The 53,099-nt window shown below is 50.4% G+C and carries 48 protein-coding genes; 21 read left to right on the top strand and 27 right to left on the bottom strand.

Annotated elements, in window-relative coordinates; all coding sequences use genetic code 11:
• Positions 1-338: 338 nt before the first annotated feature.
• The 7 genes from leuC (at position 339) to KK083_RS28010 (ending at position 7,200) form a co-directional block, all read left to right on the top strand.
• Positions 339-1,748: a 3-isopropylmalate dehydratase large subunit gene (gene leuC, locus KK083_RS28040; RefSeq protein WP_254169459.1), complete on the top strand. Its 1,410-nt coding sequence runs from the start codon at positions 339-341 to the stop codon at positions 1,746-1,748.
• A gap of 36 nt (positions 1,749-1,784) precedes the next feature.
• The gene (gene leuD, locus KK083_RS28035; protein WP_254169458.1) at positions 1,785-2,372 is read left to right on the top strand and encodes a 3-isopropylmalate dehydratase small subunit; all 588 of its coding nucleotides are present in this window, start codon (positions 1,785-1,787) and stop codon (positions 2,370-2,372) included.
• Between the two features lie 7 nt (positions 2,373-2,379).
• The gene (leuB, locus tag KK083_RS28030; protein ID WP_254169457.1) at positions 2,380-3,480 is read left to right on the top strand and encodes a 3-isopropylmalate dehydrogenase; all 1,101 of its coding nucleotides are present in this window, start codon (positions 2,380-2,382) and stop codon (positions 3,478-3,480) included.
• Between the two features lie 25 nt (positions 3,481-3,505).
• Positions 3,506-4,666, top strand: coding sequence for a 2-isopropylmalate synthase (locus KK083_RS28025; RefSeq protein ID WP_254169456.1), 1,161 nt, complete (start codon positions 3,506-3,508; stop codon positions 4,664-4,666).
• 108 nt (positions 4,667-4,774) lie between these two features.
• Positions 4,775-5,218 (top strand): hypothetical protein, encoded by a 444-nt coding sequence (locus KK083_RS28020; protein ID WP_254169455.1) that lies wholly within the window; start codon positions 4,775-4,777, stop codon positions 5,216-5,218.
• 166 nt (positions 5,219-5,384) lie between these two features.
• Positions 5,385-6,473: a glycine cleavage system aminomethyltransferase GcvT gene (gene gcvT / locus KK083_RS28015; RefSeq protein WP_254169454.1), complete on the top strand. Its 1,089-nt coding sequence runs from the start codon at positions 5,385-5,387 to the stop codon at positions 6,471-6,473.
• 19 nt (positions 6,474-6,492) lie between these two features.
• Positions 6,493-7,200: a 2-phosphosulfolactate phosphatase gene (locus tag KK083_RS28010; protein ID WP_254169453.1), complete on the top strand. Its 708-nt coding sequence runs from the start codon at positions 6,493-6,495 to the stop codon at positions 7,198-7,200.
• Here KK083_RS28010 and KK083_RS28005 read toward each other — a convergent pair.
• The 4 genes from KK083_RS28005 to KK083_RS27990 all read right to left on the bottom strand — a co-directional run bounded on the left by KK083_RS28005 (position 7,146) and on the right by KK083_RS27990 (position 9,836).
• The gene (locus tag KK083_RS28005) at positions 7,146-7,433 is read right to left on the bottom strand and encodes a hypothetical protein (RefSeq protein WP_254169452.1); all 288 of its coding nucleotides are present in this window, start codon (positions 7,431-7,433) and stop codon (positions 7,146-7,148) included. The two genes, KK083_RS28010 and KK083_RS28005, sit on opposite strands and share 55 nt — an antisense overlap.
• Complete coding sequence (locus KK083_RS28000) at positions 7,433-7,759, bottom strand: nucleotide pyrophosphohydrolase (protein WP_254169451.1); 327 nt, start codon at positions 7,757-7,759, stop codon at positions 7,433-7,435. Before KK083_RS28000 ends, KK083_RS28005 begins: the two co-directional genes overlap by 1 nt.
• A 137-nt stretch (positions 7,760-7,896) precedes the next feature.
• Complete coding sequence (locus KK083_RS27995; RefSeq protein WP_254169450.1) at positions 7,897-8,391, bottom strand: hypothetical protein; 495 nt, start codon at positions 8,389-8,391, stop codon at positions 7,897-7,899.
• A 68-nt stretch (positions 8,392-8,459) separates the two neighbouring features.
• Positions 8,460-9,836, bottom strand: coding sequence for a saccharopine dehydrogenase C-terminal domain-containing protein (locus KK083_RS27990; protein ID WP_254169449.1), 1,377 nt, complete (start codon positions 9,834-9,836; stop codon positions 8,460-8,462).
• Positions 9,837-9,892: 56 nt separating this feature from the next.
• Here KK083_RS27990 and KK083_RS32580 point away from each other — a divergent pair, with 56 nt between their 5' ends.
• The gene (locus tag KK083_RS32580; protein WP_262899629.1) at positions 9,893-10,027 is read left to right on the top strand and encodes a hypothetical protein; all 135 of its coding nucleotides are present in this window, start codon (positions 9,893-9,895) and stop codon (positions 10,025-10,027) included.
• A gap of 191 nt (positions 10,028-10,218) precedes the next feature.
• Here the strand turns inward: KK083_RS32580 and KK083_RS27985 are convergent, their stop codons facing one another.
• The 6 genes from KK083_RS27985 to KK083_RS27960 form a co-directional block, all read right to left on the bottom strand.
• Positions 10,219-10,896, bottom strand: a complete 678-nt coding sequence (locus tag KK083_RS27985) for a M15 family metallopeptidase (RefSeq protein ID WP_254169448.1) — start codon at positions 10,894-10,896, stop codon at positions 10,219-10,221.
• Complete coding sequence (locus KK083_RS27980) at positions 10,893-11,408, bottom strand: O-acetyl-ADP-ribose deacetylase (protein ID WP_254169447.1); 516 nt, start codon at positions 11,406-11,408, stop codon at positions 10,893-10,895. Before KK083_RS27980 ends, KK083_RS27985 begins: the two co-directional genes overlap by 4 nt.
• Positions 11,405-11,857 (bottom strand): D-aminoacyl-tRNA deacylase, encoded by a 453-nt coding sequence (gene dtd / locus KK083_RS27975; RefSeq protein ID WP_254169446.1) that lies wholly within the window; start codon positions 11,855-11,857, stop codon positions 11,405-11,407. Before dtd ends, KK083_RS27980 begins: the two co-directional genes overlap by 4 nt.
• 70 nt (positions 11,858-11,927) lie before the next feature.
• Positions 11,928-12,569 (bottom strand): oxidoreductase, encoded by a 642-nt coding sequence (locus KK083_RS27970; protein WP_254169445.1) that lies wholly within the window; start codon positions 12,567-12,569, stop codon positions 11,928-11,930.
• Positions 12,566-12,964 carry a YkvA family protein gene (locus tag KK083_RS27965; RefSeq protein ID WP_254169444.1) on the bottom strand — a complete coding sequence of 133 codons (399 nt, stop codon included), beginning with the start codon at positions 12,962-12,964 and terminating at the stop codon, positions 12,566-12,568. The genes KK083_RS27970 and KK083_RS27965 overlap by 4 nt, the downstream gene beginning before the upstream one ends.
• Before the next feature lie 31 nt (positions 12,965-12,995).
• Positions 12,996-13,517 (bottom strand): DUF7935 family protein, encoded by a 522-nt coding sequence (locus KK083_RS27960; protein ID WP_254169443.1) that lies wholly within the window; start codon positions 13,515-13,517, stop codon positions 12,996-12,998.
• Positions 13,518-13,585: 68 nt separating this feature from the next.
• Between KK083_RS27960 and KK083_RS27955 the strand changes: the two genes are divergently transcribed.
• Positions 13,586-13,903: a HesB/IscA family protein gene (locus KK083_RS27955; RefSeq protein ID WP_254169442.1), complete on the top strand. Its 318-nt coding sequence runs from the start codon at positions 13,586-13,588 to the stop codon at positions 13,901-13,903.
• A gap of 154 nt (positions 13,904-14,057) precedes the next feature.
• Here KK083_RS27955 and folB read toward each other — a convergent pair whose 3' ends face one another.
• The 3 genes from folB to KK083_RS27940 form a co-directional block, all read right to left on the bottom strand.
• On the bottom strand, positions 14,058-14,417 hold the full coding sequence (gene folB / locus KK083_RS27950) for a dihydroneopterin aldolase (protein WP_254169441.1): 360 nt from the start codon (positions 14,415-14,417) through the stop codon (positions 14,058-14,060).
• A 76-nt stretch (positions 14,418-14,493) separates the two neighbouring features.
• Positions 14,494-15,216, bottom strand: a complete 723-nt coding sequence (locus tag KK083_RS27945; RefSeq protein ID WP_254169440.1) for a DivIVA domain-containing protein — start codon at positions 15,214-15,216, stop codon at positions 14,494-14,496.
• Positions 15,217-15,226: 10 nt separating this feature from the next.
• Complete coding sequence (locus tag KK083_RS27940) at positions 15,227-16,135, bottom strand: WD40 repeat domain-containing protein (RefSeq protein WP_254169439.1); 909 nt, start codon at positions 16,133-16,135, stop codon at positions 15,227-15,229.
• 15 nt (positions 16,136-16,150) lie between these two features.
• Here KK083_RS27940 and KK083_RS27935 point away from each other — a divergent pair, with 15 nt between their 5' ends.
• Together KK083_RS27935 and KK083_RS27930 are read left to right on the top strand one after the other, a co-directional pair.
• Positions 16,151-16,765: a 4'-phosphopantetheinyl transferase family protein gene (locus KK083_RS27935; protein WP_254169438.1), complete on the top strand. Its 615-nt coding sequence runs from the start codon at positions 16,151-16,153 to the stop codon at positions 16,763-16,765.
• A 5-nt stretch (positions 16,766-16,770) separates the two neighbouring features.
• On the top strand, positions 16,771-17,337 hold the full coding sequence (locus KK083_RS27930) for a redoxin domain-containing protein (RefSeq protein WP_254169437.1): 567 nt from the start codon (positions 16,771-16,773) through the stop codon (positions 17,335-17,337).
• 153 nt (positions 17,338-17,490) lie between these two features.
• Here KK083_RS27930 and KK083_RS27925 read toward each other — a convergent pair whose 3' ends face one another.
• Positions 17,491-19,362 (bottom strand): glycosyltransferase, encoded by a 1,872-nt coding sequence (locus tag KK083_RS27925; protein ID WP_254169436.1) that lies wholly within the window; start codon positions 19,360-19,362, stop codon positions 17,491-17,493.
• 125 nt (positions 19,363-19,487) lie between these two features.
• Between KK083_RS27925 and clpB the strand changes: the two genes are divergently transcribed.
• Positions 19,488-22,106 carry an ATP-dependent chaperone ClpB gene (clpB, locus tag KK083_RS27920; RefSeq protein WP_254169435.1) on the top strand — a complete coding sequence of 873 codons (2,619 nt, stop codon included), beginning with the start codon at positions 19,488-19,490 and terminating at the stop codon, positions 22,104-22,106.
• 337 nt (positions 22,107-22,443) lie between these two features.
• Here the strand turns inward: clpB and KK083_RS27915 are convergent, their stop codons facing one another.
• Positions 22,444-23,190, bottom strand: a complete 747-nt coding sequence (locus KK083_RS27915) for a DUF72 domain-containing protein (RefSeq protein ID WP_254169434.1) — start codon at positions 23,188-23,190, stop codon at positions 22,444-22,446.
• A 60-nt stretch (positions 23,191-23,250) separates the two neighbouring features.
• On the opposite strand from KK083_RS27915, the gene KK083_RS27910 reads away from it, so the two are divergent.
• Positions 23,251-23,880, top strand: coding sequence for a hypothetical protein (locus KK083_RS27910; protein ID WP_254169433.1), 630 nt, complete (start codon positions 23,251-23,253; stop codon positions 23,878-23,880).
• Positions 23,881-23,889: 9 nt separating this feature from the next.
• Here KK083_RS27910 and KK083_RS27905 read toward each other — a convergent pair whose 3' ends face one another.
• Genes KK083_RS27905 through KK083_RS27885 form a run of 5 tightly spaced genes read right to left on the bottom strand, consistent with a single transcriptional unit; the run spans position 23,890 to position 30,548 of the window.
• Complete coding sequence (locus KK083_RS27905; protein WP_254169432.1) at positions 23,890-25,149, bottom strand: YaiO family outer membrane beta-barrel protein; 1,260 nt, start codon at positions 25,147-25,149, stop codon at positions 23,890-23,892.
• Positions 25,146-27,593: a sulfatase-like hydrolase/transferase gene (locus KK083_RS27900; RefSeq protein WP_254169431.1), complete on the bottom strand. Its 2,448-nt coding sequence runs from the start codon at positions 27,591-27,593 to the stop codon at positions 25,146-25,148. Before KK083_RS27900 ends, KK083_RS27905 begins: the two co-directional genes overlap by 4 nt.
• Positions 27,594-27,597: 4 nt before the next feature.
• A complete protein-coding gene (locus tag KK083_RS27895; protein ID WP_254169430.1) occupies positions 27,598-29,046 on the bottom strand; it encodes a glycosyltransferase family 2 protein in 1,449 nt (482 codons plus the stop codon).
• Entirely contained in the window at positions 29,043-30,170 is a 1,128-nt protein-coding gene (locus tag KK083_RS27890; protein ID WP_254169429.1) for a HEAT repeat domain-containing protein, read from the bottom strand. The genes KK083_RS27895 and KK083_RS27890 overlap by 4 nt, the downstream gene beginning before the upstream one ends.
• 12 nt (positions 30,171-30,182) lie before the next feature.
• On the bottom strand, positions 30,183-30,548 hold the full coding sequence (locus KK083_RS27885; protein ID WP_254169428.1) for a response regulator transcription factor: 366 nt from the start codon (positions 30,546-30,548) through the stop codon (positions 30,183-30,185).
• 251 nt (positions 30,549-30,799) lie between these two features.
• Here KK083_RS27885 and KK083_RS27880 point away from each other — a divergent pair, with 251 nt between their 5' ends.
• From KK083_RS27880 to KK083_RS27870, 3 genes are all read left to right on the top strand, one after another.
• Positions 30,800-34,201, top strand: a complete 3,402-nt coding sequence (locus tag KK083_RS27880; RefSeq protein WP_254169427.1) for a PAS domain S-box protein — start codon at positions 30,800-30,802, stop codon at positions 34,199-34,201.
• A 247-nt stretch (positions 34,202-34,448) separates the two neighbouring features.
• Positions 34,449-34,835 (top strand): BlaI/MecI/CopY family transcriptional regulator, encoded by a 387-nt coding sequence (locus KK083_RS27875; RefSeq protein ID WP_254169426.1) that lies wholly within the window; start codon positions 34,449-34,451, stop codon positions 34,833-34,835.
• Positions 34,832-36,766 carry a M56 family metallopeptidase gene (locus tag KK083_RS27870; RefSeq protein WP_254169425.1) on the top strand — a complete coding sequence of 645 codons (1,935 nt, stop codon included), beginning with the start codon at positions 34,832-34,834 and terminating at the stop codon, positions 36,764-36,766. The genes KK083_RS27875 and KK083_RS27870 overlap by 4 nt, the downstream gene beginning before the upstream one ends.
• Positions 36,767-36,826: 60 nt before the next feature.
• Here KK083_RS27870 and KK083_RS27865 read toward each other — a convergent pair whose 3' ends face one another.
• The 7 genes from KK083_RS27865 to KK083_RS27835 form a co-directional block, all read right to left on the bottom strand.
• On the bottom strand, positions 36,827-38,059 hold the full coding sequence (locus KK083_RS27865) for a thioredoxin family protein (RefSeq protein ID WP_254169424.1): 1,233 nt from the start codon (positions 38,057-38,059) through the stop codon (positions 36,827-36,829).
• A 12-nt stretch (positions 38,060-38,071) separates the two neighbouring features.
• Positions 38,072-40,519: a beta strand repeat-containing protein gene (locus KK083_RS27860; protein ID WP_254169423.1), complete on the bottom strand. Its 2,448-nt coding sequence runs from the start codon at positions 40,517-40,519 to the stop codon at positions 38,072-38,074.
• A gap of 19 nt (positions 40,520-40,538) precedes the next feature.
• Positions 40,539-41,411, bottom strand: a complete 873-nt coding sequence (locus KK083_RS27855; protein ID WP_254169422.1) for a hypothetical protein — start codon at positions 41,409-41,411, stop codon at positions 40,539-40,541.
• Entirely contained in the window at positions 41,408-44,761 is a 3,354-nt protein-coding gene (locus tag KK083_RS27850) for an ankyrin repeat domain-containing protein (protein WP_254169421.1), read from the bottom strand. The genes KK083_RS27855 and KK083_RS27850 overlap by 4 nt, the downstream gene beginning before the upstream one ends.
• Positions 44,762-45,017: 256 nt before the next feature.
• Entirely contained in the window at positions 45,018-46,088 is a 1,071-nt protein-coding gene (locus KK083_RS27845) for a mandelate racemase/muconate lactonizing enzyme family protein (RefSeq protein ID WP_254169420.1), read from the bottom strand.
• A 78-nt stretch (positions 46,089-46,166) separates the two neighbouring features.
• A complete protein-coding gene (locus KK083_RS27840; RefSeq protein ID WP_254169419.1) occupies positions 46,167-47,240 on the bottom strand; it encodes an N-acetyltransferase DgcN family protein in 1,074 nt (357 codons plus the stop codon).
• Between the two features lie 203 nt (positions 47,241-47,443).
• Positions 47,444-48,709 (bottom strand): serine hydrolase, encoded by a 1,266-nt coding sequence (locus KK083_RS27835; protein ID WP_254169418.1) that lies wholly within the window; start codon positions 48,707-48,709, stop codon positions 47,444-47,446.
• 45 nt (positions 48,710-48,754) lie between these two features.
• Here KK083_RS27835 and KK083_RS27830 point away from each other — a divergent pair, with 45 nt between their 5' ends.
• The 5 genes from KK083_RS27830 to KK083_RS27805 form a co-directional block, all read left to right on the top strand.
• Positions 48,755-49,204, top strand: coding sequence for a hypothetical protein (locus KK083_RS27830; protein WP_254169417.1), 450 nt, complete (start codon positions 48,755-48,757; stop codon positions 49,202-49,204).
• Positions 49,205-49,264: 60 nt separating this feature from the next.
• Positions 49,265-50,311 carry a dual-specificity RNA methyltransferase RlmN gene (rlmN, locus tag KK083_RS27825; RefSeq protein ID WP_254169461.1) on the top strand — a complete coding sequence of 349 codons (1,047 nt, stop codon included), beginning with the start codon at positions 49,265-49,267 and terminating at the stop codon, positions 50,309-50,311.
• A gap of 365 nt (positions 50,312-50,676) precedes the next feature.
• A complete protein-coding gene (locus KK083_RS27815; protein ID WP_317195254.1) occupies positions 50,677-51,261 on the top strand; it encodes a TetR/AcrR family transcriptional regulator in 585 nt (194 codons plus the stop codon).
• A 4-nt stretch (positions 51,262-51,265) separates the two neighbouring features.
• Entirely contained in the window at positions 51,266-52,588 is a 1,323-nt protein-coding gene (locus KK083_RS27810) for a TolC family protein (RefSeq protein WP_254169416.1), read from the top strand.
• An 18-nt stretch (positions 52,589-52,606) separates the two neighbouring features.
• A partial coding sequence (locus tag KK083_RS27805; protein ID WP_254169415.1) for an HlyD family secretion protein occupies positions 52,607-53,099 on the top strand: 493 nt, incomplete at its 3' end.

Here is a 53,099-nt window from a genome sequence, read left to right as displayed (position 1 = left end):
CAGGCAACTGGCAACAGGCAACTGGCAACCGGCAACAACTTTAAACTTCAAACTTTAAACTTCAAACTTCGGCCCTGCCGGCAACCAAACACTTGTTCTTCGATTGAAAAATTTTTGCGATTTTCATTGATGCTGCCTTCACTTTTTGTCATCTTCGTAAGTCACAAAAACGTAATTTTGAATTAACATTCAGCAATCGTTGTAATACAGACACTGAGCCACCGTCCCGTCCTGAGTACCAGGGCGGGACGGTTTCGTTTTAAGGAATCCTGAACGAACTAACAGTTGTTATTATTAGAAAACGTGAAAAAGAAAGCCGCTGAGTTAAACCATAAAAAATGAGTAATTCACCAAAAACACTGTTCGACAAGATCTGGGATGCACACGTGGTAAAGCAGAGCGAAGGATACCCGGATGTAGTATTCATTGACCGTCATTTCATTCACGAAGTTACAAGCCCCCAGGCATTCGACGGGCTCCGTAAAAGAGGTATCAAGGTCTTCAATCCGTCACGCACTACAGCAACGGCCGACCACAACGTTCCCACCAAAGATCAGCACCTCCCTATCAAAGAAGCGCTGTCGAGACACCAGGTAGAGACCCTGCGCAAGAACTGCGCTGAGTTCGGGGTAAATCTCTACGACCTGGGCCATCCCTTCCAGGGCATCGTTCACATCATCGGTCCCGAGCTTGGTCTTACGCTGCCGGGAATGACCATCGTATGCGGCGATAGCCACACATCTACCCACGGTGCCTTTGGCAATATCTCATTCGGTATCGGCACAAGCGAAGTGGAGCAGGTGCTGGCAACACAGTGCATACTTCAGTACAAACCCAAGCGCCTGAAGATCGAGATCAACGGCAAGCTGGCAAAAGGTGTGCTGGCAAAAGATATTATCCTCTACATCATTTCCAAGATCTCTGCGAGCGGTGCTACTGGTTACTTCGTTGAGTACGCCGGAGACACCATCCGCAATCTCTCCATGGAAGCGCGCATGACCATCTGCAACATGAGCATAGAAATGGGTGCACGCGGCGGGCTGATCGCTCCGGATGAAACCACCTTCGAATACATCAAGGGAAGGCAGTTTGCTCCGAAGGGCGAACATTTTGAAAGACTGGTAGAGCAGTGGAGACATTTGAAAACCGACAAAGGCGCCGAGTACGATAAAGTGCTGGTATACGATGCCGCAGACATTGCTCCCATGATCACCTACGGCACCAACCCCGGCATGGGCATCAAGGTAACAGACCGGATCCCTACGGTGGCAGAGCTAAAAGACATCAGCGAGCAGACCTCGTTCTCGAGGTCGCTGGAGTATATGGGCCTAGAGCCTGGAAGCCAGCTGCTGGGTAAAGCCGTTGACTACGTGTTTATCGGAAGCTGCACCAATGCCCGCATCGAAGACCTGCGCCTCGTAGCCCAGATGGTGAAAGGCAAGAAAAAGGCACCCAACGTTGAAGTATGGGTTGTTCCCGGTTCGAAGCAGGTGGAGCAACAGGCCCGCAAAGAAGGCCTCGATAAAATTTTCGAAGAAGCAGGTTTCGAGCTTCGTGAGCCCGGCTGCTCGGCATGTCTCGGCATGAACGAAGACAAGATCCCCGCAGGCAAGTACTGCATCTCCACTTCCAATAGGAATTTCGAGGGAAGGCAGGGACCTAAGTCCAGAACGTTTCTGGCAAGCCCGCTCAGCGCTGCCGCTGCAGCCATTACGGGAAAAGTAACAGACGTACGCGAGCTGGTATAACGATCAGCGATTTTGACGAATAGACCGATTGTTGAGATGAGCAAAGAAAAATTCACAACTCTGAAAAGTGCGGCAGTTCCGTTGCCGATTGAGAACATCGATACCGACCAGATCATTCCTGCGCGGTTCCTGAAAGCCACCACACGCGAAGGCTTCGGAGAAAATCTTTTCCGCGACTGGCGTTACGATGGCGAAGGCAAACCGAAGGCCGACTTCGTGTTGAACGATCAGACCTATACTGGCAAAGTGTTGGTGGCTGGAAAGAACTTCGGATGTGGCAGCAGCCGCGAGCACGCAGCATGGGCTATCTATGACTATGGCTTCCGCGTGGTGATCTCCAGCTTCTTCGCCGACATCTTCAAGAACAATGCCCTGAACAATGCGCTGCTCCCCGTTCAGGTATCGGATGCCTTCCTGAAAAAGGTCTTCGAGGCCATCCGTAAAAACCCTTCCACCGCCATCACGGTTGACCTCCAGAATCAGAAGGTAGTGCTGGAAGACGGCACCTCCGAAAATTTCGAGATCAACGCCTACAAGAAGACATGCCTCGCCAACGGCTACGATGATATCGACTACCTGATAAGCCTGCGCGACGAGATAAAACAATTTGAATTAACCCACTAACCCACTGATGAAGAAAAAAATAACCATACTGCCCGGCGATGGAATAGGCAAAGAAGTTACCGCCTGTGGTAAAAAAGTATTGGAGCAGATCGCCGAGTGCTTTGGCCATGAGTTTGTTTTTGATTACGGCCAGATCGGTCATGAGGCCATCGAAGCAACGGGAACTCCACTTCCCGATGAAACGCTGGCCAAGCTGAAAAAATCAGACGCCATTCTCTTTGGTGCCGTAGGACACCCCAAGTACGATAACGATCCTACATTGCCCGTAAGGCCCGAACAGGGATTGCTGAAGATGCGCAAGGAACTGGGTCTCTATGCCAACCTTCGCCCCATTAAATTGTTCGATGAGCTCCTCGCAGCCTCCAGCATTAAACCCGAGATCCTGAAGGGAGCCGATATCCTGTTCTTCCGCGAGCTGACGGGAGACGTGTACTTCGGCGAACGTGGAAGAAAGAACGACAACAAGACCGCCTACGATACCATGATCTACTCCACCTACGAAGTGGAGCGCATCGCACACAAGGCTTTCAAGGCAGCGCAGACGCGGCGCAAGAAAGTTACTTCTGTGGATAAGGCCAACGTGCTCGAAAGCTCACGCCTCTGGAGAGCCGTTGTTCAGGAAGTGGCGAAACAATATCCTGACGTAACCGTAGAGCACATGTTTGTGGATGCCGCCGCCATGAAGCTCATCCAGAATCCGAAGAGCTTCGATGTGGTGGTTACCGGAAATCTTTTCGGAGACATTCTCACCGATGAAGCATCGCAGATCGCGGGCTCCATGGGTATGCTGGCTTCCGCATCCGTAGGCGACACCGTAGGTCTTTACGAACCGATCCACGGAAGTGCGCACGACATTACAGGAAAAGGTATCGCCAACCCGCTTGCCTCCATCCTGTCTGCAGCCCTATTGCTCGACATTTCTTTCGGCCTGCAGGAAGAAGCCGATACAGTGATCAAGGCAGTAGAAAGAACTTTGAAAGAAGGTTATCGCACAAGAGACATTGCAGATCCGTCAACCGCTCATGAGAAGATCCTGGGCACGGAGGTGATGGGCAATGTTGTGAGCAACCAGATCAGAATGATAGTTTCATTACCGGTAGAAAAATAAACCACAGGGAATTAAACAAAGAATTATGAGTCAGAAAATCCAGATCTTCGACACCACTTTACGGGATGGCGAACAAGTGCCCGGGTGCCAGCTGTCAACCGATGAAAAGATCATCGTTGCACGTGAGCTGGAGTTGTTGGGGGTAGATATTATCGAGGCGGGATTTCCCATTTCCAGCCCTGGCGACTTTCTATCGGTGATAGAGATCTCCAAGGCCGTGAAAGAGCCTGTGGTGTGTGCGCTGACCCGCTCCAAAAAAGACGACATCGACGTTGCAGGCGAAGCCCTTCGCTACGCCAAACGTGGAAGGATCCACACCGGTATCGGTTCGTCCGACATTCACATCAAGCACAAATTCAATACCACCCGTGAAAAGGTGCTGGAGCAGGGCGTGTGGGCCGTACAGTATGCCAAGAGCAAAGGTGTTGAAGTAGAGTTCTTCGCAGAAGATTCTGGCCGTGCAGACCTGGCTTTCCTCGCCCAGATGGTGGAAGCTGTGATCGCCGCCGGAGCAGACGTGGTAAACATTCCCGATACCACTGGCTATTGCCTGCCTGAGCTCTACGGAAAACGTATCAAGTATCTCTATGAGCATGTGAGCAACATTCACAAAGCAGTGATCTCCGTACACTGCCATAACGATTTAGGCCTTGCCACCGCCAACACCATCGCCGGATTGGCCAATGGCGCGCGCCAGGCAGAGGTCACCATCAACGGTATTGGCGAGCGCGCCGGCAACACTTCACTGGAAGAAGTGGCCATGATCATCAAAACACACAAAGACCTTGGCCTGCATACCAACATCAAGTCTGAAAGGATCTACGCCATGAGCCAGCTGGTTTCTGACCTGATGCGCATGCCGGTGCAACCCAATAAGGCGATCGTTGGAGCCAACGCGTTTGCCCACTCTTCGGGCATTCACCAGGACGGCTTCCTGAAAAATTCAGAGAACTACGAGATCATCAACCCCGACGAAGTAGGGGTGCCATGCTCTTCCATTGTGCTGACAGCCCGCAGCGGTCGCGCCGCGTTGAAGCACCGCATGGAGCTGCTGGGATACCAGACCACCAAAGCCGAGCTCGACGTTTTATACGAGAACTTCCTGGTAGTTGCCGACGAAAAGAAAAAAGTGGAGGATGAAGACCTGATAGCCCTGGCGGCGCAGATGCCCATCCTTGTAAAATAGTCTGAAGACCTTTGGTTAATGAGAATGCGGATGCCTGAGAAATTGGGCGTCCGTATTTTTTTTGTGCCTGTGCCGGCCGGCCCGTACCTTAGCGAAAAATTCAAGCACATGAACACATCTTTTTGGAAGCTCCTTTCCCTGTCGCTGATCCTCATCGCGTTCGGCTGCAAAGAAAAATCACATGAGCATGCGGATCACGACGCCACGGCGAGCGATGTTACAGACAACAGTGGCAACCAGGCACTGTATAATGAAGTGATGAAAGTTCACGATGAGGTAATGCCCAAAATGGATGATATTCACAGAACCAAGCAGCAGCTGAGAGAGAAGCTTGAAAAAGCAACCGCCGCAGAAAAACCCGCCATCGAAGCAACCATTGCCCGCCTCGATTCCGCCGGCGAAGGAATGATGGTCTGGATGCGCCAGTTCCGTCCCCTGCCCGACAGCCTCGGTGAAGAAAAAGCTCGCGAATATTTGGAAAATGAGATGGAGAAGGTGAAGAAGGTGCGGGAAGATATTCTGCAAGCGCTTGAGCAAGCGAAGAAGGAATAGAAGCCAGGAGTCAGGAGAGGAGCATCAAGACTTTGAATAACCGTGTACTAAAGTGGAAATCAAGGCATTGCCCGTTGATCTGGCGCTTCTGGCTTCTGACTCCTGGCTCCTGACGTCTTTTTTATTCACCAGCTTCTATTAGCTTTGTGCCACTTAAAAGTAGCTTATGGAAGTAAAACAAATCCCCCTGAACGATCTCCATGTTAAACTGGGCGGCAAAATGGTGCCTTTTGCGGGTTATAATATGCCTGTGCGATACGCTTCGGATATTGAGGAGCATATGACCGTAAGGAATGGCGTAGGCGTTTTTGACGTCTCCCACATGGGCGAATTCACCATCAAAGGCCCCCATGCCCTGGACCTCATCCAGCGGGTAACTTCCAACGATGCATCAAAACTGATTGACGGCCAGGCCCAGTACTCATCGCTGCCCAATGAAACCGGGGGCATTGTAGACGACCTCATTGTGTACAAGATCAAGGACAATGACTACCTCGTGGTGGTCAACGCCTCGAACATTGACAAGGACTGGAACTGGATCAGCAAGTTCAATACGAAAGGCGCGGAGATGAAAAATATCTCTGACGATATCTGCCTCTTTGCCGTGCAAGGTCCCAAGGCCGCGGAAGTGCTGCAGAAGCTGACCAAAACCGATCTCAAAACCATCAAATATTATCACTTTGCCATTGGCGATTTCGCGGGCGTTCCCAACGTGATCATCTCCAACACCGGATATACCGGCGCAGGAGGTTTCGAGATCTATGTGCAGAAGCAGCATGCAGAAAAAGTATGGAACGCCATCTTCGAAGCTGGAAAAGATAAAGATATTAAACCTATCGGATTAGGTGCCCGCGACACGCTGCGACTCGAAATGGGATTCTGCCTCTATGGCAACGACATCGACGATACCACTTCTCCCCTCGAAGCAGGATTAGGCTGGATCACAAAGTTCACGAAAGACTTTACCAATTCGGCCAGCCTCAAAAAGCAAAAAGAAGAAGGTGTAAAGCGCAAGCTCGTAGGCTTTAAGATGATCGACAAAGGTATTCCCCGTCACGACTACCAGATCAAAGATGCCCAGGGAAATGTGATCGGCAAAGTTACTTCCGGAACCATGTCGCCCATGCTGAGTGTAGGCATCGGGTTAGGATATGTTACCACACAACACGCCAATCCCGGAAGCGAGATCTTCATTGATGTTCGTGGAAAAAATCTGAAAGCAGCAGTGAGCAAACTTCCCCTGATCGGTCAATGATCGCCCGCAGAACAAGATCATGAAGACCATCGACGTTTGTCTCTCGCCTGACCTCATGCACCTTTACAATGTGCAAAACCACACCGTTGTTGTGGTGGATATTCTCAGGGCTACTTCGTGCATGACCACGGCCTTCGCGCATGGCATCGCCACCATCGCACCTTTCGCGCAGCTCCAAGACTGCCTGGCCATGAAAGAAAAAGGATATTTCACAGCCGGCGAGCGTGACGGAAAAAAAGTGGATGGATTTGACCTGGGTAACTCCCCCTTCGAATACCAGAACCCTGCGCTCAAAGGAAAAAATATTGCCTTTACCACCACCAACGGAACACAAGCCATTGTAAAATCACTGGGGGCGAAGGAGATCGTCATCGGCTCGTTCCTCAACCTGTCAGCTGTTGCTACGCATGTGCGTGAGTTGCCTTATGACATACTGGTAGTGTGTGCAGGCTGGAAAGGAAAAGTAAACCTCGAAGACACGCTGTTTGCCGGTGCTGTTGTTGAAAAACTGAAAAATGAAACGGAGCTCGCCTGTGATGCACCGCTGGCAGCCCAACACCTCTACAACCAGGCCAAGAACGATATGGTGGCATTTCTCAGCACCTCGAGCCACGTAAAACGACTGGGAAAACTCGGCATCCACAAAGACATCGAGTTCTGCCTCACACCTGATCAGTATGACGTGGTGCCAAGGCTGGTGGATAATGTGCTAACGGTGAGTCGATAGTCCATGGTCCATGGTCGATAGTCCATGGCCAATCCCTGAAAGACCGTCATCCTGAACGATGCAAGTGTGATGGCATTGCGCGAGTAAAGGATCCCATTGTAACGAAGCGCCCGCGCATAGAACAGGTGCACGAAATAAGTACGCAGTAACGATCTCGGGGTCCTTCGCTCCCACGCACCATCCGCACCGCTCAGGATAGCGCTGCTGTGGACCGTCGTCTGTGGACTCTTCATCACCTCAGCTTCGGGTTATCCTTATGCCTGTCCTTATCCCGTTGCGTTTTCTTTTCCAGGTTCTTCTCAAAAGCTTTCGTAAGATCAACACCGGTCTGGTTGGCAAGACAGATCAGCACCCAGAGCACATCCGCCATTTCGTCGGCCAGGTCTTTGGCTTTGTCTGATTCTTTTTCCGATTGTTCGCCATATCTTCTGGCGATGATGCGCGCTACTTCGCCCACCTCTTCGGTAAGCATCGCCATATTAGTGAGCTCATTGAAATAACGGACACCCGTGGTCCTGATCCACTGATCAACCTGTTGCTGCGCCTCCTGAATAGTCATTAGATATGAGATTTGATATATGAGTTCCCGATAGCTATCGGGAGAGATAAATGCAGGTCGAATATACGACATTCCCAAATCTCGCCCCGATAACTACCGGGTCTCAAATATCTCATCCCGATAGCCATCCGGACTATTTAGAGGGCTTTCTTGAAAGTCATCTTGTTTCGCTCTTCCATTTCCTGGGCGGCGAGAAACTTTTTCAGCTCTTCCTGCGACTGGCCATAAGGCAGCAGCTCGATCTTTTCCGCAAACAGGTCGGAGAAGAACCAGATGGAACCTGCCAGCATGGAGCTTGCAATAACCGTTGCCAGCAATTCAGGAATGGGAAGTTTCCAGGTGCCGTAGTAGAGGATATTGGTAGCAAATGAAGCCACGGCATAGATCTTGGAGGGCAATCTTTTGCCATTGAGGATGAACATGAGGATAGCAGACTCGATGGCCACAGCAAAAATCAGGGCGTGCGTCCAGTTGAAAGCTGTGATGCGCCACTCCCCTATCTGGAAGCTCATGTCGGCTGCACGGATATGTTCAAAGATGTACATGGTGTGGATGATCTGAGCCACCAGTACAAATACCAGCGTAAGAAACACAAGGGTTTCAGACTTCAGAAAATCAATGATCTTTTTCATCGCATTAAAAGGTTAGTTGGTTTTGGTTTGCTGTTTTTCTTGGCTAGTCGGGTTTAGTTTAATTTCTTTCAGTTCTCTACAGGATGACCTATCGGGTCCTCTTTATATATCTTCTTCTCTTCCACATGGAAAGCAACGCCCAGGTCGTCGAGCTCATTGAGGATCGGGTCGTAGATCTCTTTTTTGATCGGTGTATGAAGTCCTTTGATCTTGATGTTCTCCATCAGGATGGCTTTGGCCGCGGCACCTGTGGTGAGGCTGATGGCTTTGGCAAGCGCAGAATTACGCTGGTCTTCTCCCTGGGCGATCAGGGTGGCGGTGAATTTGTGCAGGCAATCCTTGTTGGTGTACTCCAGCTCATGGCGGAGAACTATACAATCCTTATCCTGCGGCTGCATGGCAAATTTCTTTTCCAAAAGATGTTGAAGGATTACCGCGGGTGTAATGTCCTTATAACCTTCGGGCCACTCATCGTCGAACAGTCCTAGCCATTTCAGCTTCTCAACGTCATCACTATTGGCGCCTGCATATTTTCTCAGAAGGTCTTCCAGTGAATCGTCAGGTGAGTATGGCAAAAGCGAGCGCAGGAAATTCCTGAACGAGCGATCGTCAAAGAGATCGATCTTGCAGGTAGTGTTGGTAAAGCCGAGCTTGATCAGAATATCCCAGATCCTTTCAAAACCTTCCCTTACGATCCGTCCTTTCGCCACGGTGTTTGCTTCCGTGAGCTCATAGACCTTGCGGCAATACAGGGCATCCTCTTCCGGGATGGCTACGGTATTTTTAAGTCCGGCAATGTGAAGCGGCTCACTTCTCCCGAACAGCTGCGGATAGGGAACGTGCTGCAACTGCCCGCCTACCAGGTGACGGTTATTACCTTTACCCATGTTGATGAGGTCGCCCGTAGGTTCTGTCAATTTGAACTCCCAGGGGTTGTCGATGCAGCTTTCCGCGATCAGGCTTCCACTATAGGTTTTGAAAGAAGAGATCTTTCCACCCTTCAGCTGAATATTGTCGATGATCTTTTTTGCCGTGATATGGTCAAGACCCGGCGTAAATCCGCACTCCACCAGCAACAACACACCGTTCTCTTCAGCCTGCGATTTTTTGGCGAACAGCTGACGGTTGAGTCTTGACGGAGCAACGAGTGGTTTGCCATGCGTGATGCAGCTATCGGCTACCTGCAACAACATAACGTCAGGCATCATACCGATCACGAGGTCTGACTTGCGGATGGCATGATCACATTGCCTGAAATCTGTAATGTTGATGAGGATGACATCGCTGCTGACCTTCTCCTCCTTGATGCGCTCGAGGCATGACTTTTCAAACATGCTGCCGATGCATGTTTTCCACCCATAACGTTTACCTTCGAGCACCAGGTAACGGATCAAGGGTATTGAAAACCGATCTGAGCTGAGCAGCAGAAGCACTGTTTTCATCATCGCAATAGGTCAATTGGTTTATGGTAGAAAGTTGATAGCTTTTAAACCAATAAAATATGAAGACTTCAGCAATACATTACATCAGCAAGAAAGCGGCTTTAGTGCGCCTTGCGGTTCTAGCTATGAATGTTATGACATACAAGCAGCTTATTGTCAAAAAGAACAACTTGATGGCAGAAAATTACCATTGATCGAAAGAAATAGATGTGAGATATGAGATTTGAGACATGAGATAATACCGGTGACGGTCGACGTAAAAATCTCGAATATTCGGCAACCAGTAGGTGAGGTGAGGCAATTTCGCTACACAGAAAAAGTATCGCGGATGTGAGATTTGATACAATAGACTACACGGCGCAGTCTCAAATCTCAAGTCTCATATCTATTTCTGCAGTTCCTCGAAGTCGATGTCCATCACCTCAAAATTCTTCCAGCCTTTGAAATCGTAGTGCCACCATTCGGAGCCGTTCACACGGAAGCCATATTTCTGCATGATGTCGATGAGCAGTTGGCGGTTGCGGCGGATCAACGGATCGCTTACCGGCGTAGAAGGCCACGCTTCTTTTTTAAACGAGTCATATTCCGTAGGCATCTTCAGCTCCTCTCCCGTTTTCAGATCGATAACCGTGAGATCGAGGGCACAACCGCGGTTATGTCTTGAACCACGATAGGGTGACGCAACGTAGGTGGTATCGCGATAGACCTCGTAAAATTTGATGGTTGCCTTATACGGACGGTAGGCGTCGAACATCTTGATGCCCAGTCCCTGTGGTTTCAGCTCTTCCTGCACCTTCTTCAACGCTTCCGCCACGGGTCTGCGCGCATACGCCTTCGCCATGTTGTAGATCTTCTCATGCGTGAAGTTATTGGTGGTGGCATAACGGATATCCATCACCAGGCCCGGCACAAACTTCTCCAGGTCGATCAGCTCTTTTTGAGGATCGGCCTTGATGCTTTCCTTGTATTCCGGATACGCCATGGCTTTCAATCCGTATTTGTTCTGCGCAACAGCAGAGACTTCGATAGCCAATAAAAAAATAATGAGTAATAACCTGGTCATAATATTAGCGTTGAATAAAGATCAAAATTTTCCTGATCGTAACAGCAGAAAACAACTTTCTCTATCGAAAAATCTGTTTCCAAAAAATCCTTCACTGTATTGATAGCGATCACAGCAGCCTTGTCCTTAGGAAATCCATAGATGCCCGTGCTGATGTTCGGAAAAGCGATGGTCCTGATGCGATTATCCACAGCAAGCTTCAGGCTGTTCCGGTAAGCGTTACCCAGGATTCGTTCCTCATCTTTACCTCCACCGTTCCAGACGGGCCCAACGGTATGAATCACAAACTTCGCTGCCAGCTTTCCACCCGTGGTGATCACCGCTTCACCCGGGGGGCAGCCACCTTGTGCATTCCTGATGGCGCTGCATGCTTCAAGTATCGCGGGACCTCCCGCACGGTGAATGGCACCATCAACACCACCGCCACCCATCAGGCTGGAGTTGGCTGCGTTAACAATGGCGTCAACTTCCAGTTTTGTGATGTCTCCCTTAATGAGTTCGATGCGGCTCATACCTTATTTTTCGTATCGATGATAATGGTCACCGGTCCATCGTTCAGCAGGCTCACTTTCATATCGGCGCCAAACACGCCCGACTGAACGGGTTTACCTAACGCAGCCTCCACCGCTTTTTTAAACTTTTCATACAGCGGTATTGCCACGTCAGGCCTGGCCGCTTTGATGTACGAAGGCCTGTTCCCTTTTTTGGTGCTGGCGTGCAGCGTGAACTGGCTTACCACAATGATGTCGCCTCCATCATCTTTCACGCTTACATTCATTACACCTTCAGCATCGTTGAAGATACGAAGATTTACAAGCTTGGCGGCGAGCCAGTCGATATCCTCATCGTTGTCGGCCTCTTCAATACCGGTGAGCACCAGCAGGCCTTTGCCGATCTGGGCATGGATCTGTTTTTCAATTTCAACTGAAGCTGAAGAAACGCGTTGGACCACTACTACCACGGATCAGGATTTAGGATTATAGGATTTGCAGGATGAATGCACTGATAAAAATAACGAGTATAAACGAATATCAGAAACGTTGGAGGTCACGGGATTCGTGGATCCAGATGCCACGCTCTTCCTGGGTGGCGAAGTGGATCATTGCTTTCGCCACTTTGTCGGCGCCGATGGCTTTGTATTTCGCCGGGATCAGGAATCCGAAGACCTTATAAAAAAACTTGGCGGCTTCTTCGGCGGAGCGATGTTCTGCTCTTGGTCCAAGCAGCAACGAAGGCCTGAAGATATGGATAGCCCGGAATTGAAGTTTGGTAACAGCATCTTCGAGCTCGCCTTTTACCAGGTTGTAAAAAATGGAAGATTGTTTGTTGGCACCCAGCGCCGATACCAGCAGAAATTGTTTTGCTCCCTGCGCCAGGCTGAGACTTGCAAGGGCCATCGGGTAATCATAGTCCACTTCCCGGAATTTCTTTTCTGACCTGGCTTTGGCCATGGTGGTGCCGAGGCAACAGAAAACATCGTCGGCTTTCAGCTCATCTTTGAAGTCGTCAAGCCTGTGGAAGTCAACCTTTATCTGTACAAGCTTGGCATGATTCAATGGCAGGTCCGTACGCGTAATGGCTTTTACCTGGTCGTAGCGATCGCTGGCCAGCAGCAATTGCACCAACTGGTTCCCGATGAGGCCGGTGCTTCCGGCAACAAGCGCAGTTTTCATGAAGCAATGCGTGATTGTTCCCAGGCGAGGAACTTATCGATCTCTACGTTCAGGGTATTATACACCCACACCAGCACGGCGAAATCATCCGTAAGGCCTGCCAGCGGGATCAGGTCCGGAAGCAGGTCGAAAGGATTGACGAAATAAATGATGGCAGCCACCACGATCAGGAACGACTTCCAGGGGATCTCACGATAATGGCCCAGCGCATAAGCCTTGATCAGGCGTCCGAGCACGTAGATCCTGTCTTTTGCCGTGGCAGCATTAACGCCCTGCCAGTTCACTTCACGAAGCTTGGCGGCAAGGCGTGATAAAAGCAACATTAAACGGCCCGGCTTACCGGCCATACTGGCAGCTTTTCGCAGGGCAGCTGTAAAAAAGTTGTTGGTGATCATAGCGCGTATAAGGGAACAACGATCGTGCCGCCTAAAACGTGCGCTGGATCTCCTGCTTGAGCTGCGACAGGGCGTGCGCGAGGGGATCAACCGTTTTGAGCATGTTCTTTTCAAAGATCTTCTTGGCCAGATCAAGGCTGGTTGCATTTTCGCCCACCTCGCTGGCAGAATCGTTGATGGTGACGATGAGGTCTTCCTTGGCGTTTTTAATAAGCTCCCACACGGCCTCGCCGATGTAGACCTGCTGCGATACGTTGTGATTGTATTCGTTGCGCACTTCGGCCAGAAGCAGGTGATGAAATTCCCGCGCAGGCACCGTGGCGGTGTTGAGCCTGACCAGCAAATTCTGGGGTGCCATCCGCTCCAGGAAGAGGGTCATCCGTTCGTAGGCGTGAAGACGGCTTGGCAAAACGGTCTCGATACTGCGGCCGCGTACTTCCAGCTTCTTCAGCTCGATCTCCTTTTGCGTAAAAGAGCGAACCATCAGATAAGCCGCATACAGTACAACCGAAGCAGGGATCAGAATTTTGCCGAATTCAATGAGAGCATCCATAGAATAGAATTTATTGAAAGGGATTTGTGTTTGAAATTTAGATAATTTTGCGCCACAAATCTAAGAACATGTTTGACAACGTCCAGCCAGTAACAATTTCTCAAAAGGCTGCCGCCGAGATCAAGAAGATCATGGAGACCAAGAACATCCCTAAAGATTACGGGCTTCGGGTGGGCGTTAAAGGCGGGGGCTGCGGCGTTTCACTCATCATCGGCTTCGACAAAAGGAAAGCGTCAGACATGGCCTACGAAATATCCGATATCCCCGTTTACATCGATAAAAAACACACCATGTACCTGATCGGCAAAGAAGTCGATTTCCACGATGGCGAAGATGCGAGAGGGTTTCTCTTTACTAATCCAGAGGATGGGAAGGTTTCGGGCTGAGGTACCTGTCACTGGTTGCCAGTTGCCAGTTACCGGTTCGTGTAGTGTCCAAAAACTACTATCTGCTATTTATCAAATTGATTTTGAAATCATAAAGTGAAAGCCGAAGCCTGTGCTGAACTGGCCACCCGGCAACCGGTAACCGGCAACCAATTCACCTCTTCTTCACAATACTGATCGACGACTTCCTCACCTTCCCTCCTATCGGCGGGTTGATCTTGGAGATCTTTAGCTCTACCTGCATCACGGCCGGGAGCTGGAGGAGCACATTGCCTACAATTTTTTCTGCTACGGTTTCGAGAAGCTTGGAGGGGCGTTCCATTTCATCTTTCACGATCTGGAACAAGGTCTCATAATTCACCGTGCCTGTCAGCTCATCTTTGGCGGCGGCTTCCGAAAAATCGGTCTCGACGGCGATGTCTACCTCGAACCAGTTCCCTGAGTTGCGCTCGTGCGGATAGACGCCGTGAAAGGCATGAAACTCGAGTCCTTCGAGGGCTACTTTTCCGGTCATGAGAATGAAAGGTTACAAATTAAGCGTAGCAAATGTAAACGTTCTGCTTATCATTCATACGCCTTTCCGCTGCCTTTTAACCGATCTCGTCGAAGAAGGATCTGTGCATTTTTTTGACAGGGGCCTCTGTTACGGTGTGCTCCAGCACGGGAGCGGGTTCCTGTACCGGCTCAGGTTCGGGCTTTGAAGGCGGAGCAGGTGTCTCTGCCTGGTAGTTGGGAAAAATGATCTTTTTGGCCTCGCGTTTTACGGCGTTCAGGTGCTTGTCGGCGTCAAAATCGCGGGTGATATTACGGAAACGTTCCACCCTGTCCATAATGTCTGTGGCCATCCTTTTCAGCTCACTGAGCAGGTCTTCACGCGACGATTCCAGTTTCTTGTAGTTATCCACCAGTCCTTTGAGGCGCTCTTCCATGTCGGCAACAACTTCCTTCGACCGGGTCTCGGATTCTTCGATGGTATCTTTGGCTTTTGTCTTTGCCTCGTTGAGGATGGCGTCGGCCTTGATCTGCGACTCGCGCAGGTGAAGCTCTGCGGCCTTCCGTGCCTGGTCTATAACGTTCGCTCCTGTGTCTTCGGCGGTTTTCAGGGTCTTGAACAATGAGCTCTCCACCTCGCGCAGCTTGCCTACCTCACGTTCTGTGGTCTCCAGCTTGATCCGCAGCTCCTTGTTCTCATCCATGAGACGCTCCCATTCCTGCGAAAGGGTGAGCAGAAAAGCGTGTACCTCGTCCTTTTCGTAACCCCTGAAATTTTTTTCAAAGGTCTTTTGCCGTATTTCGAGTGGTGTGATCTTCATATATCAAAGTTTAAAAAATGATTTGCCATAGAGAGATTGTCCGGTCATCGCTGGCGCTGATCAATTGATTGTTGTAACCTGTCCACAAAAGCTTGTTGACGGAAGTTCCGTGCCCTGCGTGCCGGGCTCTGTCGATGACCTTTAATAACTTCAACTCCTCCGCATCCCACACTTTAATGGACTTATCCATGCTACAAGTTACAAAATGTTTGCCATCAGGGCTAAAATCGAGGTGATTAATTGCATACATGTGGGCCACCACTTCCGCTGCCTGGTGATAGCTTCCCTGCACATCCCACACCTTGAGCCTGGCATCACGCGAACCACTCATCAGGTATTTCTGATCTGATGTATAACGCAGGGTGAATACCGAGTTGGTGTGTGCCTTCCACTCCCTTTTCAGGCTGAGCTTTGCATCGAATACCCTGATGAAATGATCGCTGTACCCCACCGCGATATCGCCCGTCGTATCATTCAGCGCAATGGTGCGCGCGCTTTTGTCGGTAGCCTGCACACGTTGTGTAACCATCATCCGCGTAAGGTCCACAGACGTCAGCGAACCATCGCCGGAGGCAACCATCACAGTCTCGCCGCGCGACTGTATATCAAAAATGGCAGCCTTCGATAACTGTAACGATGCGATCTCGTTTTTATTCTTCCAGTCGAGCACATGAATGCCGTCGTAATTGTGGCCCGCTACCAGCACTTCACTGCCCGGATGAAAATGAAGCGCATAGATCGAGTTCGGAAGCCGTGCGATCAGCTGTCCCTGCTCCGGCTGCTGCTGATCCCACAGAACCACCATACCATCTCCCGCCGCCGAAAAAAAGTGATGTGCCTGCGACGAAGGCTGCAGGGTGTAAACCGCATCGGTGTGGCCCGTGAGACTGTGCAGCCTTGCAACTTGTAGTTTTTGCATAACTTTCCGAAAGTTATGGATTTATACAATGGATCAAACGCAGCCTGGGCGATCTGGAAAATAAATGAAAGCGAGTCAACACTTGCCGCCCGCGTTGCCCCCCATGAACAAGTTCCCGGCCACATCACCAGCAATCTCAAACGGTTGGAGTTCCTCGCCGGAAGAGCGCTGATCAAAGCACTGCTGAACAACTGGGGAGAACCTTTTCTCGGGCTCACGAAAGATGAATTCGGAAAACCATATCCCGCAGGTCACAACTTCCAGATCTCGCTGAGCCACTCCTATCCTTACGTGGCCGCCGTCATCGATCGTCAAAGATCGGTAGGCATCGACCTCGAACAACCCAAAGAGAAGCTGTTCAAGGTCGCCCCTCGCGTGCTGGCCCCGGCCGAGCTCGCAGATGCAGGCGATGATATGGTGAAACACTGCATTTACTGGTCGGCCAAAGAAGCGCTGGTGAAGATCCATGGGAAAAAAGATCTTGTTTTCGCCAAAAACCTCATTATCAGCCCGTTTTCAAGGGAAAAGCAGGGGGAATTAATTGGCAGAATAATTGTCAATAACTATGAAACGGCAATACCTTTACAATACCGCGTGCATGATGATTTTGTGGTTGTGCTAAACAAATGATCGATATGAAAAAAGTATTTCTGCTGCTTGCCTGTCTGATTGGTTTCAATGCCTTCTCCCAACAAGTAAGCAATTTCAGCCTCGTGAATGTGTTGAACGATCAGCCTGTTTCACCGGAGAACTTTCCTTCATGCGCAGGCATGGTGATCATTTTCACCAGCAACGCCTGCCCTTACGATGAATATTACCGCAACCGCGTCGCCAAACTTTCACAAGCTTACCAGGATCGTGTTCCGGTGCTGCTGGTGAACGCGCATCCCGATCCGGAAGAATCAAAAGAGAACATGGCGAAGAAAGCAAAGCAGCTCAACCTCAGCATGCCCTACCTCGCCGACAAAGACCAGACCCTGGTGACTGCGCTCGATGTGCGTAAAAGTCCTGAAGCCTTTTTGCTAAAAAATAACAATGGCAAGTTCACGGTAGTATACCGCGGCGCCATAGACGACAATGCCCAGGTAGAAGCCGACGTCCGCCACAACTATCTGCGCGACGCCATAGACATCATGCTCACGAATCAGAAGATTGAAACGCCGGAAGTGCGGCCTGTTGGATGCAACCTGCGAAAGAAGTAAAGATTAGTTGCCAGTTGCCGGTTGCCAGCTGGCCGGTTGAGATGGTCACGGCTTTCACTGCTGTGTTTCAATTCACTTTCTGTTATTCAGAAAAATGATCTCATCACAACACATCACTGAACCGGCTATCCGGTAACTGGCAACCGGCAACCATCACCCCACCACCGGTTCCTGCATAGCAACCACCTGGTCTCCCGGAAACATGGCGATCGCTTTTTCATACACGGCATTGTAAGGCTGAATCAGGTTCTCCCAGTCGAATGCAGCCGAATAGTTCTCTACGTTGTTGCGTTGCATGATGCGCTCCTTGAGGCCCTGCTGCAGGAATTTGTGTAAAAAACCGGCAAGCTGTTTCGCGCTCCAGTCAACGCTTCTTTTGCCCCGCTCCACCACGTACATGCCGTTCTTTTCATGGTCAGGAAAATGATGAAGCAGGTAATCGCCGAAGCCTGAAAGATCGCTGGTAACAGAAGGTATTCCGCAGGCCATACATTCCAGCGGCGTATATCCCCAGGGTTCATAGTAGCTGGGAAAGATGCCCAGGTTACAGCCGCGTACAAATTCGATATAATCCATGCCGAACAGCGGGTTGGAAGACGTGATGAAATCAGGATGGTACACGATCTTCACCCGGTCTTCTTTTTCATTGCGCAGTTTTTTTTCCGCCAGGATATTGAGGATCTCGTCTTGTTGCTCATCCACAAGCCTGTGCGTTACCAGCAATGGCAGCTTGTTGGTTTGCCACGATTGTACTGTTCGCCGGTAGCGCAGCTTCCAGTACTCGTCAACAAAGTCGTTGAGGTTGGGCAGGTGGTGATCATCCCGCATGGTGCTTTCATGGAACAGGCGCTTGCCGATCTGCCGCTGAATGGCATCGCAGGTCTGGCGGATCTCGTCCAGCACCGCGCGCGAATGCAACACTTCGGGCTGAATGCTGTAGAAGTTCCGTTTGCTGACAAAGAACATTACCACGGTGAGGTCTGCCTGCTCTTTCTTCAGTTGTTCGTTAAGGTGCGCCAGTGCTTCCACCGTAAGGTCAAAACCTTTGTTCTTGAACTCAAAGCGGCCCGACGTAAAAAAGTACATGGTCTTGTCGAGGTCAAAGGCGTAAGCCGGAAAGAAGTGTCCCATCACAAACCGGTGGATCTGCTCTTTATATTTTGAGTGCAGGTTCTGAAATTCGTACAACGTTTCGAAACGTTCTATGTTCAGGCCGTTCGGCAACACCGCATCGGGTTTCCGCTTCAGCAGATGCTTGCATTCCCTGGCCGTAACCTCGCTCACGGTTGTAAAAAAATCCGATGATTGGGCACAAGCATATTCGATGGTGGCTTCCGCCTCGATCCCGAATTTCTTCGCTTCTTCTTCGCGGTTAAAAAAAGGAAGATGCGCATAGAACATCGGTGAGTTGATGGCCAGGTGCCTTCCGAGCTGTGTGGCGTGTGTGGTGAAGATCGTTTTTACCGGCAGGCCTTCGCGCTTGATATCCAGTATCGGCAAACCGGCCATCCACTCATGAAAATGTGCCAGCAGCTTGCCTTCGCTGCCGCCCAGCCTTACCAGCTCATCCACGAACAGCTTGGTAAGGAAACCGAACGCCACAGCCTGGTTCACCAGCGGGTTATCAGGTGGAATATGAATGCCATGGTTTTTCCACAGCAGGTACTTTACAACATTGATCGCCTTCTCATCAACGGAGCTGGGATTCAGCAGCACAACCCTTGGCTTACCGGTCACCAGCCATTCGGCATATTGCACGTGATATCCGCGTTTTTTTAAAGCAGCGGCAGCTTGCCCGAAAATATCCTGCACATCATCCATGGGCTCGAGCTCGGCAGCAATGTTATTGTGTAAATAAGGCCCCACAAGACAGTAACGTCCGGCACCCCAATACCGCATTGCTGCAGGCACCTTGGTTCTGATAACGGTATAAATGCCACCTACCTGGTTGCATACTTCCCAGGCGACCTCGAGCAGGCGTGCTTCCGGCAAAAATTCGGAGGTCGAAGCAGTTCTTTTTGACATGATCCAGGCCAAATTGGCCACTTTATGCTTACTAAAGCTATTATTTAAATGCCAAAGTTTCTGAAAAACGCCTGAGGAAATTTGATGGATTACATTTTGATCAGAGGGAACGGAGAATTGAAACTATGAACTTCGAAAAATTCACGATCAAATCGCAGGAGGCTCTCCAAAAGTCGGCTGAGATCGCCATGGGCAATCAGCAGCAGGCCATCGAGCCCGGACACTTGCTGAAGGCGATCCTTGAAACGGACGAGAACGTTACTACATACCTGATCAAAAAACTGAACGTCAATAAAACTGTGCTTGATACCAAGCTCGGTGAAATTTTACACGGGTATCCGCGCGTTTCAGGGCAGCAGCCCTACCTCTCCTCTGCCACCAATACGGTGCTGCAGCAGGCTGAAAAAGAATTACGCGAATTCAAGGACGAATATATCGCCGTGGAGCATCTGCTGTTGGCGTTGCTCAACACCAAAGATAAAGTATCCGCTATCATGAAAGATACAGGCTTTGAAAGGGCTGGTCTCATCAAAGCTATCAAAGAGCTGCGGGGCGGATCTTCCGTTACCGACCAGAATGCCGAAGCCAAGTACAAATCACTGGAGCGGTATTCGAAGAATCTGAACGATCTGGCCAAAAAAGGAAAGATCGATCCGGTGATCGGGCGCGACGAAGAGATCAGGCGCGTGCTGCAGATCCTTTCGCGTCGTACCAAAAATAATCCCATCCTGCTGGGTGAACCCGGTGTGGGTAAAACCGCCATCGTTGAAGGGTTGGCACAGCGCATCGTTGACGGCGACGTTCCCGAGAACCTGAAAGACAAGGTCCTCGTGTCGCTCGACATGGGTTTGCTGGTGGCAGGTGCGAAATATAAAGGAGAATTTGAAGAGCGTCTGAAAGCGGTGATCAAGGAAGTGACCGACTCGAACGGACAGATCATCCTCTTCATTGACGAGATCCATACGCTGATCGGCGCCGGTGGCGGTGGCGAAGGTGCCATGGATGCTGCCAACCTTCTGAAACCAGCCCTGGCCCGTGGTGAGCTTCACGCGATCGGAGCAACCACTTTGAAGGAGTATCAGAAATACATTGAGAAAGATAAAGCATTAGAGCGCAGGTTCCAGTCAGTGATGGTGGACGAGCCTTCCGTTGAAGACTCCATTTCCATCCTTCGCGGGATCAAGGAAAAATATGAGCTGCACCACGGTGTGAGGATCAAAGACAACGCCGTGATCTCCGCTGTAGAGCTGTCGAGCCGTTATATCTCTGACCGGTTTCTGCCAGACAAGGCCATCGACCTGATGGATGAAGCCGCGGCAAAGCTCAGGCTCGAGATGGACTCGCTGCCGGAAGAGCTGGACGAGCTCAACCGCAGGATCATGCAGCTGGAGATCGAACGTGAAGCCATCCGCCGGGAGAAGGACAAAGATCAGGAAGCTTATCTGAGCAAAGAGATCGCCGAGCTTTCAGAACAACGAAACTCGCTGAAGGCGAAATGGGAAAGCGAGAAGGAAGTGGTGCACGGCATCCAGCGCGAAAAAGAAAATATAGACAAGCTGAAGTTCGAAGCAGAACAGGCCGAAAAAGCGGGCGACTTTGGCAAGGTAGCGGAGATCCGTTATGGTAAGATCGTTGAAGCGGAGAAACGCCTCAATGAATTCAACACCAAGATGAAAGCCATGCAGGGCGAGCACTCGTTGCTGAAAGAAGAAGTGGACAGCGAAGACATCGCCGAAGTAGTAGCAAAATGGACAGGCATACCCGTATCCAGGATGTTGCAAAGCGAACGCGAAAAGTTGCTTCACCTTGAAGATGAGCTTAGCCGCCGCGTTGCAGGACAGGAAGAAGCGATCCGTTTGCTCAGCGATGCGGTGAGACGAAGCCGCGCCGGTCTTCAGGACCCGAAACGTCCCATCGGTTCTTTTATATTCATGGGAACCACCGGCGTGGGTAAGACAGAGTTGTCGAAGGCGTTGGCCGAATACCTGTTCAACGACGAGAATGCCATGGTACGCATCGACATGAGCGAATACCAGGAGCGTCACAGCGTGAGCCGGCTTATCGGTGCACCGCCCGGTTATGTGGGATATGACGAAGGCGGTCAACTGACGGAAGCTGTGCGCAGGAAACCATACTCAGTTGTGTTGCTGGATGAGATCGAAAAAGCACACCCGGATGTGTTCAACATTCTGCTGCAGGTACTTGACGACGGGCGATTGACCGACAACAAAGGACGTGTCGCCAACTTCAAGAATACCATTGTGATCATGACCACCAACATCGGCTCGTCCATTATCCAGGAAAACTTTGAAAAGATCACTGACGCGAATTACTTCGATGTGCTGGATGAGACGAAAGAAGAAGTGACTGCTCTGCTGCGGAAAACGGTGAGGCCCGAGTTTGTGAACCGGATCGATGAGATCATCATGTTCCGTCCACTGAGCCGCAAAGACACGCGGAAGATCGTAGACATACAGGTAGACCTGATCCGGAAGCGGCTGGAAGAAGCCGGTGTGAAGCTGGAGCTTTCAGACAGTGCCAAAGAACGGCTCGCGGTGCTGGGATACGATCCACAGTTTGGCGCACGGCCGCTGAAGCGGGTGTTGCAGCGCGAGATCCTCAACGAGCTGTCGAAGCAGATCCTTGCTGGTAAAGTGCATAAGGATTCCGTGATCTTTGTCGACGTGCGGAATGAAAACGAGTTCATCTTCGAGAATGTGAACGATCTGGAAGTGCTGACTTAAATCCGGATTCCTTTTCAGGGATCTGTATATATAGATGATAAGAGGACATGATGAATGTCCTCTTCTTTTATGAGGAATTGTGCAATAACTGTTTCGCTTTTTTCTTGCGGCAGCCATAAGTGAAACGGCGTTAGTACATCACCATTGATTAGTCTGGAATTAATACCATTAAAAGTTATTTTTTCCAGAACCTTCCAGGTTGGCATTGTGTTATATACCTAGGTTTAAGGATTGGTGATTCCCCCGATCCCTCGGGGGATGTGTTGGTTTGAGGGGTTTGGTTTGAACGTTCCGGGCAGTGTCCGGAACGTTCCTTTTTTTTATGGGGTATCGATCGTTAATGAACCAGTTCGCTGATCTCCTGAAACTCGCGGGCATTCACAATGGCCGCGCCTTCGGCAGTGTTGTTAAAATAGATGTACGCCTGGGTTACACCTTCCATCTGCTGAACCTCCTGAGCTACCTGCTCCAGTTTTTGAAGCTCATATCGTGAAGTATACAAATGAGGCACACCGTGAAACCGGTAGTAGACCGTATCGGTGGTCTTCACCACGCCGTCTGATAATGTTGGGTGGCTCATGGCTGCGAAGGTGATGCCATGACTACTCAATGCATCGTAGACTTTTTGTTGCCACCACGAGACATCGCGAAATTCCACCACATTATTGAAAGCAGGATCGAGCAGCTTCACGATTCTGTCGAGGTTGTCGTCATCAAACTTGAAAGAAGCCGGGAACTGAAAAAGGATAGGGCCGAGCTTATCATGAAGACCTTGCCGTACCACCTCGTAAAAATCCAGCAGGTAACGTTGCGCCTCACGCATGCGCTTGAAATGGGTGATCACCCTCGGCGCCTTCACTGAAAAACGAAAATGCTCCGGGCTGCGGTTATACCAGTTTTTTAGAAATTCAACTCTTGGAAACCGGTAAAAGGTCATATTGAGCTCAACCGTATTGAAATGCTGGCCATAGAAATCGAACCACTTGCTTTTAGCGAGATCCTGCGGATAAAATTGTCCTTTCCACTCCGCGTAATGATATCCTGAACACCCTATTCTCCACTGCACCATAACTATAGCAGCCACAACATCTATTCCTAAACGCCAAAATCAGGCACGAAGTTTTGGATTTTTTTCCAAAAGAATATGATGAGCCATATAACAGCAGCAGATGAAGCAATAATCCCATATCAAAAAGAAGGGGTTAAAAAGGATATCGACCACACAGTGGTTGCTATAGATGAGAACGACGCACGCAAGCTCTTCATGATTGCGCGCAACCGGCTGGTAAATATCAATCACTGGCACGAATACGCTAAACCGGTTACAGCTGTCTTCAGGCTGACAGACGGTTTTGGAAATGAGGTTGACCGTACGGTAGAAACCGGTGATCATCTCAGGATCGATCTTCCCGGTCCCGGAAATGCCGAAGGAGGCGGATACGATTGGGTAAGGGTGGAAGCGATAGAAGACAGGAGCGCTCCGGATGGACCGGCTGAATACGTCGCCTTCCGCGTACGACCAACTTCCGATCCCAAAAAACAAGGGGAAAACGTTGCGCATTTCCTGAACGATCACTCCACAAGTACTTTTGTGTTAATGCGCGATGGAAGGGAAGTTACAGCCGCTGTCTTCAGCAGAAACGAAGTTGCCAATACTGAAACCACGGCCATTACAGACAAGGTCAGGAACACCGTGGTGGCTGCTACGGCCGTATTGGGCTTTTCAAACATTCAGTGGAAGAACCTGGTGAAAGGAATTCTTGACAACCTGTGATCAACGGGTTTAGAATTTTTTCTTCACACCGGCGCTGAGGCTGGTGATGACTACATAATTTCCGGCATCGAAGATCAGCTCCTGCCGCACAACATCAACAGAAGCGTTGACGAGCAGGTCATCTTTGACCAGTTTCTGGAAGGTGACACCGCTGCGCTGTGAGTGAAGCAGGTAGATCTCATCACCCGTGAGCCCACTGCTGCTTTGGATGCGCCGCAGGTCCGGAGAGAAACCCAGCCCCGCGCTGAGGCCCACATACGTTTCGGCATCGCGAAGATACCTCCGCACCGTGAGTGATCCCGACGCGGAAGTTCCGGTTTCTTCATCGGGTGTGATATAAGGACGAAGGGAGAACCAGTATTCTTTCACATACCATCCGATGGCACCGGTAAAAATGGTCACCTTGCTGTTGGTGCCAAAATACAGGTGACGGAGTCCGGCGGAGGCTTCAAAATTTGCCGGCAGCCGCGTGAACAATTCCGCGCCGATGCGGTGTGTGGGAAAAAGGTCTGTGCTGGAGTACCCATAGTTCAGGTAAGCATACACGCCGTTGGCAATGCGGGGATAAAGATCGATCTCAGGTTGCACACCATGGGATTGAAAACGATACGCATAGTTCACACGCGCGATGGCCGAGCCCCAGCTGTTGATCCTGGAAAGCTGCGCCGAAGCATAGTGCGCCGGGTCAAAGGTGCGATTGAAAAGATCAACGCCGTAAGAAACGCCCGCCGCATACTTCATTCGGCTGGTGTTGATGCCTTTTAATAAAGTATTTCCTTTTTCATGCGCGGGGTTGATGAGAAGAAGTTTGTTCAACGTCAGCAACGCTTCCTCCTGGCGTTTGAGAAAGTTCAGGATGCTGGCCCGTTTGTACAACAGGTCTTCATCGTTGGGATAGGCCCGAAGACCCCGGTCAGCCACCATCAGTGCCTGCGCATATCGCTCGTCCCACATCTCCACGTCGGTGAGCGCATTGAATGCATCGAGGTTATCAGGCGATTTCGTCAGCACAGCCTCAAATTCCTTCCGGGCAGATTCGCGCTGGCCATCCCAGGCATAGGTGCGGCCCAGCAGGATCCTTACATCGTGATAGTCGGGACTCTTCTGAAGAATGTGCTGCAACATGGTACGGGCCTCTTCACGTTTCCCGTTGAATGCCTTCTCCCTTGCCAGCAGAAACAGGTCATCCGCGCCAAGCGTGGTCCAGTCCTGTGCAAAACAACCTGTGCTTGACAGCAACGCGATTAAAACAATATGCAGTTTTCTCATGGGGCCAGTTTTTTGATCAGGTCCAGGGCCACTTCGTTTTGCGGCCACTTTTGCAACACAGCTTCGGTGATTTTTTTTGCTTCTTCTTTCCTGCCCGTCATCCACAATCCTCTCGCCCTCCTGGCCATCAGCTCCGGATCTTCGGGATTTGATAACAATCCTTTTTCGGCGAGCGTGAGTGACTGTCCGTGGTTGCCTTTCCAGTATTCGATGTCAGCCAGGGCGTTGTAGGCGTCGCCATACGCAGGCGCGCGCTCAATCACCTGCGCCAGGAAAAAATGTGCAGTATCATAACGATTGTCCCAGGCGAAAGTACGGGCCAGCAGGATCCGCGCATCGTGATAATTGGGGCTTTCGTTCAGCAGTACCCTGAGCACAATCCTGCTGTCGTCGCGTTTCTTTTCAAAGGCAAGCGCACGTGCTTTTGCAAACAGCTCGTCCGGCTTGAGGTCCTTCAGCCCGTGACCGCGGATAAATTTCTCTTCGTGTTCGGTAAAAGTAAACAGTTGCAGTTTATGCCCGGAGGCCACAGTGTCTACACGGTTATGTTCCACGGCATACACAGACCTGTTTTTGAACAACTGTAATTTTTCCTGAAGCGTATGCTGCAAGGCGTCATTGCGCACCGGTTCCAGCCCCAGGTCGGGTGTGATCTGAAACAACCTTCCTTCCGATAAAAAGTGCAGTCCATCGACGTAATCATTTATCTCACCTTTGTTGCGGATGAGCGCAAGATCGAGTGTTGCGGAAAGTTCGCGCTTCACGTCAAGCGTTTTAGAGATGAAGGGCATCTTTTCCGGGAACTTCATTCCATACTCACTGCGAAGAAGGCCCAGCAGCGCAGGCATAATATCTGAATGAACGGCCATCGATCCGAAAGTTTCCGGCTGGCGAAGCAAAGGTGAATAAATAATGATCGGTACATGAAAACGCGACAGCCGTGTATCCTGCGGCACTGGTATCAGTCGGTGATCGCCCGTAATGATGAATATAGTCTTCTTAAATTCAGGACGGCGTTTGTATCGTTCAAAAAATTCCCGGATGGCATCGTCAGTATACAACAGGCAGGAAAACACGTCTTTGTATTCCGCATAACGACTCCTGGTTTCCTCATCCCAACCAGACTCCTGCAACCGCTTGTCAGCCATGGCTGCGAAACGTGCTTCCGGTGCACGGAACGGCTCATGGGTAGACAGCGTCAGGTAAATATCCAGGCGCGGCGAACGGCTCATCGTGTCCAGCACCTCCAGCGAGCGCCGGAACACATCCCGGTCAGCGAATCCCCAGGTAAATCCGTCGCTATCTGCCGTGGCTCTTTTGTAGGTAGCCGGGAAGTTGCTTTCATTGAGCATGTAGTCGATACCCTGGTACTGGAGGAAAAGATCCTGGTTGTCAAAGTTGGGGTTTCCTCCATAGAAAAAGTGCGTGGCGTAACCTTGCGCCTTCAGCAGACTGATGAGCGTCTGGTGGTCGGGCATGTCGGCACCGTAGCTCATGAAGCCGTTCCTTCCGTAAGGGAGGCTTCCTAAAATACTGGGCAACGCGCCGAAAGTACGCCCCGCATTGCTGAGTCCGTTTTTCCAGTACAGACTTTTACCGGCCAGCGAATCAAGGAAAGGTGTAAAGCCTCCGTAGCGCGCACCAGGCCCGGTGAAATCCCTGCCAAGTCCTTCTATGATCAGAAATACAAGATCGGGTCGCTCTTCAGACCGATCGAGGAAAGGGCCCAGCACATTGTTATAGTCTGCCTTCTTTAAAAAAGGATAGGTACCCGGAACAAATGCTTTTGTCCCTTCCGTGTCGAGCGCAGAGCCTTCGCGCCAATAAGACACGCTGCGCCCGAAAAAGTACTGAGATTTGTTCAGCACCAGGTTGTAATCGATCTCTTTTTCAAATTGCTCATGCGCGGGTCGCAGCGGAAGGAACGCAGTCACGGCGATCAACACCAGCATGATCACGGCACCACGCAACGACAGGTTTGCCGTGATGCGCGACTTTTGAAGCAAAAGGCCTCCGCCGATGAAAAGTCCAACATACAACACAAGGGATACAACGGTAAGGATACTGACTCCCGATGCGCCAACAGTGATGCCGATGTCCTGGAACGAGTAACCGAAGAAGTCGGCGCTCAGAGGTACACCGGTCACGGAAAAATACTGGATGAGGGCAAATGCGATGATCAGCAATAATGTATACAGCACCACACCCATGAGCTTTGCCACGCCGGTGTGCAGCAGCGCAAGTACCATACAAAATGCCACCACGAAAAGAATGAGGCTGAAGGCGAAGGGCCAGTCGTACAGAAAACCCAACGCTTCGTACTGCGCTGAAAAAACGGCGCCTCCCGCTAAATACTCATAAACCCGTAGCAGCGTAAACACTACCGCAAACAGCAGTGATAACGGCACGAGAAACAGAATGACATTGCGTAATCTTTCTTTCATGGTCTTAGCCTGCTGCAGTTTTTTCTTTTTTCTTGCTTTGAACAAATCCCTGCCGCGTCATTTCTCCCCACGACTTCTTGCCTTTGATGAGGTCATAGTTACCCTTTATCGACCACCAGACCACCCGTGGGTGAAACCAGAACGGCTCGATGAGCGCGGTAAGCATCATTTTGCCCACTTCACGTTTAGCGGTGTATTTGAAAAACGACATCTCTTCCGCCAGCAGGGAGCACATGGAAATAAAAATGGCAAAGCTGTATACGGCCAGCAACAGTACCAGGAAGAAGATCCAGTTCACTTTTCCCAGGATCACCAGTATGAGAAAAAATGCCAGGCCGAAGAACTCTACAAACGGCGCAAGCCATTCGAAAAAGAACCAGAAGGGATAGCTGAGCATGCCGATCACGCCATAATTCGGGTTGAAAAAAATGCGGCGGTGGATCTTGAGGGTCTCGAAAGTACCGCGTGCCCAGCGGTTGCGTTGTCTCCCAAGAATGGTATAATTGGCCGGCGCCTCTGTCCAGCACAGTGGATCGGGGATATAGGAGACCTTGTATTTCCGCTTCTGCTCGTGCATATACGCGCGCATCCGCACCACAAGCTCCATGTCTTCACCTACGGTCTTATGGTTATAACCTCCTGCTTTGATGGCGATGTCTCTTTTGAAAAGGCCGAAGGCGCCCGAGATCAGCAGCAGTCCATCCAGCTTGGCCCACGCCATCCGGCCCAGCAGAAAAGCGCGCATGTATTCCAGCACCTGGAACCGGGCCACCATATTTTGCGGCAGACGTACCTCGATCAGCCTTCCCTCTTCCACCACACACGAGTTGGCTATGCGCACCACCCCACCCGAAGCGATCACCTCCACGGGCTCTTCCAGGAACGGCTTCACCATCTTTAGCAGCGCGTCCGGCTCGATGATGCAATCCACATCGATGCAGGCCACGAGGTCTTTCGCCGAAATGTTGAGTCCCACGTTCAATGCATCGGCCTTGCCTCCGTTTTCCTTGTCTACCACCATCAATTTTTTAAAGGCCAGGTTCCGCGATTTATAGATGCCGCGCACAGGCTTGGTGTGAAGCTGGTTCTGAAGGTCATACGGCACCTTCACCAGGTCAAAGGCGGCGATCATCTTCGGCAGCGTGTCGTCTTTGCTGCCATCGTTGACGATGATCACTTCGTAATTGTTGTACATGATGGAGAGCAGCGACTTGACGTTGTCGATGATGGTGAGACCTTCGTTGTAGGCAGGCGCGATCAACGAAATACCGGGTGCAAAAGGTGACGAGAGGATGAACCGGTAATCCACAAAATAATTCTTGTGCATGTATGTTCGCATCTCCCACATGGAGATAAAAGCGAGGCACAGGTAACAGAACGCGATGGAGACCGCATAGATCAGCACCAGCGTGTTGACAATAAAAAGAATGATATCGCCTATGACGCCGATCATTTCAGTAATGGTTCAGACAGGTGTTGCAATATGCCTTGGAGGTTGTTGTCGTTCTGTTCATTAAAGTTCCGTAAAGCTATTTCTCCCTTGTCACCCAGCTGCCGCAGGGCGCAGGCGGCTTCAAAGCGTACGCTATAGGCAGGGTGAGACAGGAACTTGCTCAGCAGACCGATGTCTTCATCCATGTCGCCGATAGCACCCAGGCATTTGACGGCGCGTTCTGCAAGTCTTTCGAAGGGCCAGACGTGTGTGGCCAGGCTCACGATGTCTTTCCTGTACTGGTAAGCTTCCAGCGAGCCCAGCGTTGACACGGCAAGCCCCACGATGTTCGGGTTATCGCTGTAAAGCTGATCGACAAGGGCCGGAAGCGCAGCGGTCTGCCTGAACTGGCGCGCCATGCTGATGCTGAACAACCTTACGCTCACGTTGGGGTGATTGAACCATCGGCTGAAATCCGGAAGTTTACGCACTTCGATCTTCGAGAGATAGTTATAGATGTTGATGCCCATCCATTCGGAGATCTCCAGGTCATAATGATCGAGGAATGTAAGCGGTTGTGGTTCGAGGCGTACGAGGGCCATGAAGCTCTCCTGCCGCAGAATAGCATTGGCCGAAGTGAGGAAACGTACGATCTGGGGGATGCTTTGCTGATGATGGAACTCTGCCAGCTCACGGATGGCCTGTGCTTTCTTTTTCCATTGGTAGCTCCTGAGCTTACGCCGGCTGTCACGGTCGAGGTCAAGCGCGTAGTAAGTAGACGTAAGCACCTCTGCAGAGCTGCCATAAAGATTTTTCTTCACCTCGAGGATCTGCGTGATCAGTATCTGCCGGGCAGAAGCAGATGACCCTGCTATGAGCCGCAGCTCGGCCATGCGGTATTCGAAGGCCGATACGGGGGTTGATCTTTCCGAGAAGGTCTCATTCACCACAATGGCGTTGAGGATCTTCTGGAATTGCTCACGCAACCGTCGTGTGCGTGCAGCCCCGCGCGATTTTATGATGCGGCTCAGGAAAAGGATCAGCACGGCGCCGAAGCTTGCTACCAGCAAAAGACCGGAGCCATAAATGATAACGCGCTCTGCCTGGGTTAAATGATAAGAGTTAAGCACGTTTTCCAACCACATAACGGGTCTTCTTCATTTTTTTAGGATCCTTTTCACCCGCACTGCCAGCTCTGCGGGACTGAAAGGTTTGGTGATAAAATCGTTGGCGCCTATTTCAAAAGCTTGTAAAACCGTGTTTTCCAACCCTTCCGCTGACAGCACAATAATGGGGGTATTTTTCCCCAGATCGTTCCTGATAAAGGTGGTAATTTCGAGGCCTGAATGAAAGGGCATATGGATATCGGTGATCACCAGGTCAAAATCCGACTCCTGCAACAGGGCTTTGGCTTCCCTTCCGTCCGCAGCTTTGATCACCTCGCCAAGGTTTTCACGCGATAGTTTGAAACGCACCATGCTGACCAGTGCTTCATCATCATCGCATACAAGTATTTTTGCCATTAATTTTCGATTAGGATATCGACGTTAAAGAACTTTATTGTATCTTAAAAATAATAAGAAACTGTTGATGTAAACATACCCGGCTGCAATTTAGGTGCACCGTATATGAACCCCGGCCATTGAACGGACCCTTGCGATGAAACACCGGAACAGCCACTTATATGATCAGGACAAGAAAACCAAAGAAACGCATCTGATTTCCCCTTAACTTGCTATCCGGAAAACCTATTCCATTGCCCGAATTTACCTTCATGAATACCCGTAGTCTCAAGGCTCAATATGTTTTGTTCATTACAACGGTGGTGCTCACCATCGTTATCTCGCAGGTTATTATCCAGTATGACCTCAATCAGCAGAATGATGACGCAAACCTGATCAATATTGCCGGCCGGCAGCGCATGCTCAGCCAACGCATCTCCAAACGTGTTCTCTACACTTACAATGCAATTAAGAACGGGCAAACAGATCAGGCGGGACTTGACACGCTGAAAAAACTGGTTAAGGAATGGCAGCATGTGCATTCGCAGCTGGTCAACGGAGAGCTTGGGGGTCCCGGCCGCAACAGCGCAGCGATCGACTCCCTGCTCCGCATCATCTCGCCGCATGTATCGGCCATGGCAAAAGCGTGTAACCAACTGACCGGCTATCCTGACCTGGCTACCGCCACCCAAACGGTGGAGGTAGTCTCGCAACATGAGCTTGACTTCCTTTACACTATGGAGCGTACTGTGGCTACCTACCAGCACGAAGCTGAAGAAAAGCTGCATAACATGAAGAACATCGAGCTGGCGCTGGCAGTAGCCTGCGTGATTGTGCTGCTCCTGGAGTTCATTTTTATTTTTTCTCCCATGGTGAAGGGGTTGAAAGGCACCAACATGGAGCTTGCCCATGCCAACCAGGAGCTTTCAACCATGAATGAAGAGCTGCAGGCCACCGGTGAAGAGCTGAGAAGTAACCTGGATTATGTCAACGCGCTGCATGAGAAGATCGAAGTACGGGAACGCCAGTTCAGGGAAGTGGTGGAGCGGGCCACCGACATGATCTATGAGCTGGATGAAAATGGAAAGTTCAGCTATGTGAACCCTGTGATGGAAAGCATCTGCGGGTATAGCAAAGAAGCGCTGGCGGATAAATATTACTGGGACCTGGTCCATCCTGACCATAGGCATCGGGTTGTGTCGTTTTACAAACAGCAGCTCGCCAGCAAAACCGAAGTTTCGTATCTGGAATTCGCGATCACTCCCGCCAATGGATCGGATCTGTGGGTAGGCCAGAATGTACGCATGTTCTTCCGCGATGAATGGGTCTTCAAAGTAAATGTAGTGGCGCGTGATATTACGGCATTGGTACAGGCACGTGAAGCCCTGCAAGCCAGCGAAACACTCTTCAGGTCGCTCACTGAAAATGCATCGGTAGGCATCTACCAACTCAACAAGGAAGGCAAGGCCACGTTCATCAATAGAAAATGGTTCGAGATCGTAGGGCTTGACCCCGAAAATACCTCGGTTGAGGCACGACAACAGGCTGTTTACAAAGACGACCGCGAAAAAGTGATCGAGTTGTGGAACCATGCTATTCGCGCCGGATCAAGTGTATCGCTCGAATTCCGGTTCTCTACTCCTGCCAAGGGTATCACCTGGATCTCTAACCAGCTTCATCCCATCAGGAACAAAGACAACCAGGTTACCGGGTTCATCGGCACCGTGAGCGATATCACGCCGTTGAAAGAAGCTGTTCGAAAGGCGGAAGAGAGCGAGCAACTTTACAGGCTCATCAGCACCAACTCCAAAGACCTGATCTCGCTCTACAACGCGGGCACTGATGCCAAACGGATCTTCATTTCCCCTTCTGTAAAAGAAATTCTCGGATACGAACCGGAGGAGCTTGTCGGCAAATCTGCATTCGACCTGATCGAGCCCGAAGACCGGAAGAAGATGCTGGAAGAAGTGCATCCTAAAACCATGAGCGGCATACCGGCCCGGGCCGAATACCGCATGCGGAAGAAAGACGGAAATTTGATCTGGCTCGAGTCCAACTCCCATCCTTATTTCGACGAAGACGGTGTGATGATCGGGTTTCAAACCTCGGCCAGGGATATTACCGAAAGAAAAGCCGCAGAGCTGGCGCTGCGCGAAGCCAAGGAGAGAGCGGAAGAAGCAACCCTTGCCAAAAGTCAGTTCCTCTCCATGATGAGCCATGAGATCAGAACACCGATGAATGCCATTGTGGGCATTACCAACCTGCTGCTGATCGAAAATCCACGCACCGACCAGCAGGAGAACCTCAGGTTGCTGAAATTCTCCGGCGAAAACCTGTTAACGATCATCAACGATATTCTCGATTTCAGCAAGATCGAGGCGGGCAAGATCAGCCTGGAGCACATCGACTTCAACCTGCCCGAATTCCTGGAGAACATGCAACAGGTGCTGGACCAGCGGGCACGTGAGAAAGGTGTAAGCCTGTCGTTGAGCTACAGCAAAACCGCGCCCACCGTGGTGAAGGGCGATCAGGTACGCATCGGGCAGATCATCACCAACCTGATTGGCAACGCCATCAAGTTTACCGAGAGCAACGGAAGTGTGATCCTCTCGGTAACCTCCGAACCCGTGGATGCGCATAAACATGCTGTGAACTTCTCCATCAAAGACACAGGTATTGGAATAGCGCCCGAAAAAGTGAAGCGGATCTTCGAAAGCTTCGCACAGGCCAACTCAGACACTACACGCAAATTTGGCGGTACGGGATTGGGCCTCTCCATCACCAAAAAACTGCTGACCCTGATGGGCGGAGAAATTGAAGTTATCAGCACGCCGGGTGTAGGCTCGGAATTCAAGTTTACCCTGCTGCTCGAAGAAGGCGATATCAAAGCGCCCGCGGTACAAAAGAAATTCGAAACCGTGAGCAGCACCATCGGCAGAAAAGCGAAGGTGTTGCTGGTGGAAGATAACCGGGTGAACCAGATCGTTGCCTCCAATTTTTTGCGCAAGTGGGGACTGGACGTCGACTTCGCCAACCATGGAAAAGAAGCCCTCGAAATGGTGAAGAACAAATCGTATCAGCTTATCCTGATGGATCTGCAGATGCCCGAGATGGATGGTTACGAAGCCTCCCGGAAGATCCGTGAAATTGATGATGATCCTTACTTTAAAGAAATTCCTATCATTGCCCTCACAGCCTCGGCCATGATCGACATCAGGGAGAAGGCCATCCTATCAGGTATGAACGATTTCATCAGCAAGCCCTTTTTGCCGGAAGAGCTGCAAAGCAGGATCGCGCAATACATCGATGCCTTGCAGCCGCAGGGCGCAGAGCCCACTCCGAAAAAAACGTTCAACCTCGATCTCTACACGGAAGGCGATAAAGAATTCAAACGTGAGCTGGCAGGCCTGCTGATCAAAAATCTTCAGGAGCTGCAGCAGGCGCTCGGAGATGCGCTTCGGCAAAAAGATCCGGAGATCTACCGCAAGGCGGCGCACAAGATCAAACCTACCATCAGCATGCTCGACAAAACATTCCTGCTGCTGGTTGAAGAGATCAAAGAGCTTGTTGCAGGTAACGGTGCCGCATCGTTCGAAAAAAAGAAACAGGAATTTACCGGCATTACCGAAAAGCTGATCCGCGAGCTTCAGGACGACATCAAAACAACGTTCTAAACCGACAACCAACGAGCCCTGAAGGGGCTCAATGTAAATAGCCCCGGGTGCAAGCCCGGGGCTATTTAGCATTGGTAGTTTCATGTGCCACAGGCAATCTATATCCAGCTTCGAAAGCTTTGGCACATAACGCACCACTCAATCATGGTGATTCGCCCTGCCTTCTAAATAAATACGAATTTTTTCGTAACAAAACTTGTATTCTTAACGTTCGTCTTGTAAGATTGTATTACGAAAATATTCGTATATGAACCGTTCGCAGGTAAAACCTACAGAAAAAGAGCTTGAAATCCTTCAGATCCTATGGGCCAGGGGGCCTGTTGCCGTGAAGGACGTGCATGAGGCCATGGGTGGCGAGGATATGAATGGCTATACCACCATTCTCAAGCTGCTGCAGATCATGCACGAAAAAGGCCTGGTGACACGCCAAAAAAGCGGCAAGCTGCATCTCTATAAAGCCGTGCCTTCGCAGGAGAATACCCGGCAGCAGATCATCGATAAAATGATAGACACTGTTTTCCAGGGCTCGGCCATGCAACTGGTGATGAGCGCGCTGGGCAACAAAAAGTCGTCGAAAGAAGAGCTGCTCGAGATCAAAAAATATCTGGAAAAACTCGAAGGAGGTGAACAATGAACGCTGAATTTTTCCCATCGTGGACCCAGGCACTCGGATGGACGTTGCTGAATTCGCTTTGGCAAGCCATGATCGTGCTGTTACTGGTAGTCATTGGGTTGCGCTTCACGCCTTCGCGCCTGTCGCAAGTCCGTTACATCATTGCCTGCACCGGCATGGCTTTCATTGTTGTTATGAATGCCGCCACGTTTGTTTACCTGTTCGGTCAATCGCCAACCGAAACCGCTGCAATTAACATTAATAATATCGTTGCCGGATCTGCTGCCGCAACATCCCCCGGCCGCTCTGCGGGAGATTGGGTTATGTCAGTGATTGGCATTGTGGCATCGAACATGCCGCTGATCATTCTATGCTGGGCTGCCGGCGCCTTCTTTTTCGCGTTGCGTATGGTCAGCGCTTGGTGGTATGTGTCGAAGTTGAGAACCGAGTCTTTCGTGATCGACGATGTGTGGAATGACCGATTGCAAACGCTGGCCCGGCAATTGGGCATCAACCGGGCGATCACGCTGGCCCAATCGGCACGCATCCATTCTCCCATGGTGATCGGATGCCTGAAACCCATCGTGCTCGTTCCCATGGGCATGCTCGCAGGACTACCCGCTGAGCAGATCGAGACCATCTTCATTCACGAGCTGGCCCACATCAGGCGCCACGATTACATCATCAACCTGGTGCAGTCTTTCGTAGAAACCATTTTCTTCTTCAATCCTTTTGTATGGATCATCTCCGGCATCATCAGAAGGGAAAGGGAATTCTGCTGCGACGATACCGTGATCGCCAAACACGGAAGCGCGCTGGTCTATGCCCGTGCGCTGACCCAGCTCGAGGAAGCAAGGTTGACAAAAGCCGCCTTCGCGCTCTCCCTGGCTGAAAACAAGAACCAATTGTTGAACCGAATCAAACGTATTATGGAAAAGTCTGCAAAGAATTATTCAGGCAGAGACAGGTTGATCCCTGCCGCATTGCTCGTTGTTGGATTGATCTGCGCTTCGTGGCTTACCATCACATCAGAGCCCGAACAACACAACCGTGAAGCAGCCAACCAGGCCGCTGATACCGTGATCAAAAAGAATGAAAAGTCAGCCAGCTACTCCCGGAGGTCCATCATCACGTACGATGAAAAAGGACAACCGCACGAAGAAGTTGTCGAATCGTACGATGGCGATGAGGATATGAGAGAGGCCATGATGCCACTGATGAGTTTTGACTTTGCCGTTCCACCGATGCCCGGAGAGCCCACCATTCCACCAATGTTCCCTGATATGTCAGGATTCGAACCTCCCGTGCCACTCAGTTTTGATCTCCGGATAGATACGATACCCGGTGGATTCCACTACAGGCATGACCAGGACTGGAAAGAATTCAGCGAAGCCTTCGAGAAGAAGTTCCGTGAACGGTTCAGTGACTTTTATCAATCGAACGAGAAGGATTTCGAAAAGATGATGAAAGAACTGGAAGAGAATTTTAAAAATGACTTCGGCGACAACTGGCAGGCTCACCACGACCTGATGATAGCTGACATGGGTCACGAGGAAGTCATGAAAAAAATGGAGCAATCGATCCAGCAAATGGAAGAACAGGCACACAGGGCACAAGAGCGGGCCAGGGAGCAATCGGATGTATGGGTTGAACGCCAGCGTGACCAGGCTGAAAGAATGGAACGTGAAGCGCACCGGCATGCCGAACGTGCCGAGGCAATGGAACAGGAAGCGAAGAGAATGGAAGCCGATATGCACGTCTTCGAAGACGAGTTATCTGAAGCACTGAGAAAAGATGGCTACCTGGGCAAAGACGAACACCTGGAAACCATCAATTGGAGTGATGAAGGCCTCAATGTGAACGGTAAGTCCATCAAGAAATCAGACCTTAAAAAATATTCGGAGCTTCGTAAGAAATATCTGAAAGGCAATACCTATTGGTACGTGGAATAGAAGGTACGAGGTACGAAATACGAGGTACGTGGGATCGTACTTCGTATTTCCTCCCGCCTGTCAGTGGTCCGACGACTCTTCCAGCACCTTCTTCGCCACTGAAATAAGATCTGCGGACTCCAAAGCTCCGCTCCCTCTATTCAACACATTGCCATCAGCATCGAAGAATACAAGCGTGGGAATGGATTCGATCGCCATTTTTTCCACCAGCGCTTCTTCCTCTTGTTCGATGTTGATCCGCAAGCATACAAACCTGTCGCTCATGAATTGTTCAACCTCGGGAGTGCTGAAAACATTATTCTCCATCCAACGGCAGGGGCCGCACCACGTGGTGTAGAAATCGACAAAGATCAGCTTCTTTTCCTGGCGCGCCTGTTCAAGTGCCTTCTCCCATTTCAGCAGCCTGAAATATTTCAGTTTCTTAAATCCCTTCAATCCTGCAAGCTGTGAATCGGCATTCTCATCGCCCGAAGCGGAAGCCTGCTGATACCAGTATTCCGCTTTTTCAAGATCGGGTTCAGTGCCCACGCCGTATTTATACATGCCCGCGAGCCTGATCTGCGCAGCGATTTGTCGTTTTGACGCCGCGTTTTGATATAACTGAAATGCCTTCCTTTCATCGCGCGGCAAATCTTCGCCCAACTCATACATCATCCCCAGGATGTAACATGCGTCAGAAAATCCATTGTCTGCTGCCTTCTTATACCACTTAGCCGCTTCCTCATGGTTCGGTATCGTGCCCTCACCCTGTTCATACATCACACCCAGGTTATACTGGCCCATGCTCCAACCTTGCTGCGCAGCCTCGGAATAGAAAGCAAAAGCCTTGTCGAAATCCTGAGGCACATGATAACCCCAGTAGTGCATGACACCCAGAACACTTTTCCAGAATGCACTCGCCTTTGCGCTCGCAACGATGTCCGGATAAGCCTCTGCCAATACCTCCGCCGCTTTCACTTCATCCTTTTCAGATCCATTCCATCCACTGGCATACAGAAAGAACATACCGTAATGATTCTTGCGGTCTCCCAAAGCGATACCCTTGCGATAATAAAAGGCAGCCGAATCAAGATCGGTTTCCACGCCCTGGCCCAGCGCATGCAGGCGTCCGAGAAAATAAAACGCTTCGTGATCTTTTGCGGCAGCACGCCGGAACAGTTTCTGCGCCGCTTCAAATTCCGATACATTGTATTGGCCCAGGGCTTGTGTAAGCTGAGGTGATGAAGCAAAACCCTGCATCATTCCAATCAGGAAAAGCAGAAGTGTAGCATTGTAATTCTTACGATGTATCATGCGTTTTCTGTTCTAAGGCAGCGTTGTAAATACTTTCTGATCGCCATAAACCGTTTGCCCGGTGCTTGTCACAGCGTAGGCCCGGATATAGTAGGTGACGTTAGCTGACAAACCTGTTACATTGAGTGTGAAAGTTCCGGTGCCGCTACCACTGTTCAGACTTGCCTGAACACCTTTCACAGGATTCGGCGCCGTGCCCCACACCACGCCACGTTGTGTGATGGTTTGTGTGCTGCTGATGGTGCCGCCGGTGAGCGCAGAGCTGATGGTGATGCTGGTTGGCGTGGTGGTGGTTACTACAGCGGCCGCCGTTGTTGTAAAGGAAAGCTCGTTACCATACACGGTGGTGCCACCGGTAGTGATCGCATAGGCCCGTATATAGTACGTTGTGCCGCCAAGCAAGCCATTGAGCTGTGCTGTATACGTGACTGTTGGCGCACTGGCATTGATCCGCGAATTACCGGTAGAAGGATTAGGGCTGGTGCTCCAGCATACGCCACGTTCCTGCAGATTTGCGGTGCCGGTAATAGTACCGCCAGCTACGGCGGAAGTAGCGGTGATAAAAGTGGCCGCTGTGGTGGTCAACGTAAAATCAGCTTGTGTGGAAAAAGTGAGGAGCGGTCCATAAGTGGTAGTACCATTAACGTCGATTGCATAGGCCCTAAAGTAGTACAATGTACCCGGCGTTAATCCTGTTATGGCACTTGTGAAAGAACCCGAACCACTGCCATCTATTGTCTTGCTATTGCTCGTTGTTGGCGCCGACGAAGTGCTCCAGCAAACGCCGCGGGAAGTTATTAAAGTAGAGCCCGTTACGCTGCCTCCAGCAGTAGCAGATGTTTTTGTAATGCTCGATGCCGCTGTTGTAGTGAGCGATGTGGCAACAAACACCGGCGTGGTGAAGGTCACCTGGTTTCCATACGTGACTCCCCCTGCTGAAACAGCGTAGGCTCTCACGTAATAGGTCCGGTTCCACGTCAACCCTCCAATACTGCTTGTGAAACTACCCTGACCACTGCCGTCAATGGTCCTGCTGTTATTTTCCATTGTTGGATTGGATGTTGCTCCCCAAACGACGCCGCGTGACGTCACCGTACCCGTACCTGTAATGCTTCCTCCGCTTACTGCGCCCGGAGGATTGATGCTGGTGACCGCGCTTGTGATAACAGTTAACTGATCAGGGGTATTGAACGACACCTCGGTTCCATAAATTGTTCCACCACTGCTGACGGCGTAAGGACGCACGTAATATTTCGTAGACGTGGTCAGGCCCGTAAGCGTCACGTTATAAGAGCCAAAGCCAGCACCTGCTTCGATCTTATTGTTGGCAACCGTGGGCAGCGTGGAAGTGCCCCAGCAAATACCTTTCATGGCAACCACACCGTTGCCTTGCAGGTCAGCACCCGCCACCGCTGTAGTGTTGGTGATGTTGGTAACGGCTTTTGTTGAAAAGCTAAATGAAGCGCCACCCAGTGCCGTGACAAACATTACCTGGTTGCCATAAACAGTCTGACCCAGGTTAGAAGTAGCGTAAGCCCTTGCGTAATAAATAGTCCCCTGCGTAAGACCCGTGAGCGAGGCCGTGAATTCCCCCGTACCTTTGCCTGCCGATGCCTTATTGTCCAGAATGGTAGGATTTCCTGTTTTATTCACGCAGACACCCCGATCCGCAACGTTACCGGTACCCGTGATTGAGGCACTCACATTGGCGGTGGTAGACGATGCACCCGGAACATCTTTCGTCACAAGCGTTACTGTGAAAGGTTGAATGGGAAGTGTTGAGAAGGCCACTGTGTTGCCATAACTTGTCTTTCCGGTGTTGGAAGTGCCGTAAGCGCGTGCATAATATTTTCTATTCGGAGACAATTGTTTCAGGTCAACCGAAAAATCGCCTGGGCCTGATCCGGTCTCCTGCTGAAAACTTCCTCCCACTACCGGGTTCTCCGTCTCTCCCCACACCAGGCCACGCGAAGCGATCGTGCCTACACCGGTGGATGAAATGGATGTTGCGATCGTAGCCGTGATCTCGGTAATATCTGTTGGCGCCTGACTCACAATGGAGAGCGTAAGATCCTTCAAGGTTTTAAATGTGATCTCGTTACCATAAATAACGTTGCCGAAATCGTCTTTGAAATAAGGTCGCACATAATAATCCTTATTGTCTTCGGGCAGTGTAAGCGTGAATTTGAAGTCGCCGGTGGTGGCGGTGGCAATCACCTTCTTATCGTTGACATCCGGCTTGCTATTGGTGTCCCAGCAGATGCCTTTTTCGATCACCGTAAAAATACCTTTCGTGGTGATGGTCACAGAAACGGAAGCCGAAAAAGTACCGATCTCCGCAGCCGGGTACACCTTCACCACGTCTTGTGATTTTGGGCCAACTTCATTGTTATCACAGCCCTGCAAAAACACCAGGGAAATTATCAGCATCAGCCAAATTGCAATACCTGTCTTCTTCATGGTTATATCACCCGTTTGATTACCGATAACCCCTGGAAAAATAAAAACCTGCCCGCAGCGCAACATGCGAGTAATTGAGGTTGGATTTAAAGCTCTTGGTGGTGAGCGTTGGCTGGCCAAATGAATTCCGGCTGTCGTTATAATATTTGTAATCGGCATTGATCACGGCGTGATTATAGCTGATGCCCGCCATAAAGGTCTTGAAAAGGATCACGTCTGCCCCATACGCATATTGCAGCGTGAACACCGACGTTGCCTTCGAATCATATTTGCTGATCACGCCGTTCTTCACTGGGTTCTGCTTGCCCGCCGTGATCACGGACCGGCTGCTGTTGGCTTCATTTGTAGCGTTGGGTGTTGTGATCTGCACAAACATATCAGGACACATCAGCAACGTAGGATATAATTTAAGACCCACCCGCACAAAATGCTTCCGCAGAAACCTGTAGTTGAGATTTACCCCTGCACCGAATGAATAAGCTGAAATTGCTTTTGTATATGTTGCTTTGATGTTCTTGTCGGTAGGACCTTTCAGATCGAACGGCGCTTTCAGTCCTTTCAGGGAAATGTCACCCGTCACCCCAAAGTTACGCTGCTCAACATCACGGATCTTTGTCTTGGGAAAGCTCCAGCCCATCTCGAATGAGGCGATGGATTTGAACTTGGGTTTGTACGTGCCCTGCAGCATATTGTTCAGCATGCCGAACGTGTACGCTTCCGGTGCTGGCTGTTTCGAACCCATCAATGCCCCGTATTCTATTTTGAGATAGTTGCCCGCAAAAGAAACCGGGATCACGTACGGTTGATAATATTCAGGATTCAGATCTTGCGCTGAGCCGTGCTTGTAAAGAACCGTGACAACCACGACAACAATTAGTAATCTCCGCATCATTTCAGCACATTTTTAAGAGAAACAAAATATCTTTCTTTCGCAATTTTGTAAGGCGTTCGTCCCCAGTTGTCTTTCGCTTTTTTATCGGCACCACTTTCGATCAATATTCTGCAACCATCCAGGTAGTTTTCGCGCGCGGCAAAATGCAACGGTGTCCATCCGTATGTTTTGTCTTTCACGGCGGCCGTTCGTTTGTCGGCTTTCACCATTGCCTCCAGGGCCATGCTGTTCTTACTATACGCCGCCAGGTGCACTGGTGAAAAACCTTTGGTGCTGTGAACGGCACCGTCTGCGCCCGCGCTCACCAGATTGGTGACTGCAGCCATATCGTTGTTCTCAACCGCTTTGTGCAGCGCGGTAAGTCCTTCGGCGTTCTTGTAGTTGAGGTCGAGGCCGCGTCGTTTCAACACGTTGAACACCGCCAGGTTAGCGGAATTGAACACGAGATAGTTCTTGTCAAGATCATTGGTGCTGTAGCTGAAGAGCGAGTCGAGCACTTTGGCGCTGCTGCTATTCGTGGCTTCCTCAAATAATTGATGATTGCTGTTGGCGCTCTTTACCAGCAGCGGACGGCTATACGCTGAAACTGCTTTCATGGCAAAGATGTTATCCTGGGTCACTGCCGTCTGCAGCATTTTGCCATAGAACCTTTCCTTGCTTTTAGCATCTGTCAATAGAACATTGATCGCGATGAAGTCTGTGTTCCTGGCCACCAGGTGCGTTATGGTTTTGGCCTTTTTCTCCGAGAACAGCAGCACCAGTGGTACCTCTTTCTGATTTTTGTCAGCAAGTTTTTGATTGATATCGGCACCGTTGGCCACCAGCACCGCTGTGTTGGCATCAGCATCTGCCACCAGCGACTCGATCAGCAAGCCATTCTTGAGCTGCTGCGTGTTGAATTCCTGGTCATTCTTCAGCAGGAGCGACAAAATCGCGCTCTTATCGCCTTTGATCATGGCAGGAATGCTCACATCACTGAAATGCTGACCGATCTGGCGATGCAGCTTCTTATCCACAATCGCCGTGAAGGTCTTTACATCTTCTTTCTGAATGCAGTTGTGGATGATCTCTTTCAATCGTTTTTCAGCGCTGAGATACTGAGCCTCTTCGCGGTCCGGAAACACAGCATGTTTGGCAAACTGGTACTGGATCTTTTCGATCTCATCGGAGCTCAGCTGCTGATAGATATGATAGGAATAGAACAGGTTCTCGGCGTTGTCATTGCTGTTCTTCACCACATCACCCAGCCTGAACAAAGCGGCCTCCTTGAACGATTCAATTTTAGTGGAAGCGTATAGTTGCGCTTTCCGGCTGGCTACATTTAAAGCCTGAGAAGAAGAATTCAACGGCCTGAGGTTTCTGAAGTGCTGATCTCCTGAGGTATTAGGGCAATAGTTGTCATACCAGCTGGTAGAATTGTAGTTGAATTGGGTCCGCACCTGTTCCTGATAACAGGTAAGGTTGTAATAGCTGTTGAGCGCTGCATTCTCCGCTTCCTGGTTGTCTGTATTGAAGAGAGAGCTTTTGAGCTCAGCGATACCGTTTGAGGTATCGTCAATAATGCCATCGCGGATGTTCTCCATTTGCGTACGTTTCTCATACTCCAGCTGCTCCTTGGCGCGTTTGGCCTGGCTGGCGCTGTTGATCATATCGACGGCAGAAGTAAGACCTTCGCCAATGGCTGCAACAGTACGGTCGGCCTGGGTTGCCGTAGCACTGTTCAGCGTCTCGTTCTTCTTCAGCTTGGCATCCAGGTTATCCAGGTGAAACTGCGTGGCCTGGTCCCTTTGCTGGCTGATGAGGCTCATCCTTCTGTTCACTGACTCGATCAGGGCCTGCGGATTGCTGAAGTTGTGCTTGAGACTTGCCATCTCTGAAAATTGCCGCGACATGAACTGGATCTGGCCCCGTGCCATATTCTGCTGATCTGCATAGCTCAACGATTGTTGGTAATACTCACGCAGTCCCTTGTACCGTACCGAATAATCGGCTTCCAGGTAATCCCATCCCGCCTTGGAGCCACCATCTTCGATCCATCGCGTGACCTCGGGGTGATATGGATATAAATGGATCGCCTCAATAACTGAATTTTCATCCGCGCCAATGCCCACCAGCCTTGCATCGGCCATGATCGCCGTTGCCTGGTCATATCGTTTTGTTTTCTCCGCTCCGGTAGGAGGATTGGCATCCCATGCTGCTTTTGCCATCTCCCATTCACGGCTCAGCCTGCTTTCAGTCAAGCTTTCGATCGATTCTTTCATCTTCCACGAGCGATCATCCTCTTTCTTTTCTCTGTCGCGCTTCTCCGCATACTCCCGTTCCCTTTTATCAGCGTCATCCTTCTCTTTTTGGATCCGATCAGCTTCAGCCTTTTCAGCAGCGGCTTTGTCTTCAGCCGCCTTGATCTCGGCTTCTTTTTCGTCTTGCTCTTTCTGAATCGCGTCCTGTTTTGCCTGTTCGGCGGCCGCTATCTCTAGTTCTTCCGTTTTTTTCTGATCGTCAGCTTTTTTCTGCGCGGCGATTCTCTTGTCTTCCTCCTCTTTCTTTTTCCGCTCGTCGTCTAGTCTTTTGCGCTCGGCTTCCTCCGCTTTTCTTTTTTCTTCGGCGGCCTTCGCCTGCGCTTCCTTATCACGCAGATCCTTTATCTTCTGGTCGATCTGCTCAATTCGTTGCTTCGGGTAATTTTCTTCCGGCAGAAATGCCAGCGCCTGGTGATACAGGGCCCTTGCTTTGCCAAGGTCTTCCACGGTTCTTGCGGCGTTGAATGCCGCATCGGCTTGCCTGAGCAGCTCATCATATTTTTTTCGCTGCTCGTTTGCTTTCAAATAATCTTTGATGGCATATTCAGCGCCCATCCAGGCAGTAGGGTCAGGGTGGTAATTGAATGATTCAAGACTTACGGCCTGCAAAGTCCAGCCACCAGGATTCTTCGCTGCAGCTTCAGAGGTGCTGAAAGCAAACCCATCGCCTGTTAAGGTACCGAGGTCATCATCCGCAGCAATGGAAAATTTCTTCGTTCCCTGCTTGGTGCCGTTATAATAGACATCAAATACTACCGTTGGAAATTCAGCGCCCGTTTTGTTGAGCACGTCCATCAGACCGGGTACCTCAGACTTGTAAACCTGTCCGTTGTAATTGTAGCCGCCCATAGCGTTGATGGTAACGCGTGCTGCAACGGCAAAATACACTTCCTGCTTCCCCCATTTCTGCACACGGTAGGCCACACGAACATCAGCGTTCACTCCTTTTCTGTCATAATTGCTTTTGCTGGCGGAGGTAGTCTGCTGGGCATGAGCAGAAAAAAAGAAAAATACCAGCACCATACAGAAAACTCCGGGGAAAGTCTTCATACACCTCAGGTAAGATTAGTTAGCCAAATTTTTTTTAAACTTATCGCACGACAAGAGCATCGGCAATACCAAATACTTGGTATTTGTTACGGCCGATCGTTTGCCTATCGCTGGAGGTGGGTGAGGGGGAGCTTTACTTATAAGAAGGGGAAAAGGTACGAGGTACGAAGTACGAGGTACGCTTGTCACCTACAACAGTGTGCTTTCTTACATAGAAGGGTATTTTACTTCGTACCTCGTATTTCGTATTTCGTACTTACACCAGCCTGTCTAACCCAAGGCCTGGCTTATCCGAACAGTACATGTAGCCGTCTTTCAGAATAAATCCGCCCGTTACTTCGTCGCGGCCCAGGTCAAGGCTGCCATCGAGGTCGATGTATTTTGTGTTGGTGCACGAGAAGGCCGCATGGAGCGCTGCGGTGATGCTGACAATGCTCTCGTCATTGCAGCCCCAGAAAAGATCAACGCCCTCTTGTAAGGCGATGTCGGCGATCTTCAATCCCTGGCTCACGCCACCGCACTTCATCAGCTTGATGTTGAAAATGGCCGAGGCCCGGGGTGGCTTCACCAATTCGAGCGCATCTTTAGGAGAGATCAGCGACTCATCGGCAGCGATCTTCAGCTTGATCTCATCAGGCAGGGCCTTCATTTCTTTTACAGCCTTTGCAGGAAGGGGCTGCTCGATCAGCTCGATGTTGAGGTGTGTGGTCTTCTTATAAAATTCGATGGTCTGATCAACACTATAACCCTGGTTGGCATCGATGCGGATCACCACGCTGTTGCCGAATTTCTCACGCAGCTTCACCAGGCGCTCGATATCTTCTGAGATGTCTCTGCCAAGTTTTACCTTCAGTACCTTGAAACCGTTCTTGATGTATTCTGCAGCCTCTTTTAAAGTATCCTCCACGCTCTTGATGCCGATGGTATTGGACGTAGGCATGGTCTTGATCTTCTGCCCGAGGAACTTCACCAGCGGCACGCCGAGAAATTTGGTGAACACATCGTGAAGGGCAATGTCGAGGGCGGCACGTGCGGCAGGGTTCTTCGGGAACTTCTGCTGCACCTCGAAGGTGAGCTGATAGAAGTCGCGGATATCGCGGCCGACAAGAAAATCCAGGTTCTTCTCTTGCAACGCTTCCAACGTCTGGCTGAGGTTCTCGCCAACAACGTACTCGCTGGGGTTTCCGGAACCGATGCCCGTAACACCATTATCGAGTGTGATCTCCACAAAAGCATTCCGCACCTCATCAACTGTTTTAAAAGCGATGGTATAGGGCTTCGTGTTGCCGAGGTCTGCGTTCCAGACTTTAATATTCTTGATTTTCATCCGCGATCTTTAATAATCAGGTTGCATTATCCGCGCTTCCCATTCTATATTCTAAATGCTAAATTCTAAATTCTTGTATTACACCGTGGCTGCTGCTTTTTTGATCATCGCCTCGAATAAAGGAACAAGGCTTTGAACACCATCTTCCAGCGGCAGCACCACGGGAATCCCTAGGTCCTTCTCATACTTGCTGGCATAGTCGCGCGCATCCTGCTCCTTCATCTTCGCAGTGTTCACCGTCAGGGCTACTGTATTGGCGCCATAAATTTTGATCAGGGCGATCTCGTCTTTCGGATCGGGAATGTAGGCCGGATAAAATTCCATGTCCTTGTATTGCTTGCGCGGGGGGTTATGCTGCAGTACAACGCCGTCGGCATCCGCCGATACGATCCACTCCGCACCCGCAGGCCCGCTCGGGTTTCTCAATGACGACTGTCCTTCGATAAAAATGATATCAGGCTTCGCTTCCATGTAACACGTGTGAACTGCGTGTTCCATTTCACCTGAAATAAAATCGTTAAGTGTTGAGTCGAAAACAAATCCGTATTTCGCGCCCTGCATCCATCCGGTTTGTCCGGTGTAGATCATCTCAGCTTTGTAACCAGCCTTGCGCATCGCTTCCACCAGGAAACGGGTGGTGGTCCTTTTGCCCATGGAGCAGTCTGTTCCCAGCACGGCAATCTTGGGGCATTTTACTTCTTTGATCTTGCCCGACCAGAAATGAAGGTCTTTCACCTTCTTGGGCTTGCGCACATCGATGATCTCCAGTCCTTTTTGTTTGGCAAGGTCCGCCAGCTCCGGAATGTCCGAAACGTATTCGTGCAGGCCGTTCACCAGGTTGTAACCGTTCTCGAGTGCTTCCTTCAGCACGGCCCGAAGCGACTCAGGGATCACGCCGCCCTTCGTAGCAACACCTACAATGCAATACTTGGCTTTTTCTTTGGAGGATGAAACAAAATCTGCGATCGAAGCATAGATCTGGAGGTTGCGTTTTCTGCCGTCCAGCACTTCGCCCGCATCCTTGCCGGGATATTTATGATCGATGATCCCGATGATATTAAAACGATCCGTTCCCCTGATCAGGCCATGCGCGGTTTTTGCTGCAATGGTATCCAGCAATCCCCCGGTAATAACAATAGCGTTGCTTTTCATATTGGTCGATGAACAAAAGCCTGAAATATCGGGCAAGAAATCCAGTTAATCAACCACTGATTCCAGTGATTGTATGAGTCCACGGACCACAGTCCATGGTCCACGGCCGTACCAGAAAGTATGATTTACAAGGTACGAAAGTAGATTTCGCTCCGCCCGTCTGTGGACTGTGGACCGTCGACTGTGGACAATTTGCCTACTGCTCAATTGCCTACTGCCTGTTGTTTTGAACGGTCGTAAACAAGTTTGAACGCCGAGAGATCTGGTTTGTGCTTCCGAACACGTGTGAGCTCATGTTCGTAGATCACCTGTCCCAGGTTTTTCATGAACGGAAAACCTAACTCCCGGTAGGCATATTTTCCATCGTTGTAGATCTCGTCGGTGTTGGTATTGATCACGGCGCTGAGCATAAATTCAACACCGTTCTTAAAATCGACCACATAAGCATTGTCGATAAGAAATCCGTAAGCATCGCCTATTTTATTAAAGATGCGGATGTTTTCGGGGATGGCTTCATGACCGTTCCCGAACATCAGGAACTTGCAGCTTGCGTCGTGGTAAGAGGTGTCGGCATAATAAGGCGGGAAAATAGTTTCGGTCGGTAGCTGCGACATGTACTTCAGCACAAACGCCCTGTCATCTTCCGTGAGGTCGAACCTTTTCTGTTCGGCAACGCTGGCCGGGAACAGGAAGGCACGCAGCAATTCCTGTTGCTCGTTCAGGGGAAAAAAATTCTTATAGGTAAAATCGAATGGTTCGTTGATCAGTGAATCCCTCCTTTTGAAACCTTTCCCTTTCAGGATCTTCTCTTTTACTTCTATGAGCGGATTGTTCACCAGCATCGGCTGCCCGTAGACGAGGGTGTTTCCGTTCATAAAACGCACTGCCTCCGTGTGTGCATTCTCTTCCCGGCTGAGGGGCCGCTCCAACCGGTGGAGGATCCGCGTGGCAGTGTAGCCTTTTTCATGGAGGATCTTATTGACCTCCGACTGTCCCATGAATTCATATAAACGGTTATAGGCGTCGTTATCGCTCACGACGAGGATCTTCTTTGCATAGTGTGCAACGGATGGCAGTCTGTTCTCAGCAGTGGTATCCTGAGCCACAGAGCGCTGTCCTGCGTATAAACTATCGTGAAAAACGGGCGTAAACTTATCAAGCTTGTCGACATTTAAACGGTGAAGTTTTTCCAGCGAAAGCAATACCAGCGGAAATTTCACCGTGGAGGCAGGATAGAAATACCGGGAGCTATCCACATTAAAATAGTAGGACCTGAATGACGGCTCGTTCTTCTCGTTGCGGTCGATCTGCGTATAAATGACCTGCACCTCGTACCGGTCCTTGTTCTGAAGGATATCATTAAACTGATCGGGATGTGCTTCCATAAGCCCTTCAATGAGATTGTCACTTTTCCGGGCACAGGAAAAAACAGACAATGACACTAAAAGGAAGAGTAGAATCTTTTTCATGCTGGCTTGGATTTTGAGTACATTAGGGTAAAGAAAACAAAAGCTATGAACCCGAACGTAAGAAAATCAATAATTTTTACAGGTTGGATGATCGTACTTGGCAGTTTTTCATTCGGCGTAAGGGCGCAATCCATTGTCGGAAGCTGGCAATTGGTAAAACAAAGCAATTGTATGGAAGAGAACATGACCGCGGCCAACGATACGGCGCAGCGGATGATCGAGGATATGAAAGAGATGGGTTCTCCCTCAGCGCAGGTGGTGGTCTTCAAGGAGAAAATGGCGGGCGAAGAGTCCACCCGCATTCTCACCAAAAAGAAAACGTCCAACAACAAGAATTTCCTGTACCGGTTCGATGGTGAAACACTGATGATCCTCGATAAAAAATCGCAAACCATCAGCAACAGCTATATGGTGGATAAATTCTCGGCCGATTCCCTCATTATTTCCAATTCCTCACGGCCCTGCGAAACCCGCATATTCCTCCGGTTAAAATAAAGGTTTTCCGCATCCTGCTGTGAATCAAAGATTACCGTTCTTTGTTGTTACCTTTGCATGATGGTTGAAACGACAGTAAAGCGGGACATACGCAAATTAAAGCTCGAAGAATTAAAGGATTTCTTTGTTCAGCATAAGGAAAAACCCTTCCGTGCCCAGCAGGTACACGAATGGCTCTGGAAAAAATCTGTCAAGGACTTTGACGACATGACCAACCTGTCGCTTGCCGTCAGGGAGCTGCTGAAGACCCATTTTACCATCAACTTCATCAAGGTAGACCACATGCAGCGGAGCGCCGACGGCACCATTAAAAATGCCGTGACCCTGCACGACGGCCTCATCGTGGAGTCCGTACTGATCCCTACCGAAAAGAGGATCACCGCCTGCGTTTCTTCACAGGTGGGCTGCAGCCTCGACTGCAAATTCTGCGCAACGGCGCGCCTGAAGCGTATGCGAAATCTGAATCCTGACGAGATCTATGACCAGGTGGTGGCGATCAAGCAGCAAAGCGAGCTTTATTTCGGAAGGCCGCTGACCAACATCGTATTTATGGGCATGGGCGAACCGCTGCTCAATTATGCCAACGTGATAGCGGCCATAGAGAAGATCACCTCGCACCAGGGCCTCGCCATGGCTTCCAAAAGACTTACTGTGTCTACAGTAGGCATCGCAAAAATGATCATCAAAATGGCCGATGACGGCGTCAAGTTCAACCTGGCCGTTTCCCTGCACTCGGCCCTCAACCATATACGCTCGTCCATCATGCCCATCAACGAGTCGAACTCCCTTGAAGAGCTCGCCGAAGCATTGAAATACTGGTACCAAAAGACCAAGCGCAAAGTGACCTATGAGTACGTGGTGTGGAAAGACATCAACGACACCGAAGAACACGCGCAAGCGTTGCTGAAATTCTGCAAGGTCATTCCGTGCAAGGTAAACCTTATTGAATACAACCCCATCGATGATGGCCAGTTTCAGCAAGCCTCCGAAAAGGCGCTGAACATGTACATGGACCTGCTGGAGCGGCACGGCATTACCACCCGCATCCGCAAAAGCCGCGGCAAAGATATCGACGCCGCCTGCGGACAGCTTGCGAATAAGAGTTAATTAGTCCACGGTCGACAGTCCACAGACCACGGACGGATCCGCCAACTTGTACCTCTTATCCCGGATAGCTATCGGGACATACCTCGTACCTACCATCACGCCGTTGTTGATGCTCCCGCGCCCTTGTTGGTGTTCTTCACCACAAGTAACACATCCTTTTTTACCAGCAGCAACAAACCCACCCCCGCCGTTGTTGGTGTTCTTCACCAACAACCTAAACCTTGCCGTGGACCGTGGACCGTTCGACCGTGGACCCTTCAACCTTTCACACCACAACCAAACGATTGCGTTAGCAACCCCACACCTTTATTTTAAACAATCGTTTAAATTTTAAACAATTGTTTAATTTTGTGCGTTATTAGGTCATGACACGCGAAAAGATTCTGGCGGCAGCCAAAGAATTATTTGAAGAAAAGGGGTTCGACTTCACAACCGTTCGGGATATTGCATTGAAAGCCGATGTTAATATCGCGCTCATCAATTATCACTTCGGATCCAAGGAAGCACTGCTGATCACCATTGTGGAAGAGCGTGCGAACGAGACCTATATCCGGTTAACCGATATCAATAAATCGGAGGCAGATCCGGCGGTAAAAATGCAAACCGCCCTCGAGACCATGATCGACAAGATCTTTGCGAACCGGAAATTCTACCAGATGCTGCACCAGGAATTATCGACCGTACATCGCCCGGAAGTAAGCGAAAAGGTTATCAAGATCTTAAAACGCAACCGTCAGGAGATCCGGCAGATCATTGAAGAAGGCCAGCGAACAAAGGTCTTTCGCGACGACATCGACATCGAGCTTACGCTGGGCACGCTGTTTGGGCTGTTCCATCAGGTCACCAATGCCGGCTTCAAGTTCGTAGTGAAAGAAAGCGACGCCAAGCTGAAGACCAGGCTGCGGGAACATAGTAGTCAACTGATCAATATTTTTTTAAAGCGGAAATAATCGTATGAATATAAAACATCTATTCAGTATCCTGCTGGCGCTGGCAGTGTTGCATGCCTCGGGCCAGCCCACGAAACTAAGCTTGCAGCAGGCACTTCACCTCGCCATCGAGAACAGCAAAGAGTTGAAAGTTTCCAAAGAGAATGTAGCGATCGCGCAGGCAAAACTGGCACAGGCCAAGGACCAGGCGTGGCCGGAAGTGAAGGCAAGCGCAACGTACCTGCGGGTGAACACACCCAAAGTAAGTATGTCGGGTTCCGGCGAACCGAGTGGCGGCAGCGGTGGCGAAAGTCCCTTCGCTGCTTTTGCAAAACTGAACAGCATTGGCCTCGCGCAGCTGACCATCAGTGAGCCTGTCTTCGCAGGATTCAGGATCCGTAACAACCGGATCATGCAGCAGTATCTGAAGGAAGCAGCCACCTACGATCACAACACCACAACGTCGAAGGTACTGGCCAACACCGCCCGGGCTGTTTTTCAATATTATCAGTTACAGGAAACCAGCAAGCTGCTCGATCAGAACCTGAAACAGGCAGAGCAACGGGTAACGGAATTCAAAAATCTGGAAGCGCAGGGCTTGCTGGCACGCAACGACCGGTTGAAAGCTGAGTTACAGGTGAACAATATCAAACTGGCGCGTACAGAAGTGTTGAACAATGCGGCATTGGCCCAGTATAACCTGCAGATCCTTTTAGGCTTGCCGGAGGACTCCACGCTTGAGCTTGATACAACGGGGATGTTCATAAAACCTTCGCTTGCTTCCGAAGAACAATTTCAGCAGCAGGGATTAGAGCAGCGCCCTGAATTAAAGGCAGCGCAGTTGCGTGCTGAGGCAGGCGACGCTGCAGTGAAGATCGCCAAGGCATCCCGTTATCCTTCGCTTGCTGTTACAGGTGGTTATGTGGATGCCTATATCCCAAACGTTGTAACGATCACCAACGCCCTGAATGGTGGGCTCGGCCTTCAATATAACCTTACGGGATTGTTCCACAACAAACATGTTGTACAGGAAGCCAAAGCCAAACAGCACCAGGCAGCGTTGTCGGAGCAGATGCTGAACGACCAGGTAAAAATTGACGTGCGCGAGAAATTTCTGAACTACCAGAAGAGCCTTGAAAAAATAGCGCTGAACGAAACCGCGATCGAGCAGGCAGGCGAAAACTTCACCATCTCCAAAAACAAGTTCGATGCCGGCCTGATGATCTTGTCCGACTACCTGGAGGCCGATGTGACCCTGCTTCAGGCACGCATCAATTACGCCACAGCAAAGGCTGAAAGCATGATCGCTTATTATGAATTACAGGAATCAACAGGGAATTTAAAATAGCCCTTAGCGAAATACATTATGGAAAAGGAAAAAGCAAAAAAGAAAAATAAGGTCTTCGCCACGGTTTTGGTATTGATCATCACGGTTGGCGCTGTATTTGGCGTGTATAAGTACATCCATGCGCAGCATCACGAAGAAACCGATGATGCGCAGGTGGAGGCAAACATCAGCCCCATTATTCCGAAAGTTTCCGGTTACGTCAGCCGGGTGCTGGTGAACGACAATCAACAAGTGAAAGCCGGCGACACACTGGTGGTGCTGGATGACCGGGACCTGCGCCTAAAGGTGTTGCAGGCGGAAGCGGAGCTTGAAAACGCGCGGGCGAATGTTGCTTCCAGTGGCGCCGGTTATGAAACCGCACAGCAAACTGCGTTGAGCTCGTCGTTCAATACCCAGGCAGCAGAAGGGAACGTGGAGCTGGCACGCGTGCGGCTGAGACGTGCCGAGAGTGACTTCAAGCGTTTCCAGGAATTGGCGAAAACCAACTCGGTCACCCGGCAGCAATTTGAGC

This window comes from Chryseosolibacter histidinae, assembly GCF_018598225.1.
GTDB lineage: Bacteria > Bacteroidota > Bacteroidia > Cytophagales > Cyclobacteriaceae > Chryseosolibacter > Chryseosolibacter histidini.
Note: the sequence above shows the minus strand (reverse complement) of the source record. Positions and strands in the feature narration are given on the sequence as shown.

Bases quoted from the DNA above. Each gene is read 5' to 3' on its own strand.
- leuC (WP_254169459.1), top strand. From the start codon at position 339: ATGAGTAATTCACCAAAAACACTGTTCGACAAGATCTGGGATGCACAC.
- leuD (WP_254169458.1), top strand. From the start codon at position 1,785: ATGAGCAAAGAAAAATTCACAACTCTGAAAAGTGCGGCAGTTCCGTTG.
- leuB (WP_254169457.1), top strand. From the start codon at position 2,380: ATGAAGAAAAAAATAACCATACTGCCCGGCGATGGAATAGGCAAAGAA.
- KK083_RS28025 (WP_254169456.1), top strand. From the start codon at position 3,506: ATGAGTCAGAAAATCCAGATCTTCGACACCACTTTACGGGATGGCGAA.
- KK083_RS28020 (WP_254169455.1), top strand. From the start codon at position 4,775: ATGAACACATCTTTTTGGAAGCTCCTTTCCCTGTCGCTGATCCTCATC.
- gcvT (WP_254169454.1), top strand. From the start codon at position 5,385: ATGGAAGTAAAACAAATCCCCCTGAACGATCTCCATGTTAAACTGGGC.
- KK083_RS28010 (WP_254169453.1), top strand. From the start codon at position 6,493: ATGAAGACCATCGACGTTTGTCTCTCGCCTGACCTCATGCACCTTTAC.
- KK083_RS28005 (WP_254169452.1), bottom strand. From the start codon at position 7,433: ATGAAGAGTCCACAGACGACGGTCCACAGCAGCGCTATCCTGAGCGGT.
- KK083_RS28000 (WP_254169451.1), bottom strand. From the start codon at position 7,759: ATGACTATTCAGGAGGCGCAGCAACAGGTTGATCAGTGGATCAGGACC.
- KK083_RS27995 (WP_254169450.1), bottom strand. From the start codon at position 8,391: ATGAAAAAGATCATTGATTTTCTGAAGTCTGAAACCCTTGTGTTTCTT.
- KK083_RS27990 (WP_254169449.1), bottom strand. From the start codon at position 9,836: ATGATGAAAACAGTGCTTCTGCTGCTCAGCTCAGATCGGTTTTCAATA.
- KK083_RS32580 (WP_262899629.1), top strand. From the start codon at position 9,893: ATGAAGACTTCAGCAATACATTACATCAGCAAGAAAGCGGCTTTAGTG.
- KK083_RS27985 (WP_254169448.1), bottom strand. From the start codon at position 10,896: ATGACCAGGTTATTACTCATTATTTTTTTATTGGCTATCGAAGTCTCT.
- KK083_RS27980 (WP_254169447.1), bottom strand. From the start codon at position 11,408: ATGAGCCGCATCGAACTCATTAAGGGAGACATCACAAAACTGGAAGTT.
- KK083_RS27970 (WP_254169445.1), bottom strand. From the start codon at position 12,569: ATGAAAACTGCGCTTGTTGCCGGAAGCACCGGCCTCATCGGGAACCAG.
- KK083_RS27965 (WP_254169444.1), bottom strand. From the start codon at position 12,964: ATGATCACCAACAACTTTTTTACAGCTGCCCTGCGAAAAGCTGCCAGT.
- KK083_RS27960 (WP_254169443.1), bottom strand. From the start codon at position 13,517: ATGGATGCTCTCATTGAATTCGGCAAAATTCTGATCCCTGCTTCGGTT.
- KK083_RS27955 (WP_254169442.1), top strand. From the start codon at position 13,586: ATGTTTGACAACGTCCAGCCAGTAACAATTTCTCAAAAGGCTGCCGCC.
- folB (WP_254169441.1), bottom strand. From the start codon at position 14,417: ATGACCGGAAAAGTAGCCCTCGAAGGACTCGAGTTTCATGCCTTTCAC.
- KK083_RS27945 (WP_254169440.1), bottom strand. From the start codon at position 15,216: ATGAAGATCACACCACTCGAAATACGGCAAAAGACCTTTGAAAAAAAT.
- KK083_RS27940 (WP_254169439.1), bottom strand. From the start codon at position 16,135: ATGCAAAAACTACAAGTTGCAAGGCTGCACAGTCTCACGGGCCACACC.
- KK083_RS27935 (WP_254169438.1), top strand. From the start codon at position 16,151: ATGGATTTATACAATGGATCAAACGCAGCCTGGGCGATCTGGAAAATA.
- KK083_RS27930 (WP_254169437.1), top strand. From the start codon at position 16,771: ATGAAAAAAGTATTTCTGCTGCTTGCCTGTCTGATTGGTTTCAATGCC.
- KK083_RS27925 (WP_254169436.1), bottom strand. From the start codon at position 19,362: ATGTCAAAAAGAACTGCTTCGACCTCCGAATTTTTGCCGGAAGCACGC.
- clpB (WP_254169435.1), top strand. From the start codon at position 19,488: ATGAACTTCGAAAAATTCACGATCAAATCGCAGGAGGCTCTCCAAAAG.
- KK083_RS27910 (WP_254169433.1), top strand. From the start codon at position 23,251: ATGATGAGCCATATAACAGCAGCAGATGAAGCAATAATCCCATATCAA.
- KK083_RS27905 (WP_254169432.1), bottom strand. From the start codon at position 25,149: ATGAGAAAACTGCATATTGTTTTAATCGCGTTGCTGTCAAGCACAGGT.
- KK083_RS27900 (WP_254169431.1), bottom strand. From the start codon at position 27,593: ATGAAAGAAAGATTACGCAATGTCATTCTGTTTCTCGTGCCGTTATCA.
- KK083_RS27895 (WP_254169430.1), bottom strand. From the start codon at position 29,046: ATGATCGGCGTCATAGGCGATATCATTCTTTTTATTGTCAACACGCTG.
- KK083_RS27890 (WP_254169429.1), bottom strand. From the start codon at position 30,170: ATGTGGTTGGAAAACGTGCTTAACTCTTATCATTTAACCCAGGCAGAG.
- KK083_RS27885 (WP_254169428.1), bottom strand. From the start codon at position 30,548: ATGGCAAAAATACTTGTATGCGATGATGATGAAGCACTGGTCAGCATG.
- KK083_RS27880 (WP_254169427.1), top strand. From the start codon at position 30,800: ATGAATACCCGTAGTCTCAAGGCTCAATATGTTTTGTTCATTACAACG.
- KK083_RS27875 (WP_254169426.1), top strand. From the start codon at position 34,449: ATGAACCGTTCGCAGGTAAAACCTACAGAAAAAGAGCTTGAAATCCTT.
- KK083_RS27870 (WP_254169425.1), top strand. From the start codon at position 34,832: ATGAACGCTGAATTTTTCCCATCGTGGACCCAGGCACTCGGATGGACG.
- KK083_RS27865 (WP_254169424.1), bottom strand. From the start codon at position 38,059: ATGATACATCGTAAGAATTACAATGCTACACTTCTGCTTTTCCTGATT.
- KK083_RS27860 (WP_254169423.1), bottom strand. From the start codon at position 40,519: ATGAAGAAGACAGGTATTGCAATTTGGCTGATGCTGATAATTTCCCTG.
- KK083_RS27855 (WP_254169422.1), bottom strand. From the start codon at position 41,411: ATGATGCGGAGATTACTAATTGTTGTCGTGGTTGTCACGGTTCTTTAC.
- KK083_RS27850 (WP_254169421.1), bottom strand. From the start codon at position 44,761: ATGAAGACTTTCCCCGGAGTTTTCTGTATGGTGCTGGTATTTTTCTTT.
- KK083_RS27845 (WP_254169420.1), bottom strand. From the start codon at position 46,088: ATGAAAATCAAGAATATTAAAGTCTGGAACGCAGACCTCGGCAACACG.
- KK083_RS27840 (WP_254169419.1), bottom strand. From the start codon at position 47,240: ATGAAAAGCAACGCTATTGTTATTACCGGGGGATTGCTGGATACCATT.
- KK083_RS27835 (WP_254169418.1), bottom strand. From the start codon at position 48,709: ATGAAAAAGATTCTACTCTTCCTTTTAGTGTCATTGTCTGTTTTTTCC.
- KK083_RS27830 (WP_254169417.1), top strand. From the start codon at position 48,755: ATGAACCCGAACGTAAGAAAATCAATAATTTTTACAGGTTGGATGATC.
- rlmN (WP_254169461.1), top strand. From the start codon at position 49,265: ATGGTTGAAACGACAGTAAAGCGGGACATACGCAAATTAAAGCTCGAA.
- KK083_RS27815 (WP_317195254.1), top strand. From the start codon at position 50,677: ATGACACGCGAAAAGATTCTGGCGGCAGCCAAAGAATTATTTGAAGAA.
- KK083_RS27810 (WP_254169416.1), top strand. From the start codon at position 51,266: ATGAATATAAAACATCTATTCAGTATCCTGCTGGCGCTGGCAGTGTTG.